This is a genomic window from Streptomyces sp. NPDC107559 (assembly GCF_055657365.1).
Map to the genome: position 1 here is coordinate 1,084,268 of NZ_JBVKBD010000002.1, position 56,678 is coordinate 1,140,945.

General features: G+C 72.1%; 50 protein-coding genes (2 of these 50 running past the window's edge). 23 read left to right on the plus strand and 27 right to left on the minus strand.

Annotated elements, in window-relative coordinates:
* Both ACZ7OY_RS11165 and nrdR read right to left on the minus strand, forming a co-directional pair.
* A protein-coding gene (locus ACZ7OY_RS11165; RefSeq protein ID WP_471911123.1) for a vitamin B12-dependent ribonucleotide reductase crosses the window boundary here: on the minus strand, window positions 1-241 show its 5' portion. 2,651 nt of this gene lie to the left of the window's left edge; only the first 241 of its 2,892 coding nucleotides appear in the window; its start codon is at window positions 239-241; its stop codon lies beyond the left edge, outside the window.
* Between the two features lie 162 nt (window positions 242-403).
* The gene (nrdR, locus tag ACZ7OY_RS11170) at window positions 404-985 is read right to left on the minus strand and encodes a transcriptional regulator NrdR (protein ID WP_471911124.1); all 582 of its coding nucleotides are present in this window, start codon (window positions 983-985) and stop codon (window positions 404-406) included.
* 613 nt (window positions 986-1,598) lie between these two features.
* On the opposite strand from nrdR, the gene lexA reads away from it, so the two are divergent.
* On the plus strand, window positions 1,599-2,378 hold the full coding sequence (gene lexA / locus ACZ7OY_RS11175; RefSeq protein WP_351621887.1) for a transcriptional repressor LexA: 780 nt from the start codon (window positions 1,599-1,601) through the stop codon (window positions 2,376-2,378).
* A 299-nt stretch (window positions 2,379-2,677) separates the two neighbouring features.
* Here lexA and ACZ7OY_RS11180 read toward each other — a convergent pair whose 3' ends face one another.
* From ACZ7OY_RS11180 to ACZ7OY_RS11195, 4 genes are all read right to left on the minus strand, one after another.
* The gene (locus ACZ7OY_RS11180) at window positions 2,678-4,663 is read right to left on the minus strand and encodes an ATP-dependent DNA helicase (RefSeq protein WP_471911125.1); all 1,986 of its coding nucleotides are present in this window, start codon (window positions 4,661-4,663) and stop codon (window positions 2,678-2,680) included.
* Between the two features lie 162 nt (window positions 4,664-4,825).
* A complete protein-coding gene (locus ACZ7OY_RS11185; RefSeq protein ID WP_471911126.1) occupies window positions 4,826-5,650 on the minus strand; it encodes a GNAT family N-acetyltransferase in 825 nt (274 codons plus the stop codon).
* Window positions 5,651-5,744: 94 nt separating this feature from the next.
* The gene (locus tag ACZ7OY_RS11190; protein ID WP_471911127.1) at window positions 5,745-7,715 is read right to left on the minus strand and encodes an IucA/IucC family protein; all 1,971 of its coding nucleotides are present in this window, start codon (window positions 7,713-7,715) and stop codon (window positions 5,745-5,747) included.
* A 380-nt stretch (window positions 7,716-8,095) separates the two neighbouring features.
* A complete protein-coding gene (locus ACZ7OY_RS11195) occupies window positions 8,096-9,526 on the minus strand; it encodes a diaminobutyrate--2-oxoglutarate transaminase family protein (RefSeq protein ID WP_471911128.1) in 1,431 nt (476 codons plus the stop codon).
* A 336-nt stretch (window positions 9,527-9,862) separates the two neighbouring features.
* Between ACZ7OY_RS11195 and ACZ7OY_RS11200 the strand changes: the two genes are divergently transcribed.
* On the plus strand, window positions 9,863-11,089 hold the full coding sequence (locus ACZ7OY_RS11200) for a trypsin-like serine peptidase (RefSeq protein ID WP_471911129.1): 1,227 nt from the start codon (window positions 9,863-9,865) through the stop codon (window positions 11,087-11,089).
* A gap of 144 nt (window positions 11,090-11,233) precedes the next feature.
* Here ACZ7OY_RS11200 and hflX read toward each other — a convergent pair whose 3' ends face one another.
* The 6 genes from hflX to miaA all read right to left on the minus strand — a co-directional run bounded on the left by hflX (window position 11,234) and on the right by miaA (window position 19,545).
* Entirely contained in the window at window positions 11,234-12,727 is a 1,494-nt protein-coding gene (gene hflX, locus ACZ7OY_RS11205; protein ID WP_471911130.1) for a GTPase HflX, read from the minus strand.
* Between the two features lie 175 nt (window positions 12,728-12,902).
* The gene (locus ACZ7OY_RS11210) at window positions 12,903-14,429 is read right to left on the minus strand and encodes a M1 family metallopeptidase (protein WP_471911131.1); all 1,527 of its coding nucleotides are present in this window, start codon (window positions 14,427-14,429) and stop codon (window positions 12,903-12,905) included.
* Window positions 14,430-14,559: 130 nt separating this feature from the next.
* Window positions 14,560-16,734, minus strand: coding sequence for a RelA/SpoT family protein (locus tag ACZ7OY_RS11215; RefSeq protein WP_471911132.1), 2,175 nt, complete (start codon window positions 16,732-16,734; stop codon window positions 14,560-14,562).
* 297 nt (window positions 16,735-17,031) lie between these two features.
* Window positions 17,032-17,925, minus strand: coding sequence for a diaminopimelate epimerase (gene dapF, locus ACZ7OY_RS11220; protein WP_471911133.1), 894 nt, complete (start codon window positions 17,923-17,925; stop codon window positions 17,032-17,034).
* A gap of 69 nt (window positions 17,926-17,994) precedes the next feature.
* Window positions 17,995-18,498 carry a hypothetical protein gene (locus tag ACZ7OY_RS11225; RefSeq protein WP_351612215.1) on the minus strand — a complete coding sequence of 168 codons (504 nt, stop codon included), beginning with the start codon at window positions 18,496-18,498 and terminating at the stop codon, window positions 17,995-17,997.
* 108 nt (window positions 18,499-18,606) lie between these two features.
* Window positions 18,607-19,545, minus strand: coding sequence for a tRNA (adenosine(37)-N6)-dimethylallyltransferase MiaA (miaA, locus tag ACZ7OY_RS11230; protein ID WP_471911134.1), 939 nt, complete (start codon window positions 19,543-19,545; stop codon window positions 18,607-18,609).
* A gap of 182 nt (window positions 19,546-19,727) precedes the next feature.
* On the opposite strand from miaA, the gene ACZ7OY_RS11235 reads away from it, so the two are divergent.
* Entirely contained in the window at window positions 19,728-20,120 is a 393-nt protein-coding gene (locus ACZ7OY_RS11235; RefSeq protein ID WP_471911135.1) for a hypothetical protein, read from the plus strand.
* A 25-nt stretch (window positions 20,121-20,145) separates the two neighbouring features.
* A complete protein-coding gene (locus ACZ7OY_RS11240; protein WP_471911136.1) occupies window positions 20,146-20,418 on the plus strand; it encodes an antitoxin in 273 nt (90 codons plus the stop codon).
* Window positions 20,419-20,513: 95 nt separating this feature from the next.
* Here ACZ7OY_RS11240 and ACZ7OY_RS11245 read toward each other — a convergent pair whose 3' ends face one another.
* From ACZ7OY_RS11245 to ACZ7OY_RS11260, 4 genes are all read right to left on the minus strand, one after another.
* Window positions 20,514-21,227 (minus strand): class III extradiol dioxygenase subunit B-like domain-containing protein, encoded by a 714-nt coding sequence (locus ACZ7OY_RS11245; protein WP_471911137.1) that lies wholly within the window; start codon window positions 21,225-21,227, stop codon window positions 20,514-20,516.
* Between the two features lie 157 nt (window positions 21,228-21,384).
* Entirely contained in the window at window positions 21,385-22,917 is a 1,533-nt protein-coding gene (gene miaB / locus ACZ7OY_RS11250; RefSeq protein ID WP_471911138.1) for a tRNA (N6-isopentenyl adenosine(37)-C2)-methylthiotransferase MiaB, read from the minus strand.
* Between the two features lie 100 nt (window positions 22,918-23,017).
* Window positions 23,018-23,722, minus strand: coding sequence for a response regulator (locus tag ACZ7OY_RS11255; protein WP_471911139.1), 705 nt, complete (start codon window positions 23,720-23,722; stop codon window positions 23,018-23,020).
* Window positions 23,719-24,651: a HAMP domain-containing sensor histidine kinase gene (locus tag ACZ7OY_RS11260; protein WP_471911216.1), complete on the minus strand. Its 933-nt coding sequence runs from the start codon at window positions 24,649-24,651 to the stop codon at window positions 23,719-23,721. The genes ACZ7OY_RS11255 and ACZ7OY_RS11260 overlap by 4 nt, the downstream gene beginning before the upstream one ends.
* A gap of 280 nt (window positions 24,652-24,931) precedes the next feature.
* On the opposite strand from ACZ7OY_RS11260, the gene ACZ7OY_RS11265 reads away from it, so the two are divergent.
* Window positions 24,932-25,417: a cation:proton antiporter regulatory subunit gene (locus tag ACZ7OY_RS11265; protein WP_471911140.1), complete on the plus strand. Its 486-nt coding sequence runs from the start codon at window positions 24,932-24,934 to the stop codon at window positions 25,415-25,417.
* 2 nt (window positions 25,418-25,419) lie between these two features.
* Window positions 25,420-26,670, plus strand: a complete 1,251-nt coding sequence (locus ACZ7OY_RS11270) for a cation:proton antiporter (protein WP_471911141.1) — start codon at window positions 25,420-25,422, stop codon at window positions 26,668-26,670.
* Between the two features lie 143 nt (window positions 26,671-26,813).
* Here the strand turns inward: ACZ7OY_RS11270 and ACZ7OY_RS11275 are convergent, their stop codons facing one another.
* Window positions 26,814-27,221: a pyrophosphohydrolase domain-containing protein gene (locus ACZ7OY_RS11275; protein WP_471911142.1), complete on the minus strand. Its 408-nt coding sequence runs from the start codon at window positions 27,219-27,221 to the stop codon at window positions 26,814-26,816.
* Between the two features lie 120 nt (window positions 27,222-27,341).
* Between ACZ7OY_RS11275 and ACZ7OY_RS11280 the strand changes: the two genes are divergently transcribed.
* Window positions 27,342-28,340: a TAXI family TRAP transporter solute-binding subunit gene (locus ACZ7OY_RS11280; protein WP_471911143.1), complete on the plus strand. Its 999-nt coding sequence runs from the start codon at window positions 27,342-27,344 to the stop codon at window positions 28,338-28,340.
* Here ACZ7OY_RS11280 and ACZ7OY_RS11285 read toward each other — a convergent pair.
* Both ACZ7OY_RS11285 and ACZ7OY_RS11290 read right to left on the minus strand, forming a co-directional pair.
* Entirely contained in the window at window positions 28,330-29,736 is a 1,407-nt protein-coding gene (locus ACZ7OY_RS11285; RefSeq protein WP_471911144.1) for a sensor histidine kinase, read from the minus strand. The genes ACZ7OY_RS11280 and ACZ7OY_RS11285 overlap by 11 nt on opposite strands.
* Window positions 29,737-29,746: 10 nt before the next feature.
* On the minus strand, window positions 29,747-30,433 hold the full coding sequence (locus ACZ7OY_RS11290) for a response regulator transcription factor (protein WP_471911145.1): 687 nt from the start codon (window positions 30,431-30,433) through the stop codon (window positions 29,747-29,749).
* Window positions 30,434-30,728: 295 nt separating this feature from the next.
* Between ACZ7OY_RS11290 and ACZ7OY_RS11295 the strand changes: the two genes are divergently transcribed.
* From ACZ7OY_RS11295 to ACZ7OY_RS11345, 11 genes are all read left to right on the plus strand, one after another.
* Window positions 30,729-31,505 (plus strand): amino acid ABC transporter ATP-binding protein, encoded by a 777-nt coding sequence (locus tag ACZ7OY_RS11295; protein ID WP_471911146.1) that lies wholly within the window; start codon window positions 30,729-30,731, stop codon window positions 31,503-31,505.
* Window positions 31,506-31,594: 89 nt separating this feature from the next.
* Window positions 31,595-32,440, plus strand: coding sequence for a glutamate ABC transporter substrate-binding protein (locus tag ACZ7OY_RS11300; protein WP_471911147.1), 846 nt, complete (start codon window positions 31,595-31,597; stop codon window positions 32,438-32,440).
* Between the two features lie 121 nt (window positions 32,441-32,561).
* The gene (locus ACZ7OY_RS11305; RefSeq protein WP_471911148.1) at window positions 32,562-33,230 is read left to right on the plus strand and encodes an amino acid ABC transporter permease; all 669 of its coding nucleotides are present in this window, start codon (window positions 32,562-32,564) and stop codon (window positions 33,228-33,230) included.
* Window positions 33,227-34,135, plus strand: coding sequence for an amino acid ABC transporter permease (locus tag ACZ7OY_RS11310; RefSeq protein WP_471911149.1), 909 nt, complete (start codon window positions 33,227-33,229; stop codon window positions 34,133-34,135). Before ACZ7OY_RS11305 ends, ACZ7OY_RS11310 begins: the two co-directional genes overlap by 4 nt.
* Before the next feature lie 232 nt (window positions 34,136-34,367).
* Window positions 34,368-35,972: an FAD-dependent monooxygenase gene (locus ACZ7OY_RS11315; protein WP_471911150.1), complete on the plus strand. Its 1,605-nt coding sequence runs from the start codon at window positions 34,368-34,370 to the stop codon at window positions 35,970-35,972.
* A 190-nt stretch (window positions 35,973-36,162) separates the two neighbouring features.
* Window positions 36,163-36,210 carry a hypothetical protein gene (locus ACZ7OY_RS11320; protein WP_309506048.1) on the plus strand — a complete coding sequence of 16 codons (48 nt, stop codon included), beginning with the start codon at window positions 36,163-36,165 and terminating at the stop codon, window positions 36,208-36,210.
* Window positions 36,211-36,287: 77 nt separating this feature from the next.
* On the plus strand, window positions 36,288-36,833 hold the full coding sequence (locus ACZ7OY_RS11325; protein WP_471911151.1) for a cupin domain-containing protein: 546 nt from the start codon (window positions 36,288-36,290) through the stop codon (window positions 36,831-36,833).
* Window positions 36,824-37,231 (plus strand): rhodanese-like domain-containing protein, encoded by a 408-nt coding sequence (locus tag ACZ7OY_RS11330; RefSeq protein ID WP_471911217.1) that lies wholly within the window; start codon window positions 36,824-36,826, stop codon window positions 37,229-37,231. Before ACZ7OY_RS11325 ends, ACZ7OY_RS11330 begins: the two co-directional genes overlap by 10 nt.
* Before the next feature lie 58 nt (window positions 37,232-37,289).
* Window positions 37,290-37,955 (plus strand): vitamin K epoxide reductase family protein, encoded by a 666-nt coding sequence (locus ACZ7OY_RS11335; protein WP_471911152.1) that lies wholly within the window; start codon window positions 37,290-37,292, stop codon window positions 37,953-37,955.
* Window positions 37,956-38,559: 604 nt separating this feature from the next.
* Window positions 38,560-40,203: an aa3-type cytochrome oxidase subunit I gene (ctaD, locus tag ACZ7OY_RS11340; protein ID WP_471911218.1), complete on the plus strand. Its 1,644-nt coding sequence runs from the start codon at window positions 38,560-38,562 to the stop codon at window positions 40,201-40,203.
* A gap of 3 nt (window positions 40,204-40,206) precedes the next feature.
* On the plus strand, window positions 40,207-40,656 hold the full coding sequence (locus ACZ7OY_RS11345; protein ID WP_471911153.1) for a hypothetical protein: 450 nt from the start codon (window positions 40,207-40,209) through the stop codon (window positions 40,654-40,656).
* A gap of 189 nt (window positions 40,657-40,845) precedes the next feature.
* Here ACZ7OY_RS11345 and ACZ7OY_RS11350 read toward each other — a convergent pair whose 3' ends face one another.
* The 3 genes from ACZ7OY_RS11350 to recA all read right to left on the minus strand — a co-directional run bounded on the left by ACZ7OY_RS11350 (window position 40,846) and on the right by recA (window position 44,085).
* Window positions 40,846-41,817, minus strand: a complete 972-nt coding sequence (locus ACZ7OY_RS11350; protein ID WP_471911154.1) for a sugar ABC transporter substrate-binding protein — start codon at window positions 41,815-41,817, stop codon at window positions 40,846-40,848.
* Window positions 41,818-42,069: 252 nt separating this feature from the next.
* Window positions 42,070-42,948, minus strand: a complete 879-nt coding sequence (gene recX, locus ACZ7OY_RS11355; RefSeq protein ID WP_471911155.1) for a recombination regulator RecX — start codon at window positions 42,946-42,948, stop codon at window positions 42,070-42,072.
* A 3-nt stretch (window positions 42,949-42,951) separates the two neighbouring features.
* Window positions 42,952-44,085 (minus strand): recombinase RecA, encoded by a 1,134-nt coding sequence (recA, locus tag ACZ7OY_RS11360; protein WP_471911156.1) that lies wholly within the window; start codon window positions 44,083-44,085, stop codon window positions 42,952-42,954.
* Window positions 44,086-44,731: 646 nt separating this feature from the next.
* On the opposite strand from recA, the gene ACZ7OY_RS11365 reads away from it, so the two are divergent.
* The gene (locus tag ACZ7OY_RS11365) at window positions 44,732-45,457 is read left to right on the plus strand and encodes a hypothetical protein (protein ID WP_471911219.1); all 726 of its coding nucleotides are present in this window, start codon (window positions 44,732-44,734) and stop codon (window positions 45,455-45,457) included.
* Between the two features lie 75 nt (window positions 45,458-45,532).
* On the opposite strand, the gene ACZ7OY_RS11370 is transcribed toward ACZ7OY_RS11365, so the two are convergent.
* The gene (locus tag ACZ7OY_RS11370) at window positions 45,533-46,804 is read right to left on the minus strand and encodes an AI-2E family transporter (RefSeq protein ID WP_471911157.1); all 1,272 of its coding nucleotides are present in this window, start codon (window positions 46,802-46,804) and stop codon (window positions 45,533-45,535) included.
* Between the two features lie 60 nt (window positions 46,805-46,864).
* Complete coding sequence (locus tag ACZ7OY_RS11375) at window positions 46,865-47,056, minus strand: DUF3046 domain-containing protein (RefSeq protein ID WP_152893815.1); 192 nt, start codon at window positions 47,054-47,056, stop codon at window positions 46,865-46,867.
* 81 nt (window positions 47,057-47,137) lie between these two features.
* Here ACZ7OY_RS11375 and ACZ7OY_RS11380 point away from each other — a divergent pair, with 81 nt between their 5' ends.
* Window positions 47,138-48,082 (plus strand): prenyltransferase/squalene oxidase repeat-containing protein, encoded by a 945-nt coding sequence (locus tag ACZ7OY_RS11380; RefSeq protein ID WP_471911158.1) that lies wholly within the window; start codon window positions 47,138-47,140, stop codon window positions 48,080-48,082.
* Between the two features lie 12 nt (window positions 48,083-48,094).
* On the opposite strand, the gene ACZ7OY_RS11385 is transcribed toward ACZ7OY_RS11380, so the two are convergent.
* From ACZ7OY_RS11385 to ACZ7OY_RS11395, 3 genes are all read right to left on the minus strand, one after another.
* Window positions 48,095-48,403: an AzlD domain-containing protein gene (locus ACZ7OY_RS11385; protein WP_471911159.1), complete on the minus strand. Its 309-nt coding sequence runs from the start codon at window positions 48,401-48,403 to the stop codon at window positions 48,095-48,097.
* A complete protein-coding gene (locus ACZ7OY_RS11390) occupies window positions 48,400-49,236 on the minus strand; it encodes an AzlC family ABC transporter permease (protein ID WP_471911160.1) in 837 nt (278 codons plus the stop codon). Before ACZ7OY_RS11390 ends, ACZ7OY_RS11385 begins: the two co-directional genes overlap by 4 nt.
* 210 nt (window positions 49,237-49,446) lie before the next feature.
* Window positions 49,447-50,283 carry an AraC family transcriptional regulator gene (locus tag ACZ7OY_RS11395; protein ID WP_471911161.1) on the minus strand — a complete coding sequence of 279 codons (837 nt, stop codon included), beginning with the start codon at window positions 50,281-50,283 and terminating at the stop codon, window positions 49,447-49,449.
* Between the two features lie 109 nt (window positions 50,284-50,392).
* Between ACZ7OY_RS11395 and ACZ7OY_RS11400 the strand changes: the two genes are divergently transcribed.
* The 3 genes from ACZ7OY_RS11400 to ACZ7OY_RS11410 all read left to right on the plus strand — a co-directional run.
* Window positions 50,393-55,387, plus strand: coding sequence for an ATP-dependent helicase (locus tag ACZ7OY_RS11400; protein ID WP_471911162.1), 4,995 nt, complete (start codon window positions 50,393-50,395; stop codon window positions 55,385-55,387).
* 115 nt (window positions 55,388-55,502) lie between these two features.
* Window positions 55,503-56,345 (plus strand): Fpg/Nei family DNA glycosylase, encoded by an 843-nt coding sequence (locus tag ACZ7OY_RS11405; protein ID WP_471911163.1) that lies wholly within the window; start codon window positions 55,503-55,505, stop codon window positions 56,343-56,345.
* Between the two features lie 32 nt (window positions 56,346-56,377).
* On the plus strand, window positions 56,378-56,678 hold the 5' portion of the coding sequence (locus ACZ7OY_RS11410; RefSeq protein WP_471911164.1) for an SDR family NAD(P)-dependent oxidoreductase. Its footprint extends 464 nt past the window's final position; the window shows 301 of its 765 coding nt (coding positions 1-301); the start codon lies at window positions 56,378-56,380; its stop codon lies beyond the right edge, outside the window.

Here is a 56,678-nt window from a genome sequence, read left to right on the forward strand (position 1 = left end):
TGCTGGTGACGATGTTGACCGCGTTCACCGACCAGAAGTCGGGGAACTCGACGCCACGCTGCTCGAAGTTGATCGAGCCGTCGCGCCAGTTGGTCATGACGACGTCACGGCGCTCCCAGGCCACCTCGTCGTACGGGTGCACGCCGGGAGTGGTGTGGATGCGCTCGACACGCAGCCCCTTGTTCGCCTTGGTGCCCTTGGCGCGGGAACTCCGTGCCGGACCGCTCGCCGTCTCTGTCATGCCGCCTCCCATTACGGGCAAAACGCCCTGAAGTGCCCCGGTGTTCCCGTGGCACGGTGTTCTCTCTGGTGTTGCGGGCACCCTCGTGCTGCCGCCCGCAACAAGTCTTGGATCGCCGCCGTCGGCCGGTTCCGGTGCCTCCGCCCGGTTCCGGCCCGCCGGTCAGTCGGCGACGGGGGCGGGCTCGGGGACCTGACCGGTCCCGCCGCGCCCGCGCTGGTCTTCCCGGCTCCCCGCGGCCGCGCCGCCCTCACGGCACTCGCAGCCCTCGCGGTCCTCGTTGACCGCAGCGGGGTGTCCGGTGTGTTCCCTCAGTTCCGTGATCGCGGCCTCGAAGTCCTCGAGCGAATCGAAGGCGCGGTAGACCGAGGCGAATCGCAGATACGCGACGAGGTCGAGTTCCTGCAACGGGCCGAGGATGGCCAGTCCCACGTCGTGGGTGGTCAGCTCGGCGCTCCCGGTGGCCCGCACGGCCTCCTCGACCCGCTGGCCGAGCTGCGCGAGCGCGTCCTCGGTGACCGGCCGTCCCTGGCAAGCCTTGCGCACGCCGTTGATGACCTTGGTCCGGCTGAACGGTTCGGTGACCCCGGACCGCTTCACCACCATCAGCGAGCATGTCTCCACGGTCGTGAAACGACGGGAGCAGTCGGGGCACTGGCGGCGCCTGCGGATCGACGTGCCGTCGTCGGTGGTACGGCTGTCGACGACGCGACTGTCGGGGTGCCTGCAGAAGGGGCAGTGCATGAACTCCGAACCCTCCTCACAGCAGACTCAACATCCTCGACGGTCCTCTCGGACCCCTCGAAGCAGCCCCAAGCATAGGCGATGACCGAGCGGCGCGAGACCCATGGGACCACAACTTCTGGGCCAGGACAGCAATCCAACCACTAGATGTGGGGCTTGACTCATACAAACACGCCGAACATGTGTGTGGGGTGCGGATTGGCACGTGCCGGACGCCCCTACCACCTCGCAGGACGCGCGGACCCGGCTCTTCACCCGGATGCGCGGGCGCCCTGCGCGGCGAACGGGGGACACGGACGTACCGTTTCGGCACCGACAGGGATAGCGTGAGCGGCACACGGAGGGGCACGGCACTCCTGCACGGAGACACGAGCGCTTCACGGTCGACGGGACCGCGGATGGCAGACTGGGGCGACACCCCGGCAGGTCGTCGACCCCGACGAAGAAGGGTACAACGAGCGACCCCTTCACCCGCCGGGCAGCGCGTCAGCCATACACCCAGACACATGATCGCGGCAGTGAATCCACGATTTTTCACTCGAACGTGTGTTTGGCGCAACCTTTCGAAAGCAACTACCGTTGTCCAGCAGGGAGACCATCGAGAGGGGCCGACGTGACCACCACCGCAGACAGTGCCACCATCACTGACCAGGACCGCTCCCAGGGCCGACTCGAGCCGGTGCATGCGATGAACGAAGCCACGAGTCCCGAGGGGCACAAGCGCTCCCTGCCGGGCCGACCTCCAGGGATCCGGGCGGACAGCTCGGGGCTCACCGACCGACAGCGTCGGGTGATCGAGGTCATCAGGGACTCGGTGCAGCGGCGGGGCTACCCGCCGTCGATGCGGGAGATCGGCCAGGCGGTCGGCCTGTCCAGCACCTCGTCGGTCGCACACCAGCTCATGGCACTGGAGCGCAAGGGCTTCCTGCGGCGCGACCCGCACCGCCCACGCGCGTACGAGGTCCGCGGCTCCGACCAGGCCGCCTCCGTGCAGCCCACGGACACCGCGGGCAAGCCGGCCGCGTCGTACGTCCCCCTGGTGGGCCGTATCGCCGCCGGTGGCCCGATCCTCGCCGAGGAGTCCGTCGAGGACGTCTTCCCGCTCCCGAGGCAGCTGGTCGGTGACGGTGAACTGTTCGTCCTGAAGGTCGTCGGCGACTCGATGATCGAGGCCGCGATCTGCGACGGCGACTGGGTCACCGTCCGCCGCCAGCCCGTCGCCGAGAACGGCGACATCGTCGCGGCGATGCTCGACGGCGAGGCCACCGTCAAGCGCTTCAAGCGCGAGGACGGCCATGTCTGGCTGCTCCCGCACAACGCGGCCTACGAGCCGATCCCCGGCGACGACGCGACCATCCTCGGCAAGGTCGTCGCCGTGCTGCGCCGCGTCTGAGCACAGCGGCGGGTCTGTCGCACCGACCCGCCACCTGACTGGGCCCCGGGACCCCTGCGCCGGTTCCGGGGCCCTGCGTTGTCCGGAGATCGATCCCGACCACTGCGGCAGGACCTGCCACGGGCTCCTGCACGGTGCTGTGGGGCGGCCGACACGGGCGCGCGGGTGGGGCCCGGCACGGGGGCGGGGCCCGGCACGGCACGGGGGCGGGGCCCGGCACGGCACGCGGGTGGGGCCCGGCAGGGCACGCGGGCGGGGCCCGGCACGGCACGCGGGTGGCGCGGGCCGGGCCACGGCCGTCACTCCGTTTCCGACTGCCTCGCCGCCGCGTCGATGGCCGCCAGCGACCTGCGCACCTGGTTACGGTCCGTGGTGTACCAGAAATCGGGCAGTGACGCCTTCAGATAGCTTCCGTAGCGCGCGGTGGCCAGCCGCTGGTCCAGTACGGCGACCACACCCCGGTCGCCCGAGGCCCGTACGAGACGGCCGGCGCCCTGGGCCATGAGCAGGGCAGCGTGCGTGGCCGCGACCGCCATGAAGCCGTTGCCGCCCGCGTCCTCCACCGCCTTCTGCCGGGCGCTCATCAGGGGGTCGTCCGGACGCGGGAACGGGATCTTGTCCATGACGACCAGCTGGCAGCTCGGACCGGGCACGTCGACGCCCTGCCACAGCGACAGCGTGCCGAACAGGCACGTACGGGGATCCGCCGCGAAGTTCTTGATCAGCTCGCCGAGGGTCTCCTCGCCCTGGAGGAGGATCGGGAACTCGGGCATCCGGACGCGCAGATCCTCGGCGGCCAGCTGGGCCGCGCGCATGGAGGAGAAGAGGCCGAGCGTACGGCCGCCGGCCGCCTGGATCAGTTCGGTCAGCTCGTCGAGCATGTCCGCCCGGTCACCGTCGCGCGCGGGACGCGACAGGTGCTTGGCGACGTAGAGGATCCCCTGCCTGGGGTAGTCGAAGGGGGATCCCACGTCGACCCCCTTCCACTGGGGGACGTCCTCGTCGTCCTTGCCCGCCGTGCCCTCCGGAGCGAGACCCAGGGAGGCGCCCACGCCGTTGAAGTCGCCGCCGAGCTTCAGTGTCGCGGAGGTCAGCACCACCGACCGGTCGGCGAAGAGCTTCTCCCGCAGCAGGCCCGACACGGACATGGGGGCCACCCGCAGGGAGGCGCCGAAGCGGTCGTGCCGCTCGTACCAGACGACGTCCCACTCGGAGCCGTTCACGATCCGCTCGGCCACGTCGTGCACGCTCTCCACCGAGGCCAGGGCCTGCTTGCGGACCGCGTCCTCGTCCTGGACGGACTTGTCGCGGGTCGCGCCGATGGCGGAGATGACCGTACGGGCGGCGTCGCGCAGCGCCATCAGCGCGTAGCCGAGGTCCTCCGGGATCTCCTCCAGTCGGCCGGGCAGCGCCAGCTCCATCAGCCGTTCGAAGCCCTCGGCGGCGGTCTGGAGCTGGTCGGCGGCCTTCTCGTTGACGAGCTTGGCGGAGCGGCGCACCGCGCGGTTGACCTGGCCGGGAGTGAGCTCGCCGGTGGCGACCCCGGTGACCCGCGACACCAGTTCGTGCGCCTCGTCGACGATCAGCACCTCGTGCTGCGGGAGGACGGGGGCGCCCTCGATGGCGTCGATCGCGAGCAGTGCGTGATTGGTGACGACGACCTCGGCCAGCTTGGCCCGCTCCCGCGCACTCTCCGCGAAGCACTCCGCGCCGTACGCGCACTTCGTGGCGCCCAGGCACTCCCGGGACGAGACCGACACCTGGCCCCAGGCCCGGTCGGAGACGCCGGGGGTCAGGTCGTCGCGGTCGCCGGACTCCGTCTCGTCGGCCCAGTCGCGCAGGCGCAGCAGGTCCTGACCCAGCTTGCTGCTGGGCGCGGCCGCCTCGAACTGGTCGAAGAGGCCCTCCTCCTCGTCCTGCGGGACACCCTCGTGCAGACGGTGCAGGCACAGGTAGTTCGATCTGCCCTTGAGCATGGCGAACTCCGGGCGGCGGCGCAGCAGCGGGTGCAACGCGTCGACCGTGCGGGGCAGGTCCCGCTCCACGAGCTGGCGCTGGAGGGCCAGGGTGGCGGTCGCCACGACCACACGCTCCCCGTGCGCGAGCGCGGGCACGAGATAGCCGAGCGACTTTCCGGTGCCGGTGCCTGCCTGGACCAGCAGATGGGAACCGCCGTCGATCGCCGCCTCGACGGCTTCGGCCATGGTCACCTGGCCGGGGCGCTCGGTGCCGCCGACAGCGGTGACGGCAGCGTGCAGGAGTTCGGGGAGGGAGGGCTTCGTCATAGCTCGACCACCCTACGGCTCGGCACTGACAAACGGGCGATCAAGCAGGGGATCGTGGCCGACGGCGCAGGCGCGTGCCGGGTCGGTCGCGGAGCTGAGGGGGGAGTCAAGGTGTGGGGCTTCTCGTGTCGGGGTCGACTGTGACGGGTCGGCGGCAGGGCGTCACATGAGATGGCGGCGACTGCGGTCCCGGACCATGAGCGCGGCCCGCTTGGCGGGCAGGTCGATCTCGGCGAAGAACCGGAATCCGGCGCTCAGGAATGCCGCGACGGAGGGCGTGTTGCGCAGATCGGGTTCGGCCACCACGCGTGCGGCGGCGGGACACCGGTCGAGGGCGAGGTCGGCGACGGCCCTGAGCAGGGTGCCGCCGAGCCCTCGTCCGCGGTCCGCGACACCGCCGATCAGCAGGTGGATCCCCACGTCGTGCGGTCGCGCGGGGTAGTACCGGGCGAGCGGATCGAGGTCGGCGCGGTAGATCTCCCAGTAGCTCATCGGGGTGCCGTCCAGCAGCCCGAGACAGGGCACGTCACGCCCGTCACCGGCGAGCAGGGCGAGGAGGTGGTCCTCCGTCGCGGCCGGAGAGCCGGCCAGGTGCCAGAAGGCGGCGACGGCCGGATCGTTCATCCAGGCGCCGATGAGGGCGAGATCCCGGTCGACGCCGACCGGCACGAGACGGAACTCACCAACGGGGGTGGTCACCGGACCCCAGTCGGCGACACCGCCGAGCAGGTCGCCGCCGTTCGCCTCGTACGGCCCCGCCGGTGCCGTGCCTGCCACCCCGTCCGGACTCCGTCCCGGGTCGCGCCCGGCCCCCTCCCGGGCGATGAACGCGAGCAGTTCGTCGGGCAGCCGCAGGTTCAGCGTGTCCTCGGTGCCCTCGGTGACTGCGGTGTCCGCGGCATCCGTGACGTGCGCGATGTCCGCGATGTCCGCGATATCCGCGGCGGGGAGGGTGTCGGCTTCAAAACCGGCGTCGGTGGCAGGCACGGCGACGCTCCTCTCAGGAGTGGGGCTGGGGCATGTTCCTCGGGCGCGAAGGGGACGGCGAAGGTCGGGGGACGCGAACGTCCGGGGGCAGGGGTCAGACGTGCAGGGGGTTGGCGATGGTGACGTAGACGGACTGGGTGTCCACCGGGCCGACGAGTTCGTCCAGGCCGTGCAGCCGGGTCAGCAGATTGGCCTTGCAGCGCAGGACCGGTGAGTCGAGGAGCCGGGCGGGCAGGGAGGTGGGCAGCCGGGCCGGGCCGGTGGCGACGGACTGGAGGAAGCGGCGGAAGGCGGCGAGCAGCAGCCGCTCGTCGGCCAGGCGCTGGGACCCGAACGCGCCGATGAGACCCAGGACGTTGTTGATCGCGAGGTAGTACACGAAGCGCTCGTCGGTGACCTCGTCGGAGACGAAGGTGCCGCTGTGCTCGCCGATGCCGGGCAATTGGGCGTCGAGTTCCGCGCGCCGGGACTGCCGGAAGTAGTAGCCCTGGTTGTCGCGGTACCGGCCGCCGGTGGGCCAGCCGTCGCTGTCCAGCAGGACCAGCGTGTTCTGCTGGTGCGCCTCCAGCGCGATGCCCGCGTGTCCGTCGAGCCACAGCACGGGCCGTACGACCTGTTCGAGGTAGCGCAGGAACCACTCGGCGGCCACGGCTTCGCGGGGGCGGCCGGTCCGGCCGGCGAGGCGGATGACGACCTCGGCCAGCCGGGAGCGCGCCCCGGGGCCGCCCGCCCTCCGGTGCCCGGCGCCGCCCGGGATCCCGTCCGGGGCCGGGCGGTCGTCGTACGGGCGGGGCGAGACGAGCCCGGCCACGCAGGCGACGTCGTCCCAGGGGGTGAACGGGTTGTGCCTGATCACCACGTCGAGTCCGTTCACCGGGTCACCGTCCGGGCCGTCGACGGCGAGCCAGGCCGGGTCGCGGACGATGTCGAAGCCCGGGTGCGCGGCCCGCCACCGCTTGGACAGTCCCGCCCGCAGCAGACGGTGCACCTCGACGCCGCGGTGCAGCTCTTTACGGAGGTTCTCCCGGCGTGAGTTGGTGATGCGCAGGCCGAGGGAGAGTTTGAGCATGGCGGGTGCGCCGGACCGGTGGACGGTGCGCACCGAGGAGGTGGGGTGCCAGGGAGAGCCGTGCGGGCCGAGATCCTGGAGCAGACCGGCCTCGAACAGGGCCGCGGTCTCGGCCCGGTGGCGGACCTCCTGGGCCTGCCAGGGGTGCAGGGGCAGGGCCGCACGGCCGTCGGGCAGGGGCAGCCCGGTTCCCGCGAGCTCCGTGGCGAGGGCGGCCGCGGAGACGGTACGACCGCGCTCGGTCCAGGCGGAGTCGGTGGCGAGGACCGCGGGGTCGACGGCGAGCCAGTGCAGGGGGTGCGATCCGCGCAGCTCGGGTGAGTACAGCCGGGCTTCGGCCGCGGAGAGGCCCTCACGGCTCTTCGGGGTCGGATGCATCGGATGCCCCAGCACGAGTGCCTGCTCGGCCGCGAGGAAGAGGTCGGTGGCGTCGTCGGGCCGTTCCCTGCGCTCACGGACGAACAGGGCGGTACGCCGGACCGAGTCGGCGACCTGGGCGACCAGGTCCGCGGCTGTCCCGGCCCAGGTGTCCGCGTCGGCAGCCGCCTCGGCATCGGCGACGGCACCGGTGCTGCAACCGGCGGCGACTCGGGGGCGGGACCTGCCGGGGGTCTCGCGGGTGAGCAGGGCGGTGATCGTGACCGCGTCGGCGGGCGGGGACTGGGCAGGCGTGCCGGCCAGGCGCGGAGGACCGAAGCGGTGCCAGCCGGTCGGGGACCAGTAGCGGACGGGGACGAGCAGGGCCGTGGCGCTGGTGGGGAGGGGGATGCGCAGGACGCCGTCGTCCGGTGCGGACAGGCCGGACTCGCGTACCCAGCAGCGCAGCAGGTTCTCGACGGCGGCGGCCTCGGCGGCGGTGTGCGGGTCGGGATGTTCCAGGAGGTCGCCCGCGGCGGCGGACACCCGGTCGACGTCCGGGATGCCTTCGGCCGCCCCCACCGCTTCCGAAGACACCTCGACGGTCAGGAGCCCGCCCGTGGCCGGGAGTCCGTCCATTGCCGAGGCTCCGCCCGCGGCCGGGACCTCGTCCGCCGCCGGGAATCCGCCCGCAGTCAGGCGGCCATCCGCAGTCAGGCGGCCATCCGCAGTCAGGAGTCCGTCCGCTGTCGGGGCTCCCTCGTGCTGCCGGGGGACGGAGCCTTCGCCGAGACCCGTGTCCACGGCGGGCTGGGGCGGCGCCTCGGAGGGGTCCGGCATCGGCACGGAGATGGCATGGGGGGTGGTGTTCAAGTCGGTTCCTCACGGGTGTTCTGGCGTGGTGCGGCGGCGACCGGTGTCCGGGCGGGGTCTGCCGCGGGGGCATGGCCCCGACGGGAACGCGGCCCCGCACGCCCGGCACGGAACACCGGCCGCACAGGTGAGCCGTCCGTCGCTCGCTACCCCGCGCGCTCGGCGCGGTCGCCCTGACCGCGCCGGCGGCCCTGCGGCACCGGCGCCCGGTCCGGGGCCGCGCGCTTCCTGGCCGCCGACGCCACCGCGTCGGCGAGCCGGTCGAGCACGGCGGAGGCCTGGTCGTCGGTGATGGTCAGCGGCGGAAGCAGGCGTACGACGCTGGAGTGGCGGCCGCCGAGCTCGACGATCAGGCCGCGTCGCAGGCACTCCCGCTGGACGGCTGCCGCGAGTTCGGGATCCGCCGGGCGCGGCCCGTTCGCGGAGGCGCCCTCGTCCCCGTCCGCGTCGGCCTCCGCCTCCGCGTCCACCAGTTCGACGCCGATCATCAGCCCGCGCCCCCGCACATCCCCGATGCACGGAAAATCCCGCGCCAGGTCGCCGAGTCGGGTCAGCATCCGCGAACCGAGGGTGGCCGCCCGTTCGGAGAGGCGGTGTTCGCGGACATGACGAAGGGTCGCGGTGCCTGCGGCCATGGCGAGTTGGTTGCCCCGGAAGGTGCCTGCGTGGGCACCGGGTTCCCAGACGTCGAGGTCGTCGCGGTAGACCACGACGGCCAGGGGAAGACTGCCGCCGATGGCTTTCGAGAGCACCATCACGTCGGGGGTGACACCGCTGTGCTCCACCGCCCAGAAGGCGCCGGTCCGGCCGACTCCGGTCTGGATCTCGTCGGCGATCAGCGGGATGGACCGGTCGGCGGTGATCTGCCGCATGCGCCGCAGCCAGGTGTCCGGCGCGGGGATCACCCCGCCCTCGCCCTGGACGGGTTCGAGGATCATCCCGGCGGGCAGACGCACGCCCGACTTGGGGTCGTCGAGGACCGACTCGGTCCAGCGGGCGGCGAGTTCGGCGCCCGCTGGACCGCCGATCCCGAACGGGCAGCGGTAGTCCTGCGGATAGGGCAGACGGGTGACCCGGACGTCGCAGGCGCCGCCGGAGGCGGCGAGGGCTCCGGCCGTCATGCCGTGGTAGGCGCCGGTGAAGGCGAGGACGCCGGAGCGGCCGGTCGCGGCCCGTACGAGCTTGAGCGCGGCCTCCACCGCATCCGTGCCGGCCGGTCCGCAGAACTGCACGCGGGCGCGGTCGGCCAGCCCGGGAGGCAGGTTGTGGAACAGCTCGGTGACGAAGGCGTCCTTGACGGGGGTCGCGAGGTCCAGGACGTGCAACGGCGCGCCCGAGTCGAGAACCTTGCGGATCGCGTCCAGGACGACCGGGTGGTTGTGCCCCAGGGCGAGGGTCCCGGCGCCGGAGAGGCAGTCGAGATAGCGGCGGCCGTCGGCCCCTTCGATGGTCAGCCCGCGGGCCCGCACCGGCACGATCGGCAGGGCACGTGCGTAGGTGCGCGCAGCCGACTCGCGTGCGGACTGCCGCCGCAGGATTCCCTCGGTCACCGCCACGGCTCCCACTCCTCCCCGCATGCCCCCGCGCAGTCCCCACCGGTAACAACCGCGGACCGCCCGCCGGGTTACGGCCTGCTCCAAGATCCTTGCCGCGCCGGGGCCTTCGGGGGACATCGCGGCACCGCACGACGCACCCGGAGACCGACGTCACGGCAGACCGACGGCCCTCGGCACAACCAGGTGTGAACGGCCGCCAATTCGGCACCTCCCTGAACGACTGGGCAGGTCAGGCGCCTTGTAGCCGAACCGTTGCCGATCCGTCGGCGCTCCCCCACAGCGAGCGCATAGTGTGTGTTGCCGTTCCCACGGCGCGTGTACCGCGCCAAGTCGTTTCCGTTCAGGGGGAGTCAGACCATGCGATCCATACGGCCGTCGTTCACCGCTCGACGTGGGGGGAGTGCGCGCCGCAGGACCTCCCCCGTGCCGGCGGCCATCGCCCTGGCCTCGGCGCTGGCGCTCACCGCCACCGCGTGCTCGTCGGGCGACACGGACGCCGGGAGCCAGGTCTCCGCGTCGGCCTCCGCGACCGCCGGCGGCGACGACAAGATCAAGATCCCGGACGACATCAAGGACAAGCTCAAGAAGCACGGGATCGACATCGACAAGTGGAAGGGCGGCGCCTGGAAGAAGTGGGACAAGGACGACTGGCTGCGTGAGGCGCAGGACTACGTCAACCCGATCATCGAGGGGCTGTGGAGCTCGGACCGGATGCGGGGCGCCGACGATCCGGACCAGGGCGTGGACGAGAACGACCTCTCGGGTGACCAGGGCGTGACCGACCCGACGCCCGCGCCGGTACGGGCCACGTCGGTGGCGCCCGAGTACCACGCCAACGCCCCGGAGGCGGGCAAGGTGTTCTTCGACTCCCCGGAGGGCACGATGGTCTGCTCGGCGACGGTCGTGCAGGACCCGGCCCACCCCGGCAAGTCCAACCTGGTGTGGACGGCGGGCCACTGTGTGCACGCGGGCAAGAAGGGCGGCTGGTACCGCAACCTCGCGTTCGTGCCGTCGTACAACAACGCGGGTGACACGGCGCAGCAGTTGCAGACCGCGCCCAAGGAGGAGGTCGCTCCCTACGGTGTGTGGTGGGCGGACTGGGCCCAGACCTCGGACCAGTGGATCGACGGGGGCGGTCCGACGGGCGGCGACGGAGCCCCGTACGACTTCGCCGTCATCCATGTGACGCCGGAGAAGGGCGGCACGGGCAAGTCCCTGGAGGAGACGGTCGGTTCGGCGCTCCCGGTGAACTTCGACGCCCCGGCCGTGCCGAAGGTCGACAGCATCACGGCGACGGGCTTCCCGGCGGCACCGCCGTACGACGGTCAGACGCTGTACCGGTGCCAGGACAAGCCCGGCCGGCTGTCGATCAACGCCTCGGACCCGACGATGTACCGGATCGGGTGCACGATGACCGGTGGCTCCTCGGGCGGCGGCTGGGTCGCGACCGGTGCGGACGGCAAGCCCGCGCTGGTGTCCAACACCTCGATCGGCCCGGTGACCGCGGGCTGGCTGGCGGGTCCGCGACTGGGCCCGGTGGCCAAGAACGTGTACGACTCGGTCAGCGACAAGTTCGCCCACTGACCACTGACCACTGACCACTGACCACTAGCCACCGGCTACCGGCTACCGGCTACCGGCTACCGGCTACCGGCTACCGGCTCGTCGTACGCGAAGGCCCGCCCCCTTGGAGAATGTCTCCCGGGGGGCGGGCCTTCGCGCGGTCGGTCAGAGCGCGGGAGCGGGCAGGTACGGCGCGAGGTCCGCCGCGAGCTCCTCGTGCACCCGGGCCTTGAGCAGGGTGCCCTCCGGGGTGTGCTCCTCGGAGATCACCTCGCCCTCGGAGTGGGTGCGGGCCACCAGCTTGCCGTGCGTGTAGGGCACGAGCGCCTCGATCTCGACCGAGGGCCTGGGCAGCTCGTTGTCGATCAGCGCGAGCAGCTCCTGGATGCCCCGGCCGGTACGGGCCGAGACGGCGATGGAGCGCTTCTCGATCCGCATCAGCCGCTGGAGCGTCAGCGGGTCGGCCGCGTCGGCCTTGTTGATCACGACGATCTCGGGCACCTGGGTGGCGCCGACGTCCCTGATCACCTCGCGTACGGCGGCCAGCTGCTCCTCCGGGACCGGGTGCGAGCCGTCCACCACGTGCAGGATCAGGTCGGCGTCGCCAACCTCCTCCATGGTGGAGCGGAACGCCTCGACCAGGTGGTGCGGCAGGTGCCGGACGAACCCGACGGTGTCGGCCAGCGTGTACAGCCGGCCGCTCGGTGTCTCGGCCCGGCGCACGGTCGGGTCCAGGGTCGCGAACAGGGCGTTCTCGACCAGGACGCCCGCGCCCGTGAGACGGTTGAGCAGCGAGGACTTTCCGGCGTTGGTGTAGCCCGCGATGGCGACGGACGGCACCTTGTTGCGGCGTCGCTCCTGCCGCTTGATCTCACGGCCGGTCTTCATCTCCGCGATCTCCCGGCGCATCTTCGCCATCTTCTCGCGGATCCGGCGCCGGTCCGTCTCGATCTTGGTCTCACCGGGACCACGGGTGGCGAGGCCGCCGCCCTTGCCGCCGCCCATCTGGCGGGACAGCGACTGACCCCAGCCGCGCAGCCTCGGCAGCATGTACTGCATCTGCGCGAGCGCGACCTGCGCCTTGCCCTCTCGGGACTTCGCGTGCTGGGCGAAGATGTCGAGGATCAGGGCCGTACGGTCGATGACCTTGACCTTGACGACGTCCTCGAGGTGGATCAGCTGACCCGGGCTGAGCTCACCGTCGCAGATGACGGTGTCCGCGCCCGTCTCGAGGACGATGTCGCGCAGCTCCTGGGCCTTGCCGGAGCCGATGTAGGTGGCGGCGTCGGGCTTGTCGCGGCGCTGGATGACGCCGTCGAGCACGAGCGCTCCGGCCGTCTCCGCGAGGGCGGCGAGCTCCGCGAGGGAGTTCTCGGCGTCGGTCACGGTTCCGGAGGTCCAGACACCGACGAGCACGACCCGCTCCAGCCGGAGCTGGCGGTACTCGACCTCGGTGACGTCCTCGAGCTCGGTGGAGAGACCCGCCACGCGGCGCAGGGCCGCGCGCTCGGAGCGGTCGAACTGATCGCCGTCCCGGTCCCCGTCGATCTCGTGGCTCCAGGCGACGTCCTCTTCCATCAGGGCATCGGCCCGAAGACCTTCGGGGTAGGCGTGCGCGAAGCGCTTGGTGTCCTGGGAAGAGGAAGAAGAGGAGGTCATTGGATCCTTACGTCGATCGTGATTCGGGTTCGGCGACGGAGCGCGATCCGTCACACCTCACAACGTTCGAGTACCCCGGGAGATTCCCGGCCACTCGTGAACAAGGAGGGCGGACCGCCGGGCGCGCCGCCGGCCCGACGATGGTCGCACGGCACCAGCCGTGCCGTCATCCGTGTTATCGCGCGCCGTGCCGCCCGGTGGGAGCGGGGGCCGGCGCGGTGGCCGGCGCGGTGGACTTCCAGTCCGGGTGGCCCGGCATCGGCGGGGTCTTCTTCCCGTAGAGCCACGCCTTGAAGAACCCGCTCAGGTCACGTCCCGCGACGTTCGAGGCGAGGTGTACGAATTCGGCGGTGGTGACGTTGCGGTCCCGGTGGTTCTGCGCCCAGATCCGTTCCAGGCGCTCGAAGCGCTCGCGGCCGATCTTCTGGCGCAGGGCGTAGAGGGCGAGGGCGGCGCCGTCGTAGATGCTGGGCCGGAAGATACCGATCTTCTGGCCGGGGTCGGGCCGCTTGGGGGCCGCGGGCGGCCCGCCGACCGCCCGCCAGCGGTCGGAGGCTGCGTAGGCCGCCTTCATCCGCGCCTCCATCGGCTTGTGCGCCTTCTCCTGCGCGTAGAGGGACTCGTACCAGGTGGCGTGTCCTTCGTTGAGCCACACGTCGGACCAGGTGCGAGGGGTGAGGCTGTCGCCGAACCACTGGTGGGACAGCTCGTGCACCATGACCGACTCGACGTACCACTTGGGGTAGGCGGGATCGGTGAAGACGTTCCGTTCGAAGAGGGAGAGGGTCTGTGTCTCCAGTTCGAAGCCGGTGGAGGCCTGGGCCATGAGCAGGCCGTAGGTCTCGAAGGGGTAGGGCCCGACCTTGCTCTCCATCCAGGCGATCTGGTCGGGTGTCTTCTTGAGCCACGGTTCGAGCACGGCCCGGTCCTTGGTGGGCACGACGTCCCGGACGGGCAGTCCGTGCGGCCCGCGGCGGTGCAGGACGCTGGAGCGGCCGATGGACACCTGGGCGAGTTCGGTCGCCATGGGGTGCTGGGTGCGGTAGGTCCAGGTGGTCGCCCCGCCCACCCGGTCGACCTCGGTGGGGATCCCGTTGGCGACGGCGGTGTAGGCGTTGGGCGCGGTGACCCGGATGGTGAACATCGCCTTGTCGGACGGATGGTCGTTGGACGGGAACACCCGGTGGGCGGCGTCCGCCTGGTTGGCCATGGCGAGTCCGTCCGCGGTCCGCACCCAGCCGCCGTCCTTGCCCTTGACGGCCCGGGGATCACTGGTGTGCCGCACGGTGATGCGCATCCAACTGCCCGCGGGCAGCGGTGTCTCGGGAGTGATCACCAGGTCGTCGCCGGCGGTGGCGAAGGAGGCGGGCAGGCCGTCGACCTCGACCGACCGGACCGTGCCGTGGGCGAAGTCGAGGTTGACGCGGTCCAGCGAGGCGGTCGTCCAGGCGTCGATGGTCGTGACGGCCTGGAGGGGCTTGTCGTTGCGGCCGGGATAGGTGAAGGAGAGGTCGTACGACGCCACGTCGTAGCCGGGGTTGCCCAGGTACGGGAAGAGGCGGTCGCCGACGCCGAGCGGGGCCGGCGGGGCGCTCGCGGCGACGAGGCAGACGGAGACGGCCGAGGCGAGCAGTGCTGCCGTCAGCCGTCGGGGGGCCCGGGTACGCGGCCGGGAAGCCCGGATGCGGAGGGTGTGCGACATGCACCACGGCTACCAGCGCATGCATGCACGATGGTGACGGCGCGCGTCGAACCCACCCGAACGGGTAATTCAGAGGCATTCGGGCTGTGGTGGGGCGCCACGAGGTGCGGTGCGGCGCGGCCGAGTGTATTCAGATCGCCGGCGCGTGATGCTGCGCGCGGCTCACGTCGAACACGCCGGGCACATTGCGCATCGCCCGCATGAGGGCGGGCAGGTGGGCCGCGTCGGCGAGTTGCAGGGTGTAGGTGTGGCGTACGCGCTGCTGGCTCGGGGGCTCCACGGTCGCGGAGACGATCTCGGCGCCTTCCTGGGCGATGGCCTCGGTGAGGTCGGCCAGGAGGTGGGGGCGGCCGAACGATTCAGCGACCAGGGTGACCCGGCACGCGGTGGTGTCCCCCCAGCGCACGCCCATCTCGGGGCGCCCCGCGTCCTTCATGCGTGTCGCCCCGGCGCACTCCACGCGGTGCACGGTCACCACTCCCCCGCGTACGGCGAAGCCGGTGATCTCGTCGGGCGGTACGGGCGTACAGCAGCCGGCGAGTCGTACGGTGGCGCCGGGCAGGTCGACCACGGCACTCGCGGCGGGGCGGGATGCGCCCCCGGCGGCGACGGGTCCGCCGGACGCGCCCGGTGCGGTTCGCGCGCTCCCGGCGTCGGCCTCGTCGCGGAGCTCCGTGTCGTCCTCCTCGCTCACCGGGTGTGCGGCGAGCCATCGCTGGATGGCGATCCGGGCGGCGGGCGTGTGCGCGTGCTCCAGCCACTTCCTGGAGGGCTCGGAGGCCGGGTCCTGGCCCATGAGCAGCTGGACGGTGTCACCGTCCTTGAGGACCGTGCTCAGCGTCGCCAGCCGGCCGTTGACGCGGGCGCCGATGCACGCGTGCGCGTCCTCGCCGTACTGCGCGTACGCGGCGTCGACGCAGCTGGCTCCCTCGGGCAGGCCGAGCGCACCGCCGTCGGGCCGGAAGACGGTGATCTCGCGGTCCTGGGCGAGGTCCTCGCGCAGGGTGGACCAGAAGGTGTCGGGGTCGGGCGCGGCCTCCTGCCAGTCCAGCAGACGGGAGAGCCAGCCGGGCCGGGTGGGGTCGACGCGCTCGCCGTCGCTCACGGCCTGCTCCTCCGCGGGCGGGGCGTACGGATTGCCGAGGGCGACGACTCCGGCCTCGGCGACCTTGTGCATCTGGTGGGTACGGATGAGGACTTCGACGACCTGGCCGTCCCCGCGGGCCACGGCGGTGTGCAGTGACTGGTACAGGTTGAACTTGGGGACGGCGATGAAGTCCTTGAACTCCGAGACGACCGGGGTCATGCAGGTGTGCAGTTCGCCGAGCACGGCGTAGCAGTCGGCGTCCTCGTTGACGAGGACCAGCAGCCGGCCGAAGTCCGCGCCGCGCAGCCGGCCGCGCTTGCGGGCGACTCGGTGCACGGAGACGAAGTGCCGTGGCCGGATGAGGACTTCGGCCTGGATGTCCGCCTCGCGCAGGACCCCGCGTACCTCGTCGGCGATCTCGGCCAGCGGGGCGTCGGGGCGGGCCGCGTCCTCGCTGATCAGTTCGCGGGTGTGGCGGTACTCCTCGGGGTGGAGGATCGCGAAGACGAGGTCCTCCAGTTCGGTCTTGAGCGCCTGGACGCCGAGCCGCTCGGCGAGCGGGATGAGGACGTCCCGGGTGACCTTGGCGATGCGGGCCTGTTTCTCGGGGCGCATGACGCCGAGGGTGCGCATGTTGTGCAGCCGGTCGGCGAGTTTGATCGACATCACGCGGACGTCGCTGCCGGTGGCGACGAGCATCTTGCGGAAGGTCTCGGGTTCGGCGGCGGCGCCGTAGTCGACCTTCTCCAGCTTCGTGACGCCGTCGACGAGGTAGCGCACCTCCTCACCGAACTCGTCCCGCACCTGGTCGAGCGTGACATCGGTGTCCTCGACGGTGTCGTGCAGCAACGAGGCCGTCAACGTCGTGGTCTCGGCGCCGAGTTCGGCGAGGATGAGGGTCACGGCGAGCGGGTGGGTGATGTACGGCTCACCGCTCTTGCGCATCTGGCCGCGGTGCGAGGACTCGGCGAGCACGTAGGCGCGGCGCAGTGGTTCCAGGTCGGCGTCGGGATGGTGGGCGCGGTGCGCCTCGGCGACATGGCTGATCGCGTCGGGTAGCCGGTCGCGGGAGGCGGGGCCGAGCAGCGCGGCCCGGCCGAGGCGGCGCAGGTCGATCCGGGGGCGGGCCCTCCTGCGCGGCGCGACGGGCGCGGCGGGAACGGCGACGGTCGGCGTCACCGGGCCTGGGGTCGCGGGGTTCGTGGCCTCCGCACTCATGGGCACCTCCGGCTGCGTGGACCGGCGGACGGGTGCCCCATGGCGGGCACGGCTCGGGGGATGACGACGATCCCCCGTCCGAACCGGTGCTTGATGCTACCGAGCCCACCACGTGCGGCCGACCGTCTCTCGCCGAGCGTGAAACGGATCACCCATTCGAGCGATGAATGCGAGGTTTACGCTTTCACGCCAAGCGAGTTGAGATCGGCCGTGCTTTCGTACGCACGTCTGTCGCTCAGGTGGACACATCGCGCGCGCGACGGGTTCCGTGACTGGGATGCCAAGCCTGCCACCTGCTCAGCTGACCGCGTTTTCCAGCCACTCCGCGTCGATCTCGCCCTCGGCGACGAGCACCGCGGGACCGGTCATCTCGATCTCTCCGTCGGGCCGCTCGGTGATCAGCAGCCGTCCGCCGGGCACGTCGACGGTGTACGTCGCCGGAGTTCCGGTCACGGCCGGGTCGGCGCCGTCCCTGCGCGCGGCCGCCACGGCGACGGCGCACGCGCCCGTGCCGCACGAGCGGGTCTCGCCGACACCGCGCTCGTGGACGCGCATCGCCACGTGGCCCGGGCCGCGGTCGGCCACGAACTCGACGTTCACCCCGTGCGGGTAGGCGGAAGCGGGGTGGAACGGCGGCGGGGCGTACAGGTCACCGGCGTGCGCAAGGTCGTCGACGAAGGCGACCGCGTGCGGGTTGCCCATGTTCACGTTCCGCGCGGGCCAGCTGCGCTCGCCGACGGTCACGGTGACGTCCCCGTCGGGGAGGACCGCCTTGCCCATGCCGACGGTGATGTCGCCCGCGGCCGGACCGCCGTCGGCCGCCGCCTTGGCGATGTGCACCGTCTTCACGCCCCCGCGCGTGGCCACCGCGAGGTCGCCCTCGGTGACCAGGCCGGCGTGCTGGAGGTACCGGGCGAACACCCGAACGCCGTTGCCGCACATCTCGACGGTCGAGCCGTCGCCGTTGCGGTAGTCCATGAACCACTCCGCCCGGTCCGCCAGCGCCCTGGCCTCAGGGTGCGCGGCGGAGCGCACCACGTGCAGCAGGCCGTCGCCGCCGATGCCCGCGCGGCGGTCGCACAGGGCGGCCACGGCGGCCGCGGGCAGGTCGATCACGTTGTCGGGGTCCGGAACGATCACGAAGTCGTTCTCGGTGCCGTGACCCTTGAGGAAGGCGATCCGCGAGCTCATCCCTCGATCGTACGGGGTGGGCGTGACACTCCGACGGCGGCGGCAGGGCCGCCCGACGGGGACAGCGGGTCAGCGCAGCCGGGCGACGCGCCAGACGGCGAGGGCCACGACCGCGGCGACCAGCACCACGTACATGAGCACCATCCGCCAGTCGGGCCGGCGTCCGGAGCCCCGGGCGGGCAGTCCGGGCCAGGTGTGTCCGACCCGGAGCGCGGCCATCATGCCCCAGCCGGCCGCGCAGGAGCAGATCAGCAGGCCGAGCATGGCGATCACCGCGCCGCTGTCGCCGAAGTCGAAGGCCAGCGGGAAGGCGAACATCAGGGAGCCGGTCGCGGCCAGGGCCACGATGGGCGCGAGCTGCCAGATACGCAGCCGTCGCTGCGGACGCAGCTCGACCTCGACCTCGGGCCCGCTCGCGAACATCTCCTCGGGCTCGGGACCGTCGGCGGTCACACCGCCCTGGATCTCGTCGGGGCCGTCGGGACTCAGCCGATCCACATCCTGCTCCGCATCACCACGGTCGATGATGACGGGCTCGGTGTCTCGTGCGGTGTCGCGAGGGCCGGCCTCCATCGCCACGCGCCCTCCCAACTCGGACTCCACTTGGTCGATCGAAGCTCGATGATGGCATGACGCAACAGGCCTGGATGACGGCCTGGGCGTCCCGATGCCATCACGTGATCAGGCTGTAACCGGTCGTTCGACCAACGCCATCGCAAGCCGGGGAAGTTCTGTGAGATCCGCCGCAGCCCCACTCAACCAGTGCACCCGCGGATCGCGCCTGAACCATGAATCCTGACGGCGCGCGAAGCGTTTGGTGGCACGGACGGTCTCCGTACGCGCCTCGTCGTGCGTGCACTCCCCCGCGAGCGCGGCGAGCACCTGCTGGTAGCCGAGCGCACGTGACGCCGTACGCCCCTCGCGCAGGCCGCGCGCCTCCAGCGCGCGGACCTCGTCCACGAGCCCCGCCTCCCACATCCGGTCGACCCGGCGCGCGATGCGCTCGTCGAGCTCCGGACGGGCCACGTCGACGCCGATCTGCACGGTGTCGTAGACGGAGTCGTGACCGGGGAGGTTGGCGGTGAAGGGCTGGCCGGTGATCTCGATCACCTCCAGCGCCCGCACGATACGGCGCCCGTTGCCGGGCAGGATCGCCTGGGCCGCCTCGGGATCGGCGGCGGCCAGCCGGGCGTGCAGCGCGCCGGAGCCGCGCAGGGTCAGCTCCTCCTCCAGGCGGGCCCTGACCACGGGGTCGGTGCCGGGGAACTCCAGGTTGTCGACGGCACCGCGCACGTACAGGCCGGAGCCGCCGACCAGGACCGGCCAGCGCCCCTCGGCGAGCAGCGCGTCGATCCGCTCCCGGGCGAGCCGCTGGTACTCGGCGACCGAGGCCGTGACGGTCACGTCCCAGACATCGAGGAGGTGGTGGGGGACGCCGCCGCGCTCCTGCCGCGTCAGCTTGGCGGTACCGATGTCCATCCCCTCGTACAGCTGCATGGAGTCGGCGTTGACGACCTCGCCGCCGAGCTGCTGGGCCAGGAAGACGCCCAGATCGGACTTTCCGGCCGCGGTCGGTCCGACGACGGCGATGACTCGGGGGGCGAGGGGTGCGCTGCTCACCGCACCAGTCTCGCAAACCTCACGGCCTGCCCTCGAACGAGTTACGTGACGGCATCCGTTCGGCGTCGTTGCCCGTTGCGGGACTCCGGCCACCGGTTCCGGGCGGCGCCAACCCGGACGGCGCGATCGGACGTGCCGGGCGACGCGGCGTTTCGTCCGCGCGAGTAACGTATGGAGTGAATATGGGTGTTTTTGCCCGTCTTCTTCGGAGGTCGAAAGCCACGGAGGAGGCCCTGACGGAGGTCGCGGAGGAGGCCCTGACGGAGGTCGCGGCAGAGGTCACGGCGACGACCGCGGAGGCGGGCCGGGCCACCGAGGAGACCGGCAGGGAGCCGGCGGCCGCCGAGGAGCCGGCCGAGGCGGCCGCGACCGGTCCCGAGGTGGCGCCGCCCGTCGGAACCGCGGGGCCGAAGGGGCCGAGGACCGCCGTCGGGGCCGTGCAGGACGTCGTCGACGCGGAGACGAACGGGGACGAAGGCGTCGCCGACGCCGGTGCCGACCCCGTCGAGATCCCGCAGCAGCCGTCCGGCGAGGATGCGGCCGACCGTGCGGCGGGCGAGGGCGCCCGTAGGTAACCGCGCCGCGAGGGAAGGTGACCCCATGGGTCTGAAGGACAGTTTGATGGGCAAGATCGCCCCGGCGAAGGACAAGGTCTCCGACCTCGCGCACCAGCACGGGGGCAAGATCACGCACGGTCTGGACAAGGCCGCGAAGGTGGTCGACGAGAAGACCAAGGGCAAGTACAGCGACAAGATCCAGACGGGCACGGGCAAGGCCAAGGGCGCCATGGACCGGCTCGCGCACAAGAAGGAGCCGGAGGCGGGCGGCAGCAGCACCGCCACCCCGCCGGGGCCCCCTCCCCCGACCTCCTGAGGCAGAACGGCACGACGATCGGCGGACGGCCGCGACGCAGCGCGCTCGCGGCCGTCCGCCGCACGAGGGGGCCCGGCCCGGCGGCCGTCAGCGCTCTACGACCACGCGGCGACCATGTATCCCACCCCGTACGGCGCGTCCTCGTACAGCAGCGCGCCGGAGAGTCTCGCGTCCTCGGCGGCGCCGGCCAGGACCTGCCAGGGAGCCCGGCCCGAAGCCTTGAGCTCGTACGCCAGGTCGGCGTCCAGCGCCTTGACGGCGGCGACGTCCGCCGCCCCCAGGGCACGCGCGGCCGCCGCGTCGAACGGCTCCGCCCGTGCGTCCAGATAGCCCGGTGCCTTCACCGTCCGGCATGCGCTGCCGTCGCCCATCACGAGCAGCGCGAGCCGCTCCCCGTCGGCGACGAGGTTCCGGCCCGCCTCGACGCACCGCTCGGCCGCCAGCGGCTCCCCGACGCCGAGTCCCTCGATCGGGGCGTCCGACCAGCCGGTCCGCTCCAGCAGCCACGCGGCCACGGCGAGGGAGGGCGGCAGCGGGCGCTCGCCGGGCGTTCCCAGGTCGCGGCCCAGCGTCACGCCGAGATCCACCCCGAAGCCGCGGAACGAGCCCCGCGCGCCCTCCGGGTAGGGGCCGCGCGCGGCCTGTTCGGCGGGTCCGACGACCACGAGCCGGTCCGGCCGGGCGGCGGCGAGCAGTCCCAGCGCGTCCACGCAGGCGGCACGGGCGGCGTCCAGTTCGGGCGCGGCGCCCGCGGCGACCTCGGGTACGAGCAGGGGCGGGGCAGGGCAGACTGCGGCGGCGACGAGCATGATCCGCAGGGTAGCCGAGCGCTCACAGGACCCGGCCGCACCGTTCCGCGCCCGCTGCTTCCCGGCCGCCCCGCCTTCGCACCTGCCCGCCCTGCCTTCGCACGGTCGGCCGGCCTTCGCGCACGGCCGGCCGTGCGCGAGCTGAACCCTCCTACGGTCAGTCGCAGCCGCAGCCGCTGCCCGTGGCCACCGGAAGCGGCGCCGGCGCGCCGATCTTCGGCAGTCCGAGCATGACGCCGGCCGACGGAGCCGCGGCTTTCTCGACGTTGCGCTTCTCCCAGGCGTCGCCCGCGCGCGTGCGCCGCACGTCGAGCGTCGGCCCCTCGGCGAGGAGGTGGTGCGGGGCCGCGTACGTGATCTCGACCGTGACCACGTCACCGGGGCGGACCTCCCGGTCCGGCTTGGTGAAGTGGACCAGGCGGTTGTCGGGGGCGCGGCCGGACAGACGGTGGGTGGCACCGTCCTTGCGGCCCTCGCCCTCGGCGACCATCAGTTCGAGGGTGCGGCCGACCTGCTTCTTGTTCTCCTCCCAGGAGATCTCCTCCTGGAGCGCGACGAGACGCTCGTAGCGGGCCTGGACGACCTCCTTGGGGATCTGGTCGTCCATGGTGGCGGCCGGGGTGCCCGGACGCTTGGAGTACTGGAAGGTGAACGCCTGCGCGAACCGCGCCTCGCGCACCACGTGCATCGTCTGCTCGAAGTCCTCCTCGGTCTCGCCGGGGAAGCCCACGATGATGTCGGTGGTGATCGCGGCGTGCGGGATGGCGGCACGGACCTTCTCGATGATGCCGAGGTAACGGTCCTGCCGGTACGAGCGGCGCATCGCCTTCAGCACCGGGTCCGAGCCGGACTGGAGCGGCATGTGCAGCTGCGGCATCACGTTCGGGGTCTCGGCCATGGCGGCGATGACGTCGTCGGTGAAGTCACGCGGGTGCGGGGAGGTGAAGCGGACGCGCTCCAGGCCCTCGATGCTCCCGCAGGCCCGCAGCAGCTTGCTGAAGGCCTCGCGGTCGCCGATGTCCGAGCCGTACGCGTTGACGTTCTGGCCGAGCAGGGTGATCTCGCTGACGCCCTCGCCGACCAGGGCCTCGATCTCGGCGAGGATGTCGCCGGTGCGACGGTCCTTCTCCTTGCCGCGCAGCGCCGGGACGATGCAGAAGGTGCAGGTGTTGTTGCAGCCGACGGAGATCGACACCCAGGCCGCGTAGGCGCTCTCGCGCCGGGTCGGCAGCGTGGAGGGGAAGGCCTCCAGCGACTCGGCGATCTCGACCTGCGCCTCCTCCTGCACGCGGGCGCGCTCCAGCAGGACGGGCAGCTTGCCGATGTTGTGCGTGCCGAAGACGACGTCCACCCAGGGCGCCTTCTTCACGATGGTGTCGCGGTCCTTCTGCGCGAGACAGCCGCCGACGGCGATCTGCATGCCGGGGCGCTTCGTCTTCATCGGCGCGAGGCGGCCGAGGTTGCCGTAGAGCCGGTTGTCGGCGTTCTCGCGGACGGCGCAGGTGTTGAAGACGACGACGTCCGCGTCACCGTCCGAGCCCTCGGGGGCGCGCACGTACCCGGCGTCTTCGAGCAGCCCGGACAACCGCTCGGAGTCGTGGACGTTCATCTGGCACCCGTAGGTGCGGATCTCGTAACTCTTGGTTCCTTCGACGTCCACTGCGAGGCTCCGGTCGCTGCTGCTGGTCATGCCTCCAGGGTAGGCGGTGCCGACGGCGGCCCCGCCCGGGTGTTCCCGGGGCAGCCGCCCCCGGAGGCAGCGTGTGGGCCAGGGAAGCCCCACGGGCCGGTCACGGGTCGATGAGGCCCGCCCGGATCGCGTACCGGGTGAGCTCCAGCCGGTCGCGCATCCCCAGCTTGTGCAGCAGGTTGGCCCGATGGCGCTCGACGGTCTTCGCGCTGATGAACAGCAGTTCACCGATCTCCTTCGACGTGTGCCCCTCGGCGACGAGCTTGAGGATCTCCTCCTCCCGGTCGGTGACGACCCGCTCGGGCAGGCCGTCGCCGCGGTGCAGCCGCTCCAGGTAGGAGCGGACGAGGGCCCGCTCCGCGCCCGGGTAGACGAACGGTTCGTCGCGTACGGCCGCCCGGCAGGCCTCGACCAGGTCACGGTCGGCCACGGACTTCAGGACGTAGCCGACGGCACCGGCCCTGAGCGTCTCGAAGAAGTACTCCTCGTTGTCGTACATCGTCAGGATCAGGATGCGCAGGCCGGGCAGCCTGCGGGAGAGCTCGCGGGCAGCCTGGAGCCCGGTCATCCGGGGCATCGCGATGTCGAGGACGGCCAGGTCGATGTCGCCTGCGCGGGCGCGGGCCACCGCCTCGGCGCCGTCGCCCGCCTCGGCGACCACCGTGAGGTCCGGTTCGCTCTCCAGAATGAGGCGCACGCCACGTCGTACGAGCGTGTGGTCGTCGGCGAGCAGCACCCGGATCGGAGCGCCGGGCCGCGTCGGAGGAGTCGGAGGGGTGGGGGGCGTCGGGGCGTGGCGGCTCATCGGGGGACCCGCAGACGTATGTCGGTGCCGCGCCCGGGCGCGGGTGTCAGGGACAGCGTCGCGCCGATCAGCAGGGCCCTCTCGCGCATCCCGCGGATCCCGGCGCCCTCCCGTCCTTCCACCAGGCCCGTGCCGTTGTCCCGTACGAGGAGTTCGACGCCGTCCGTGACGGGGTGCAGCCGGATCTCGGCCTGGTCGGCACCGGAGTGCCGGACGGTGTTGGTGAGGCCTTCCTGGGCGACCCGGTAGAGCACGAGCTCCGACTCCTCGGTCAGCGGGGGCAGCTCGCCGGCGACCCGATGGCTCACCGTCACCCCGGGCGTGGTGAACTCGGCGGCGAGCGCGCGCAGGGCACTGGCCAGGCCGAGTTCCTCCAGCACGCCGGGGCGCAGCCGGCGGGCGATGCGGCGGACCTCGTCGAGACCCGCCCGGGTCGCCTCCTGCGCCTGTCCCACCTCCGCGCGCAGTTCCTCGGGCACCCGGTCGGCGACCCGCTTGAGCTGGAGCAGGACCGCGGTCAGGGTCTGGCCGACCTCGTCGTGCAGCTCGCGGGCGACGCGCCGGCGCTCGCGCTCCTGCGCGGACAGCGCCCGCGCGGCGCTGGTGGCGCGCTCGCGCTCCAGCCGGTCGAGCATCGTGTTGTACGTGGTGATCAGCGCCGCGGTCTCGGCGGGACCGGCGACAGGGGCACGCGGTCCCGGACGCAGCAGGTCGGCGGTGGCCATCGCGTTGCCGAGCCGGCGCAGCGGGGCGAGCCCGATCCGCAGCACGGCGGCGTTGCCCACCAGGAGGGCCGCGAGCCCCACGGCGACGACCAGTGCCTCACGCGGCAGCACCGGGGTCGACACGGTGACCGGTCCCAGCAGCAGCGCGGCGGCCACGGCCAGGCCCGTGGCGTTGAGCGAGAAGATCCGCCAGAACAGCGACAAGGTCCGGTACCCGCCTCTCACCATGTCCGCCGACCCGCTCCCACCACCAGGGCCTACCAGCTTCTCCGCCCCGCGCCGTCCCCGTACATCCGTCATGACACCCATATCGCCACCGTACGGGCGAATGGCAGCATGGCGGCTCCGGGGTCCTGCGCACGATCCGTCCGCCGGGCGACCGGCGGGACCCGCGACGAGGTCCGTTTCCGTCGGCAGGACCCTCGACGAGGTCCGTTGCCGTCGGCAGGACGGTCGACAAGAACGATCAGCAAGGGGAAGAAACGTGTCTGCTCCACGCCTCCGGGCGACGCCGCTGCCGGGCATCGGGGTCCAGTACGACCTGGTGACGCGGGAACAGCGCCACCTGTCCGTGGTGGCACACCGCGACGGCACCCGCACGGTGAACATGTACCGGACGGACGACCCGGACTCCTGCGCCCACTCGCTGCGGCTGACCGGCGCGGAGGCGGGAACCCTGATCGACGCGCTGAAGCCGTCCCACCACAGCCCGAACCTGCTGTACACCACCGACCTGGGCCTGGTGGCCGAGCGCATCGAGATCGCGGCCGGCTCGTACTGGAACGGGCGCCTGCTGGGCGAGACCCGGATGCGGACCGAGACCGGCGCGTCGATCGTGGCGGTGCTGCGGCGCTCCGGGGCCACCCCGTCCCCAACGCCGGACTTCCGGCTGGCGGGCGGCGACACCCTCATCGTCATCGGCACCCGTGAGGGCGTCGACACGGCGGCGGCGATCCTCGGACGGGAGTGAGCGTGCACTCAGCGGTCCTGCTGATCGAGTTCGGTTCCATCATCCTCGCGCTCGGCCTGCTCGGCCGGGCGGCCGCCCGCTTCCGGATCTCGCCCATCCCGCTGTACCTGCTGGCCGGGCTCGCCTTCGGTGAGGGCGGGCTGCTGCCGCTCGGCGCGAGCGAGGAGTTCGTCGCCACCGGCGCCGAGATCGGCGTCATCCTGCTGCTGCTGATGCTCGGTCTGGAGTACTCGGCGAGCGATCTGGTCTCCAACCTCAAGGCCCACTACCCGTCCGGGCTGGTCGACTGCGCCCTCAACGCCCTGCCCGGCGCCGCGGCGGCCCTGCTGCTCGGCTGGGGCCCGGTGGCCGCGGTGGTGCTGGCGGGGGTCACCTGGATCTCGTCGTCCGGGGTGATCGCCAAGGTGCTCGGCGACCTCGGCCGGGTCGGCAACCGGGAGACGCCGGTGATCCTCAGTGTCCTGGTGCTGGAGGACCTGGCGATGGCGGTGTACCTGCCCATCGTCACCGCGCTGGTCGCCGGGGCGGGGCTGGCCGCCGGGAGCGTCACGCTGGCCGTCGCGCTGGGGGCCGCCGGGCTGGTGCTGTTCGTCGCGGTCCGCTACGGGCGGGTCGTCTCCCGCTTCGTCTCCAGCGACGACCCGGAGAAGCTGCTGCTCGTCGTGCTGGGCCTGACCATCCTGGTGGCGGGCGTGGCGCAGCAGCTCCAGGTGTCGGCGGCGGTCGGCGCGTTCCTGGTCGGCATCGCGCTGTCCGGGGAGGCCGCGGAGGGCGCGCACACGCTGCTGAGCCCGTTGCGCGACCTGTTCGCCGCCGTCTTCTTCGTCTTCTTCGGTCTGCACACGGATCCGGCGAGTATCCCTCCGGTCCTGCTGCCCGCCCTCGTCCTCGCCGTCGTCACCGCGGCGACGAAGATCGCCACCGGGTACTGGGCGTCGTGGCGCGCGGGCATCTCGGTCAAGGGGCGCTGGCGGGCGGGTGGAGCGCTGGTGGCCCGCGGCGAGTTCTCGATCGTCATCGCGGGCCTGGCGGTCACGGCCGGCATCGAGCCGTCCCTGGGGCCGCTGGCCACGGCGTACGTCCTTCTCCTCGTCGTCCTCGGCCCGCTCACCGCGCGCTACACGGATCCGCTCGCGACCTGGTGGAGCCGTCGCGGCGCGACCCGACGGCCGCCCCTGGACGAAGCGGCGCGCGCGGCGGAGGGCACGGCGGAGGAGGACGGCGCGCGGACCGGGACGACCGTGGGCGACTGAGCCCGGGCAGGACCGGGTGCGCGGGACCGACCCACGGGGACCGGCACCCCGGGGCCGACCCACGGGGACCGGATGCGCGGGGCCCGGCACCCCGGGACCGACACCCGGGGACGGGTGCACGGCTCCGGCCGGAGCGGAGCGTCTCAGACGGCGCCGTCGGGCAGCCATCCCTGGCGGCGCAGCACGCCCGACACGTCCGGTGCCTCGTAGTGGTCGCCCTTCAGGACCTTGCCGTCCGCGCGGCGGGCGACCTGGCCGTCGGGGCCCAGCTTGGTCATGTTGGAGCGATGGATCTCGGCGATCACCGCGTCGAGGTCGATCCCGTGGACGAGGGCCGTGCCGTACGCCACGTAGACGACGTCGGCCAGTTCGTGGGCGAGGCTGTCGAGCGGGCCCGCGACCGAGACCTCGGCCACCTCGGCGGCCTCCTCCGCGAGCAGCTCGCCCCGGTGTGCGGCGAGCTGCTCGGACACCTGGGTGGGGATGCTGCGGGCGTCCAGCCCGAAGGCGAGGTGGAACTCACGGACCAGATCGGCGGGCGAGGTGCTCATGCGCCCGACTGTACCGACCACCACCGACAGTCCCGGCCGGGCCGTTCCCCGCCCCGATTGCACCCGCCGGTCCCCTCGGCCCCTGGCCAGCACCGCGCCTGTGCTGGCAGGATCGCGCCCATGTCCAAGGTGATCCCCCGTATCGGCAGGCGCCGCACCCTGCAGGGCGCGGCCGCCGGTTTCGTGGCGCTCGGGCTGCTGCTGTGGTGGCTGGTGCCGCTCGGCGAGGAGCCGCCGGGCGGGACGATCACGTTCAGCACCGGTACCCCGAGCGGCGTCTACCAGGAGTACGGCCGGCTGCTGCGCAGCGAGCTGGACCGGGACATGCCCGACCTGACGGTGAAGCTGCGGACCAGCGACGGCTCGCAGGAGAACGTCGCGCGCGTGGCCTCCGGACAGGCCGACTTCACCATCGCCGCGGCGGACGCGGTGGAGACGTACGAAGCGAACGGCGGCAAGGGAGCCGCCGGGCTGCGCGGGGTCGCCCGCCTCTACGACGACTACGTCCAGCTCGTCGTCCCGCGCGACTCGGACATCCACTCCGTGGCGGACCTGAGGGGCAGGCGCGTGGCCATCGGGCCGCCCGAGTCCGGGGTGCGGCTCATCGCCGACCGGGTGCTCGGGGCGGCCGGCATCGACGCGCGCAAGGACATCACCCCCGAGCCCGACGGCATAGGCACCGCCCCCGACCGGCTGAGGTCCGGTGGGATCGACGCCTTCTTCTGGTCCGGCGGCCTGCCGACGGACGGTGTGCGCAGGCTCGCCGAGGGCTTCTCCCTGCGGTTCGTGCCCATAGAGCCCGATCTCGTGACGAAGCTGCACGGGAAGGGCGACGTCACCCGGTACTACCGCGCCACCAACATGCCGGAGTCCGCCTACCCGACCGTGCAGAACGGAGCGGTCGTGCCGACGATGGCGGTGTCCAACCTGCTGATCACCCGGGCGGACATGGACCCCCGGCTCACCGAGTGGGTCACCCGGACCGTGATCAAGAGCCGGGACGGCATCGGCGCGCACGTCCACTCGGCCCAGCTGGTCGACCTGCGCACGGCGATCTACACCGATCCGCTCCGGCTGCACGAGGGCGCCCGGCGCTACTACCGGTCGGTCAAGCCGTAGGCTCCGCCCGCGGGAGCGTCACCGTCACCCGCAGTCCGCGCGGCTCGTTGTGGCCGTAGGAGATCGTGCCGCCGCCGGCCGCCAGCAGGACCCGGGAGATCGACAGACCGAGACCGGATCCCTTGACGTTCTGGTGCCGGCCGCTGCGCCAGAAGCGGTCGCCGACCCGGCCGAGTTCCTCCTCGGTGAGTCCGGGGCCGTTGTCGGTGACGACGACGGTCGAGGTGGCGCCGTGGGAGGCGACGGTCACCTCGACGGTCTCGTCCCCGGGCGTGAACTTCACCGCGTTGTCCATCACCGCGTCCAGCGCGCTGGACAGGGTGATCGGGTCGGCCCAGGCGGTGACGGGCGGGCAGTTGCCCACCAGCCGTACCCCCTTGGCCTCGGCGGTCGGTGCCCAGGCCGCGACCCGCTCGGCGGCCAGCGCGCCGATGTCGGTGAGCGTGAGGTCCGCGTCGGCGTGCTCGGCGAGCGCCAGGTCGAGCAGGTCGTCGAGGACCTGCGCCAGGCGCTTGCCCTCGGTGCGGACGGAGGCGATCTCCTCGTTGCCGTCGGGCAGTTCGAGGGCGAGCAGTTCGATGCGCAGCAGCAGGGCCGCGAGCGGGTTGCGCAACTGGTGCGAGGCGTCGGCGACGAACGCGCGCTGCTGCTCCAGCACGTCCTCGACGTTGTCCGCCATCTCGTTGAACGAGCGCGCCAGCCTTCTGAGTTCCGGGGGTCCACCGCCCACCGCGACCCGGGACTTCAGGCGTCCGGTGGCGATGTCGTGGGTGGTGGCGTCCAGCACCCGCACCGGTCTGAGGACCCAGCCGGTCAGCCGCAGGGCGGCGCCGACGGCCAGCAGCATCGCGGCGATCTCGCCCGCGCCGACGATCAGCCAGCCGTGCAGGATCCGGGCCCGCATCGCCCCGGTGGGCGAGTCGGTGACCACCACCGCGACGACGTCTCCGTCCCGGATGACCGGCGACGCGACCACGAGATGACGGCGCTGCCAGGGCCAGACCTGCTCCGGGTCGTGGCTGCGGCGGCTGAGCAGCGCTTCGCCGAAGGCCTCCCGCACCTCGCCCGCCGGCGGGAGGAACCAGTCGGCGGGTGCCTGAGCCATGGGGGTGTCGGTGCGGTAGAACACCCCGGCACGAATGCCGTAGACCTTGTAGTAGCTGGCGAGTTCGTCGTTGAGCGTCTCCTTGCGCTCGTCCCGGTTCGTGGTACGCGAACCGCCGGGCACCTCGGTGACGAACTGGGCGAGGGCGGCGAAGCGCGCCGTGTCGTCGATACGGTCGACGACGACCTTCTGCTGCTGGGCCGCGGCCACGCTGGCGGCGAGCGGGACTCCGAGAGCGAGCAGCACGGCCGCCATCAGGACGATGAGCAGCGGCAGCAGACGGGTGCGCAAGCCGTCCCCGCTAGGCGTCCGGGGCGACGAGCCGGTAGCCCACGCCGCGTACCGTCTCGATCAGGGCGGGCAGCCGCAGTTTGGCGCGCAGGGACGCCACGTGCACCTCCAGGGTGCGGCCGGTCCCCTCCCAACTGGTGCGCCAGACCTCGCTGATGATCTGCTCGCGACGGAAGACGACACCGGGGCGCTGGGCGAGCAGCGCGAGCAGGTCGAACTCCTTGCGGGTCAGCGCGACGACCGAGCCGTCCACGCTGACCTGGCGGGTGGGCAGTTCGATGACTACGGGCCCCAGGCGCAGCGCGCTGTCGGTGGCGCCGGAGGCGTCCTCGGGCACGGTGCGCCGGCTGACGGCGTGGATACGGGCGAGCAGTTCACCGGTGTCGTACGGCTTGACCACGTAGTCGTCGGCACCGAGGTTGAGCCCGTGGATGCGCGAGCGCACGTCGGCACGGGCGGTCACCATGATCACCGGCGTGGCGGTGCGCTTGCGGATCTTGCCGCACACCTCGTAGCCGTCCTGGTCGGGCAGGCCCAGGTCCAGCAGGACCACCCCGAAGCCGGGGCCTTCGGGGACGAGCGCCTGGAGGGCCTCCTCCCCGCTGCGGGCATGCGTGACCTCGAAGCCGTGCCGCGCCAGGACCGCGGACAGCGCGGCGGCGACGTGGTTGTCGTCCTCGACGAGGAGCAGTCTCACCCCCGCCCCCTCCGGTTCATCGGTCGTACGGCGTCGGTACGAAGTCGTTGGATAGGTCACGTGCACGCGCGTGTGCACCATGGCAGTCACGCTGATGGACGACAACGGCGTCAAGGGGGTTCCGGCTCCGGGCACGTTCCGTTACCCGGCCGATACGCGCCCCGGGCGCAACTGCTACGACACGTGTCCGATTGCTATCGGATCGTGATGCTCAGATTCCCCTCAGATGTAATGACGCTGGTCGTGCGGCATCACTACTGTCCTGCGAAACCGAGGAGGACGGAGCCTTGAAGCGATGACCGAAGTATCGGTGGCCAAGGAGGACGCGGCCGCGACCGACGAACTGGTCGTCCTGAAGAGCGTCAACAAGCATTTCGGCGCGTTGCACGTGCTCCAGGACATCGATCTGACGATCGCCCGCGGCGAGGTCGTCGTGGTCATCGGGCCCTCCGGGTCCGGCAAGTCCACCCTGTGCCGCACCATCAACCGGCTGGAGACCGTCGATTCGGGCACGATCACGATCGACGGCAGGCCGTTGCCCCAGGAGGGGCGGGACCTGGCCCGGTTGCGTGCCGACGTCGGGATGGTCTTCCAGTCCTTCAATCTCTTCGCGCACAAGACCGTGCTCGAGAACGTGACGCTGGCCCAGATCAAGGTCCGCAAGGCGAACAAGCAGCAGGCCCAGGAGAAGGCGCGGGCACTGCTGGACCGGGTCGGTGTGGGCGCGCAGGCCGACAAGTACCCCGCGCAGCTCTCCGGCGGGCAGCAGCAGCGCGTCGCCATCGCGCGGGCTCTGGCGATGGACCCGAAGGTCATGCTCTTCGACGAGCCGACGTCGGCTCTCGACCCGGAGATGATCAACGAGGTGCTGGAGGTCATGCAGCAGCTCGCCCGGGACGGCATGACGATGATCGTCGTCACCCACGAGATGGGCTTCGCCCGCTCGGCCGCGGACCGCGTGGTCTTCATGGCGGACGGACGCATCGTCGAACAGGCCGTGCCCGAGCAGTTCTTCAGCAACCCGCGCAGCGACCGCGCCAAGGACTTCCTGTCGAAGATCCTGCACCACTGACCGCGTCCGGCACGCCCGTCGTGCCCCCGATGACTCGCGTCACCCGCACCTGACGGCCCGCTTTCCCTCATCACCGAAGGATGTTCACCATGAAGCTCCGCAAGGTCACCGCCGCCTCGGCCGTCGTACTCGCCCTCGCGCTGAGTGCCACCGCCTGTGGTGGCGACAAGAAGGACAACGACAGCGGCAGCTCCGGCTCCGGCGGCGGCAAGATCAAGATCGGCATCAAGTTCGACCAGCCCGGTCTGGGCCTGCAGAAGCCCGACGGCACGTACGCCGGCTTCGACGTCGACGTGGCGACCTATGTGGCCAAGGAACTCGGCTACACGCCCGACAAGATCGAGTGGGTCCAGACCAAGAGCGCCGACCGTGAGAACGCGCTCGCCCGCGGCGACGTGAAGTTCATCGCGGCCACCTACTCCATCAACGACGAGCGCAAGCAGAAGGTCGACTTCGCCGGCCCCTACCTGCTGGCCCACCAGGATCTGCTGATCAAGAGCGACTCGACCATTTCCAAGGGCACGGACCTCAACGGCAAGAAGCTGTGTTCCGTGACCGGTTCGACCTCGGCGCAGAACGTGCAGAAGACGATCGCTCCGGACGCGCAGCTCAAGGAGGTGAGCTCCTACTCGGAGTGCATCGCCGCCCTCCAGAACGGTGCCGTGGACGCGGTGACCACCGACGACTCGATCCTCGCCGGCTTCGCCTCCCAGGACCAGTACAAGGGCAAGTTCAAGCTCGCCGGTCTGAAGCTGAGCAACGAGAACTACGGCATCGGCGTCAAGAAGGGCGACACCGCGACCGTCAAGAAGATCAACGACGCCCTGAAGAAGATGGTCAGCGACGGCTCCTGGCAGAAGGCCGTCGACGCGAACTTCGGCCCGGCGAACTACAAGAGCGAGCCCGCCCCGACGATCGGCAACATCGTCAAGTGACGCGAGGCTCCGGCCGAGCAACGCAGGGTTCCCAGGACGCGGCGCCACCCGCCACCTGACAGGCGGGTGGCGGCGCGCCACACCCTCCACGTACGCCACACACCCGGAAGCGCGGGAGATCGTGTTCGACTTTCTTGAAGGTTACGACGTCCTCGGGGCGTTCTGGACGACGGTGGAACTCACCGCCCTCTCCGCCGTCGGCTCCCTCGTCTGGGGCACCCTGCTGACGGCGATGCGGGTCAGCCCGGTCCCGCTCATGCGCGGCTTCGGCACCGCCTACGTGAACATCGTGCGGAACATCCCCCTGACGGTCATCATCGTCTTCTCCTCGCTGGGCCTGGCCGACATCTTCGGCGTCACCATGGGCGCGTCCGACGACTTCAAGGTCCAGGGCTTCCGGCTGGCGGTGCTCAGCCTCTCCGCCTACACGGCGGCCTTCGTCTGCGAGGCGATCCGCTCCGGCATCAACACCGTGCCCGTGGGACAGGCGGAGGCGGCCCGCGCCATCGGGCTGAGCTTCAGCCAGTCACTGCGGCTGATCGTGCTGCCGCAGGCCTTCCGGGCGGTGATCGCCCCGCTGGCGAACGTGCTGATCGCCCTGACCAAGAACACCACCGTGGCGGCCGCTATCGGCGTGGCCGAGGCCGCCACCCTGATGAAGACGATGCTCGAGAACGAGGCCCAGACCCTCGCCATCGGCGCGTTCTTCGCCCTCGGCTTCGTGGTGCTGACCCTGCCCACCGGCCTCCTCCTCGGCTGGGTCGGCAAGCGCATGGCGGTGAAGCGATGAGTTCCGTCCTCTACGACGCCCCCGGCCCGCGGGCCAGACAGCGCAACATCGTCATCTCTGTCGTCTTCTTCCTCCTGCTCGCCCTGCTGCTGTGGTGGGCGTGGGGGATGATGGACGACAAGAACCAGCTCGAATGGGCCCTGTGGGAGCCCTTCGTCACCGCCCAGGCCTGGAACACCTACCTGCTGCCGGGGCTCGGCAGCACGCTGAAGGCCGCCGCGCTCTCCATGGTCATCGCGCTTCCGCTGGGCGCGGTCTTCGGCATAGCCCGGATGTCCGACCATCGCTGGGTCCGCATCCCGGCCGGAGTGGTGGTGGAGTTCTTCCGGGCGGTGCCGGTACTGCTGCTGATGCTGTTCGCGATGGAGTTCTACGTCCGGTCCACGGATGTCTCCAGCGACGACCGGCCGTTCTACGCGGTCGTCACCGGTCTGGTGCTCTACAACGCCTCGGTCCTCGCCGAGGTCGTCCGGGCCGGCATCCTCGCCCTGCCCAAGGGGCAGACGGAGGCCGCGTACGCGGTCGGTCTGCGCAAGGGCCAGACGATGACCAGCATCCTGCTGCCGCAGGCCGTCACGGTGATGCTGCCGGCCATCGTCAGCCAGCTGGTCGTCATCGTGAAGGACACCGCGCTGGGCGGTGTGATGCTCACCTTCCCCGAGCTGATGAGCGCGCGCAGCACCCTCGCGGCCAACTACGCCAACGTCATCCCCAGCTTCATCGTGGTGGGGATCATCTTCGTGCTGCTGAACTTCGCCCTCACCTCCTTCGCCTCCTGGCTGGAGCGCCGGCTGCGCCGCAGCAAGCGGGGCACCGGCAAGGTGCTCGGCGCCGAGGACGTCGAGGAGCTCAACGCCGCGGAGGTCGGGGGCTCCTTCGGCGCCGGCGCGGGCGGCAGCATCTGACACTCGCTCAAGTGGCGGGTGCGGCCCGGGAACAGTGGCGTGACCAGTGCGGAAACCTGCCGGAAGCCGTCGGGTGACCGATACGGAGGCCGTGGCGTGATCGCCACGGCCTCCGTCACTTGACGCAAGCAGCGGCAATAGGTTGCATACGTTCTGTGATCGTGCACCCTGCCCCGTCCTCCTGCTCACCCACGTCCCCCAGGACGTCGCCGCGGGCAGGAGGCGCAGCGCCGTGGACCCGGTGATCATCGTCGGTGCGGGGCCCGTGGGGCTCACGCTCGCCCTGGCGCTGGCCCGTCAGGAGGTGCCCTCGGTCGTCCTGGACGAGGGACCGGGCAAGGACGAACCCCGCCTCGCGCGCACGGTCGTACTGCGCGCGGACACCGCCGCGCTCGTGGAACGGCTGACCGGGGTGCCGCTCGCCGAGGAGGGCGTGCGCTGGGCCGGATGGCGGTCGCTGCGGCGCAAGCAGGTGATGCGCGAGATCACCTTCGACGACACCGAACCCGGACCGCTGCACCTCGCCCAGCACGTGCTGACCGGCGCCCTGCGCGCGGCCGTCGCCGGCGAGCGGCTCGTCAAGGTCGCCGTGGACAGCCGTCTGGACGCCGTCGAGCAGGAGTCCTCCGGCGTCACGGCCCGCACCCGGGGCGACAAGGGCACCTGGTGGCGCGGCAGTTACCTGGTGGGCTGCGACGGTCCGCGCTCGACGGTCCGCAAACTTCAGGACATCCGCTTCCCGGGCCGCACCGCGGTGGAACGACACGCCGTGGCCGCGCTGCGCACGGAACTTCCCTGGACCGACGAAGCGTTGATCCATCGGATGCCGCCCTGGCGGACGTCCGGGCCCTGGGCCGGAGAGGTCACCGCACGCCCGCTGCCGGACGGCGCCTGGCGGCTGGACTGGCTGCTGCCGCCCGGCAGCAAGGACCTGGTCACCCCCGAGCTCCTGGTGACCCGGGTCCGGGAGACCCTGGCCGGCTGGACGGACGGCTCCACACCGCCGTACGAACTGCTGGACACCGGCGTCCACACGGTCCACCACCGGCTGGCCCGCCGCTGGCGCGTGGGGCGGGTCTTCCTCGCCGGGGACGCCGCCCATCTGCTCGGCACGCTCGGCACCCAGGGGCTGGACGAGGGGCTCAGGGACGCCGACAACCTCGCCTGGAAGCTGGCGCTCGCCTGGCACCACGGCCCGCACGAGACACTGCTCGACAGTTACCAGACGGAGCGGCGCGCCGTCGTCGCCGCCCGGCTGCGCGCCGCCGACCAGGTACTGCCGCTGCTGCGCGGCGGCGGCGGGCTCCGGGCCTTCGTCCCCGGCTCGGCCCGGGGTCACGAGGCTCTGCTCACCGACGGCCACCTCGGCCGCGGCCCGCTGGGGGAACCCGGTGGGTACGCCGGCTCCCCGCTCACGCCGCCGCTCCTGGAGGCCGAGGTCCCCGTGGACACCCCGCCGGGCACCCAGGTCGCGGACGTACGGGTGACGGCGGAGGACGGCTCCTTCGTACCGCTCCGGGAGCGGCTGGGCCGGGGGGCGCTGCTCGTCGTCCTGATCGCACCGGGCACGGGGGTGTGGGAGCGCAAGCACTGGGTGACGGCCGGGATCATGCCCCGGCTCGCCGCCGCGGTGACCGCGCTGCCGCACCCGGCGGAGCTGCTGGTCGCCGAGAGCTACCCCGGCGCGGCCGCCCACACCGTGCTCCTCGTCCGCCCCGACGGCCATCTCGTCACCGCCCTGAACGGCGTGCGCCCGGCCGACCTGTACGCGGCGGCCGAGGCGACGCTCGGCGGCCCGGCCCGCAGAGAGGCGACGGTCGGCTCCGCCTCGACGTGACCGCATTGCGCACTTGGGCACATGAGCACACGGTCCGGTGGGCTGCGGGCGCGCCCCCGCGCGGCCACCCGCGCGCGACTCACCGTCACCCTGTGGTCCGCATAGTGACAGTGAGTTGACCGTCCGGCACCGGCATGGTCTACTCCGGATCGTGACCGACACCTGCGTGCGCCTTTGGCGGAGGGTCCATATGGACCTCGTCCGCTACGCGGGCTGCGTGTGTCGCCCGTCCTGCTGAATTCGCATCCCTCTTCACCCGCGCGCGCCGCCCTTCGCCGCCGCGCGCTCTCGCGAACGCTGACCAGGACGGTGCCCGTGCCTCTCACTCCCTCTGCCCCCGTCTCCGCCTCCGTGCCCCACCCGGCCCAGGCCCTCACGCAGGCGGACCTCCTCGACTTCGTACGGCGCACCGCCGCCAACACCGAGTTGATCGCCTCGCTCCCGCTGGACCCGCAGGGCCGCACCTGGGTGCGCCTGGACGGGCCAGGCGGCAGCGAGGCCTGGCTGATCGGCTGGCCGCCCGGCAGCGGCACCGGCTGGCACGACCACGCGGAGTCGGTCGGTGCCTTCCTCACCGCGCGGGGCGAGCTCAAGGAGAACTCGCTCGCCGCGCGCCTGCCCGCCGACGGCTGGAAGACCCTGGAACTCTCCGACGGCGTCGACCGGCAGCGTCGGCTCCCGGCGGGCCGGGGCCGCTCCTTCGGCCGCCACCACGTCCACGAGGTCCTCAACGAGTCCGCCGCCGAGCACGCGATCTCCGTACACGCCTACCACCCCCCGCTGCCGCAGATCCGCCGCTACAGCCGTACCGGACCGGTGCTGCGGCTGGAGCACGTCGAGCGCCCGCAGGACTGGCAGTGAGCGCCCCGGGCGAGCGCCGGCCGACCGGCATCGACGAGCTGCTGGAGCGGGTGCGCGAGGGCTACGAGCGGATCGAGGCGCCAGCGGCGTACGAGGCCGCTCGGGCGGGCGAGGCACTGCTGGTGGACATCCGGTACGCGGCACTGCGCGAGCGGGACGGCCTGATCCCCGGCGCGCTCGTCATAGAACGCAACGAGCTGGAATGGCGCCTCGACCCGCAGGGCAGCCACCGCGTCCCGGAGGCCACCGGCCACGATCTGCGCATCGTCGTGATCTGCAACGAGGGTTACGCCTCCAGCCTGGCCGCCGCGTCCCTGCACCAGCTGGGCCTGCACCGGGCGACCGACCTGGTCGGCGGTTTCCAGGCGTGGCGGACGGCGGGGCTTCCGGTCGCCTAGGGCCTGTCCTGGGGCTCGCCGGGAGTCGACACGCCGACCGCGACGCGGGAACACCCCGATGACCGGCACCACCACGACCGTGCGCCACCCCACCGCCGGGACGGAGGGCGGCGGACGCGAACGGAGCACCGTACCGGCGGGCGGCACCGGAGCCTCCCGCGCCTTCGCCTGGCTGCTGATCGTCTCCGGCGCGCTCGGCGTCCTCGCCTCTTTCGTGATCACCGTCGACAAGTTCCAGCTGCTGCAGGACCCGCACTTCTCACCCTCGTGCAACCTGAGCCCGATCCTGTCCTGCTCCGACGTGATGAAGAGCGCCCAGTCGTCCGTGTTCGGCTTTCCGAACCCGTTGCTGGGCCTGCTCACCTATCCGGTGGTCGTCGCCGTCGGATTCGCGCTGCTGGCAGGGGCCCGTTTCCGCCGGTGGTTCTGGCTGGCTCTGAACGTCGGCACGCTGTTCGGCGCGGGCTTCTGCATGTGGCTGATGACCCAGGCGCTGTACGAGATCGGCGCGTTGTGCCTGTGGTGCTGCCTGGCCTGGGCGGCCACCATCGCCATGTTCTGGTACACCACCGCGCACAATCTTCGGCACGGGTTCGTCCGCGCGCCCCGCGAAGTGGTCGCGGGTGTACTGGAGTTCCACTGGGTGGTGCCGGTCACCTGGTGTCTGGGCATCGTGATGCTGATCGCCACACGCTGGTGGGACCACTGGCAGACGCTGCTCTGAGTTCCTCCGTCTCCCGGCCGGCCGGGTCTCCTCGTGTGTCGAGGCGACCCGGCCGGCGCGAACGGTTCGGCGCGGGCTCTCACCCCTGCGCCGGCCTCGGCGAGGAACTGGCCGTTCGTCGTGCGCACGATGGTGGCCAGGTCGGTGTCGAACTGCTTGCCGCTCTCCGCGTTCAGCCGGGACGCGAAGCCCTGCTGTTGTGGCGACGGCTGGTCGGGCAGTGCGATGCCCAACCGGACGGCGACGTCGCGGCAGGCGGCGCCCTGCACCGCGAGGCGGCCCGCCACGCCGAGGAGCGGGGGCCGGCGCTCAGCGGAGCGAAGAGGGGCCGTTGGGCCCTACCGGGGGACCGGACAGGGGCTGTTGGGCCCTATCCGGACCGGGTGCCCCACAGCTGATCATGTGACGGCGGCCGGGAAGGGCCAGGTCCATTCCCGCACTTCTGGTCCTTCCCGGCACGTCGACGACATCAATCCGATCGACATCGACCCGATCGGCATCGACCGATCGGCATCAACCGATCGGCATCGACTGATGGGGAGGACACCGTCCGGTGGACGAGATACAACAGCCGAGGACCGCACGGCCGGGTGCCGGCGTCGCCGTGGCAGACGGTCCGCCCGGACCTGCGGCAGGACCGGCGCCCCGGCCGGCGTGGACGGACTGGCTGACGACCACCGACCACAAGAAAATCGGGACGATGTACCTGGTCACGGCGTTCGCGTTCTTCCTCGTCGGCGGCGTGCTGGCGCTGGTGATGCGCGCCGAACTCGCCCGTCCCGGCCTGCAGATCATGTCGAACGAGCAGTTCAACCAGGCCTTCACCATGCACGGCTCGATCATGCTGCTGATGTTCGCGATGCCCCTGTTCACCGGCTTCGCCAACTGGATCATGCCGTTGCAGATCGGTGCCCCGGACGTGGCCTTCCCCCGGCTGAACATGCTGGCCTACTGGCTGTTCCTGTTCGGCTCGTCGATCGCCGCGTTCGGCTTCCTCACCCCGGACGGCGCCGCCGACTTCGGCTGGTTCCTGTACGCGCCGCTGTCCGACGCCGTCCACTCCCCGGGCGTGGGCGCCGATCTGTGGATCATGGGCGTCGCCCTGTCCGGCTTCGGGAGCATCCTCGGCGCGGTCAACTTCATCACCACCATCATCTGCATGCGTGCGCCGGGCATGACCATGTTCCGGATGCCGATCTTCACCTGGAACGTGCTGCTGACCGGCGTCCTGGTCCTGATCATCTTCCCGGTGCTGGCCGCCGCGCTGTTCGCGCTGGAGTGCGACCGCAAGTTCGGCTCCCACGTCTTCGACGCGGCCAACGGGGGCGCGCTGCTGTGGCAGCACCTGTTCTGGTTCTTCGGCCACCCGGAGGTGTACGTCCTCGCCCTGCCGTTCTTCGGCATCGTCTCCGAGGTGCTCCCGGTCTTCGCCCGTAAGCCGATGTTCGGCTACATGGGCCTGATCAGCGCCACCATCGCCATCGCCGGCCTGTCCGTGACCGTGTGGGCCCATCACATGTACGTCACCGGCGGTGTCCTGCTCCCCTTCTTCTCCTTCATGACCTTCCTCATCGCGGTCCCGACCGGCGTGAAGTTCTTCAACTGGATCGGCACCATGTGGAGGGGCTCCCTGAGCTTCGAGACGCCGATGCTCTGGGCCACCGGCTTCCTGATCACCTTCGTCTTCGGCGGGCTGACCGGCGTGATCCTCGCCTCGCCGCCGATGGACTTCCACCTGTCCGACTCGTACTTCGTGGTCGCGCACTTCCACTACACGGTCTTCGGTACGGTCGTGTACGCGATGTTCGCCGGCTTCCACTTCTGGTGGCCCAAGTTCACCGGCAAGATGCTCGACGAACGCCTCGGCAAGATCACCTTCTGGACGCTGACGGCCGGTTTCCACACGACCTTCCTGGTCCAGCACTGGCTCGGCGTCGAGGGCATGCCCCGCCGCTACGCCGACTACCTCGCCGCCGACGGCTTCACCGCCCTCAACACCCTGTCCACCATCGGCTCGTTCCTGCTGGGACTGTCGATCCTGCCGTTCCTCTACAACCTGTGGAAGACCGCGAAGTACGGCACGAACGTCGAGGCCGACGACCCCTGGGGCTACGGCCGCTCACTGGAGTGGGTCACCTCCTGCCCGCCGCCGCGCCACAACTTCGTCTCCCTGCCCCGCATCCGCTCCGAATCCCCGGCCTTCGACCTGCACCACCCGGAGATCGCCGCACTCGAGGAAGTGGGCTGAGCCGTGGCAGGAACCGTTCCGGCGCTGGGCGCCGCGCTGCTGACCGCCGCCGGCTGCGTCTGGTACGTCCCTGCCGTCGCCGACCTGCGCGCGGGCGCCGACCGGCCGGTCTCCCGCCGTACCGCGGCGGTGGCCTGCCTGACCGGCTGGACGACGCTCGCCGCCGTCGCCGTACTGCTCTTCGCCGGCGCGGCGTGGCAGGCGGAGTGCGCAACGGCGACGGCGGGCGCGACCGTCGCGGCCGTCCTGCGGATCCGTGCCGCCGCACAGCACCGTCACGAGGTCCGGGAGACCGTCCGGCACTGGGCGGCGCTGGCCCCCGGCCTGCCCGGGCACGGCCGGGGCGACGACCGCCCTCGATACGTCCTCGCGTCCCTTCTCGCCTGCGGCCTGGTCGCCACCGTGGTCACCACGTCCGTCGCGATGACCATGGGCTCCGGCGGCGGGAACTGAGCGACGGCCGCCTCCACGGCCACCGTCACCGGCGCGGCTCTCACCGAGTTCCGGGCTCTCACCGAGTTGCGGCCGTGGCGGGGTCGGCGGCTCCAGGAGGGGACATTTCCGGGGACGTCTCCCGCTTGCGCCCAGGATGCCGAGCCCGACGCTCGCCCCTGGGCGGCAGCGGCCCGATCACCGGTCTGCTCACAGGTCGTCCGACGGGCAGTAGAGCGGGGCCGTGTCCGCGTTGTCCTTGGTGACCAGCCGCAGGGACGTCCGGGCGATCCTGTCGACCCGGTCATCCTCACGCAGCAGGGCCACGGCGTTGGTGACGGCCAGTGCGCCGGTGTCCGCGGCCGAGTTGGCGACCGTGGCGGAGAAACGGCCGTCCTTGAGGGCGGCCAGGGCCTCGTCGGTGCCGTTGACCGTCACGATCCTGACGTCCTCGGCGCCGGCCGCGTCGAAGGCCTTGCGGACCGCGAAGGCCATCTCCTCGTTCGCGACGAAGGCGTAGTCGAGGTCCGGGTGGTCCTTGATCATGCTCTTCGCGACCTCCCGCGCCCGGCTCGGGTCGAACATGCCGGCTCCGGTCGCGACCACCTCGGCGTTGGCAGGCAGGGCACCCTTGAAGCCGCCCACGAGGAGGTCGGAGGCGGCGCCGGGGGCGCCCGCGACGATGCCGACCCGGACGTCCTTACCGGCCGCGTCCTCGCCGATCCAGCCGGCGTCGAGGCTGCCGACCTTTTTCAGGTCGACCACCACGGCGCCGAGCAGGCCGGACGTGTCGTCGGGGACGACCGAGGTCAGGAAGATCGGGATGCCGGAGGCCTTCGCCCTGGCGATGTCGTCCTCGAGGGCGTGGACGTCGACGGTCTGCACGATCAGCGCGTCGACCTTCTTCGCGATCATCTCCTTGATGTTGGTCAGCTCGGTGGCGGCGTCCTGGTGCGAATCGGCCGTGTAGAGCCTGGCCCGGTAGTTCTTCGCCTCCGCCTCCACGGCCGCCTGGAGACAGGTGTGGAACTTCGTCGTACCGCCGTTGACGAAGCCGAAGGTGAGCGGCCCGGTGACCGCGTCCGAGGCCGCCTCCTGCCCCAGACCGCATCCGCTGAGCAGCAGGCTGGTACCGAGGGCCGAGGCGACCAGCGCTCTTCGGGGACGAGCGGGCACGGGCATGTCTGGGCCGCCTTTCGGACGCATTCGGGGATGCAGCGGCATGCCACGACCATCGGGATGTACGGCGACGGAAGTGCGCGGAACCGCAGGACGGCAGCAGACGGTACAGCCGGGGTGAAGAAGGACACCCTCCCGGGAACGCAACGTAAAGCTGCGCGCCACAGACCCCTCTCGCGACGCGGCAGCCTCTAGTGTCGAACAGCTCGGCAGGACCTCTCGCGGGGGTCTTGCGGGGGTCTCGCGGGGGCGCGCTCAGCCCTCGTCGTACCCGTAGTGGTCTCCGTCGGCGAGGAACTCCGTGTCCTCGCCTTCCTCCTCCAGTGCCTGTCGGACCACCCGCAGGGCCAGGCCCTGGGAGTAGCCCTTGCGGGCGAGCATGCCGGCGAGGCGTCGCAGCCGTTTGTCACGGTCGAGCCCGCGGGTGGTGCGCAGCTTGCGGGCGACGAGTTCGCGCGCGGTCGCCTCCTCCTGCTCCGAGTCGAGCCGGCCGACGGCTTCGTCGATCAGGGTGGAGTCGACGCCCTTGGTCCGCAGTTCCTGGGCGAGAGCGCGCCGGGCCAGACCCCGGCCGTGGTGCCGGGACTCCACCCAGGCGCCCGCGAACGCGCCGTCGTCGATCAGCCCGACCTCCTCGAACCGCGACAGCACCGCGTCGGCGACATCGTCCGGGACGTCCCGCTTGCGCAGGGCGTCCGCGAGCTGCTTGCGCGTGCGTGGGGTCCCGGTGAGCAGGCGCAGACAGATCGCCCGCGCCCGCTCAGCCGGGTCTCCCGAGGACTCCCCCTGCTCGGCCCTCGACGAGGAGGAGGAGTCTTCGTCCTGTGGGTCGCCGGACGGCTGCGTGGCAGCGCGCCGCCGGCGACCGCGTCCGCCGCGCCCCGCAGAGCCCTCGCGCGACGTCGGCTCACCCCCGTACGCGTCATGGTCCGGCCCCCCGTGGCCGTGACCTCCGTCGTCCGGCACCGCGTACCCGTAACCGCCGACTTCCGGCCCCTCGTACCCGTGACCGCCCTCGTCGGGTCCCCCGTACGGGCCGCTGTCCACGCCTCCGGGGCCGCCCCGGCCTCGCCTTCCCCGCCTGGGCGGGGCGTCGAGGCGGTCGTACTCGGCCCAGTCGGTTCGTCGTGTCACGGGTCAGCTCTTGGCAGCCGCGGCCTTGGTCCTGGTGGCCTTGGCAGCGGCGGGAGCGGGCACGGTCTTCGCGGCCTCGTCCGCGGCCGCGGTCGCCGGGGCCGCCGCGTCCGTACCCGACTGCGCGGTGGGCTCCTCCGGCCGCACACCGACGCCGAGCTTCTCCTTGATCTTCTTCTCGATCTCGTTGGCCAGGTCGGGGTTGTCCTTCAGGAAGTTGCGCGCGTTCTCCTTGCCCTGGCCGAGCTGGTCGCCCTCGTACGTGTACCAGGCACCGGCCTTGCGGACGAAGCCGTGCTCCACGCCCATGTCGATCAGGCCGCCCTCACGGCTGATGCCCTGGCCGTAGAGGATGTCGAACTCGGCCTGCTTGAAGGGCGGCGCGACCTTGTTCTTGACGACCTTGCAGCGGGTGCGGTTGCCGACCGCCTCGGTGCCGTCCTTCAGGGTCTCGATACGACGGATGTCGATGCGCACGGAGGCGTAGAACTTCAGGGCCCGGCCACCGGTCGTGGTCTCCGGGGAGCCGAACATCACGCCGATCTTCTCGCGGAGCTGGTTGATGAAGATCGCGGTGGTCTTCGACTGGTTGAGCGCGCTGGTGATCTTCCGCAGGGCCTGGCTCATCAGACGGGCCTGGAGACCCACGTGACTGTCGCCCATCTCACCCTCGATCTCCGCGCGCGGGACGAGCGCGGCGACCGAGTCGATGACGATGAGATCGAGCGCACCGGAGCGGACCAGCATGTCCACGATCTCCAGCGCCTGCTCGCCGTTGTCCGGCTGGGACAGGATCAGGTTGTCGATGTCGACGCCGAGCTTCTTCGCGTACTCGGGGTCGAGTGCGTGCTCCGCGTCGACGAAGGCGACCTGGCCGCCGGCCTTCTGCGCGTTCGCCACCGCGTGCAGGGTCAGGGTCGTCTTGCCGGAGGACTCCGGGCCGTACACCTCCACCACGCGGCCGCGCGGCAGGCCGCCGACGCCCAGGGCGACGTCGAGTGCGGTCGACCCGGTGGGGATGACCTCGATGGGCTCGTTCGGGCGCTCGCCCAGGCGCATCACCGCGCCCTTGCCGAATTGCCGTTCAATCTGTGCGAGCGCGGCGTCGAGCGCCTTCTCGCGGTCGGTTCCTGCCATGGGTTCCACCCGGTTTGCTTGAGTCGATCGCTTCACGTCAAAGACGCTAACGCCTGCCACTGACAATGCGCCCCGACGCCGGTCCGGCCTGTGGATAACTCGGGCACCTACCCCACCAAACCGGGCTTAAATGCCGCCCGAGAACCATGCCGGAGCCTCCATGAGAATGGATGTTCGATTTTCGTGTCAAGCGCACCACGCGCCACCTCCGAGCCTACGTTCACGCACCGACGGCGCCCCGGATCCGGCGCCGGGACCGCCCGGCAGGCCCCAAGCCGCCCGGCAGGCCCCGAGCCGCCCGGCAGACCTCGACAGACCTCGACAGGCCCCGGAAGGCTCCGGCAGGCCCCGGCTACTTCCCCCGGCGTACGCCGACCGCCTCCGGCCGGACGACGACGGCGCGCGCCGTTCCCGCGAGGCTCGAGCCATGAACAGCAGCGACGGGGCCGTGCCCGGCAGCAGGGAGACCGGCCGGCGAGACGGCCGCGCAGACGGCCACGCAGACGGCCACGCAGACGGCCACGCAGACGGCCGGGACAACGCTCGGGGAGCCGGCCCCGGAGACAGCCGGAAGGACAGCCGGGCGGACGGCCGTGGGCGCGGTCTCCCCAGCTCCGCCCTCGCCCTCGACCCGCCGGGCCCGGCCGTGGACCGCCGCCTGCTGGTGACCGGCCTGCTCCTGGTCCTCTCCGGGCTCCTGCATCTCCTGGTGTTCGCCGTCGACGGCGGACCCTGGGACGGCCCCGTCTCCTGGCGCAAGCCGGTGACCTTCGGACTGTCCTTCGGCGTGACCCTGATCACGGTCGCCTGGGTCACGTCGTACCTGCGCATGGGGCGCCGACTGCGCTCCGGGCTGCTGGCGGTCTTCGCGGCGGACTGCGTCGTGGAGGTCGGGGGGATCACCCTCCAGGCGTGGCGCCGGGTGCCCTCGCATCTCAACATGGAGACCCCCTTCGATACGGCGGTGTCCATGACGCTCGCGGTGGGCGGGGGTGTGCTCGTGGTGCTGCTGACCCTGTTCGCGGTCCTGTCCTTCCGGAACCGGCCGACGGGCCCCGCGGGCATGCCGCTGGCGGTGCGTTCCGGGTTCGCGGTCCTGCTCGTCGCGCTGGCCTCGGGCGCCGCGATGATCGCGCGGGGGGTCGTGCTCACCCGTACCGGCCATCAGGAGGCCGCCTACCATTCGACGGCTTCGCTGAAGCCGCTGCACGGGGTCAGCCTGCACGCGATCCTGGTCCTGCCCGCGCTGGCCTGGCTGCTGTCCCGCACGTCCTGGAGCGAGCCGGTCCGGCACCGGATCGTGGCCGTGGGGGTCGGCTGCTACGCCGTCGCCGTCGCCGCCGCCGGGGTGTGGGCGGTCCTCACGTACTGACCGGGTCCGGTCCTCACGTACTGACCGGGTCCGGGCCGGACGTACTGACCGGGTCCGGGCCGGGCTCTGCGCGCGTCAGTCGGACTCCCGGTCGGCCTCCTGGACGGAACCTCCGTCCGACCGGGTGTCCGGGGACCGCCGTGCCAGCTGCCACGCGCGCGTGAACAGACTGGAACCCGCGCCTCGTCTTCGGTGCCCGTGCACCCGGGGATCGTCCGTGACGGCGTACCGCTTCACATACGCGCCGAGGAACGCCTGCAGCGTGGCGACCGCGGGGATGGCGATCAGCGCGCCGACCGCGCCGAGCAGGGCGGTGCCCGCCACGACCGACCCGAAGGCGAGCGCGGGATGGATGTCGACGGTCTTCGACGTCAGCTTGGGCTGCAACACGTAGTTCTCGAACTGCTGGTAGATCACGACGAAGACCAGCACCCACACCGCGTACCAGGGGTTGACGGTGAAGGCGATCAACATGGGCAGGGCGCCCGCGAGATACGTGCCGATGGTGGGGACGAACTGGGAGACCACACCCACCCACAGACCGAGCACGGGCGCGTACGGGATGCCCAGGGCCTCCAGCAGGATGTAGTGGGCGACGCCCGAGATCAGCGCCATCAGTCCGCGCGAGTACAGATAGCCGCCGGTCTTGTCGACGGCGATCTCCCAGGCACGCAGCACCTCGGCCTGCCGGGCGGGCGGCAGCACGGAGCAGATGGTGCGGCGCAGCCGTGGCCCGTCGGCGGCGAAGTAGAACGAGAACAGCGCGACCGTCAGCAGCCGGAAGAGGCCGCCGAGCACCTGCGTGGACACGTCCAGCACGCCCGCGGCGCTGTTCTGCGCGTACCTCCGCAGCCAGTCGGAGTGGAGCAGGCCCTCCTGGACGTCGACCCGTCTGAGGTGGGTGTGGAACGTGGTGTTGATCCAGTTGATGACCGAGTCGAGATAGTCCGGGAAGCCCTCGATCATCTTGATGATCTGCCCGGCGAGCATGGACCCGAGCAGGACGACGAAGCCGGCCGTGGCGATCAGCAGTCCGAAGAACACCAGGAAGGTGGCGAGCCCCCTGCGCATGCCGTGGGCGGCCATCCAGCTCACCGCGGGCTCTATGGCGAGCGCCAGGAAGAACGCGATGACTATGTTGATCAGCAGTCCGGTCAGCTGGTGGAAGGCCCAACTGCCGAGCTGGAACACAGCGATGAGTGAGAGCGCGAGCACCATGGCGCGCGGCAGCCAGCGGGGCATGCGCGCGGCCGCCCCGGCGGCCGCGTCCACCGGCGGGGCCGGCGGCGGCGTGCCGAACGGGGCTGTGTGCGGAGCGGACTGTCCGGTCTCGTCAGTGGGTGCCACGGATCAAGTCTCGCCCACGCCGCCGACAACCGGTCACCGCATACCGATCTTCGTGCCCGTTCAACGCTTCTCCTGCGGTACGCCCATCACCGTGCAGACCACCCGCCACACGTCCTTGGCCGCCCAGCCGGCCGCCAGTGCCTCGTGCACCGTACGCCCGCCGAGTTCCGACATCACATGATCGCGTGCGAACGTCTCGGCGCCCGCACCGAAGTGCTCCGCCATCCGCTGCCAGAAGACCGTCAACCGCATGAATCCAGTATCCCGCCCCCTGGGAGTGGGCCCGCGCCGGGACCGCTTGCCGAGACCGCTTTCCGTCCTACGGTCTGACGCATGTCCGCAACAGGAGCTTCCGCACCCCCCTCGACGCCCCCGGCCCGTTCCCCGCTCTTCCGCGCCGAGCAGTTCGTCTGGCTCACCGCGCGCGTGCTGGAGCAGCGCCTCTTCGCGTATCACTTCCTCAACGGCAGTCCCGATCCGGTGGAGACGGCGCTGGACGCCTACCGCAACCAGGACGGCGGGTACGGCAACGCGCTGGAACCGGATCTGCGCGGCCCGGTCAGCCAGCCGCTGCACACCGCGCACGCCCTGCGCGTCCTGGACTCCATCGGACGCTGCGGCGGTCAGCGGGTGGAGCGGGTGTGCCGCTACCTGACCGCCGTGTCCACGCCGGACGGCGCGCTGCCCGCCGTCCACCCCAGCCAGCGCGGCTACCCGGCGGCCCCCTTCGTCCCGATCGTGGACCAGCCGCCCAGCGAACTCCTGGCCAGCGGGCCGGTGGTGGGTGTGCTGCACCGCAACGAGGTGTGGCACGCCTGGCTGTTCCGGGCCACGGACTTCTGCTGGCAGCAGGTCGAGTCCCTGGAGAAGTCCCACCCCTACGAGATCGAGGCCGCCGTGGCCTTCCTGGACTCCGTTCCCGACCGCCCGCGCGCGGAGGCGGCCGCCGACCGTCTGGGCCGCCTGGTGCGTGAGCAACGGCTGGTGGCCCTGGACCCGGACCGTCTCGACACGTACCCCGTCGCGCCGGGCTACGCCCCGGGCGAGTACCACTTCCCGCACGACTACGCCCGCACCCCGCGTTCCCTCGCGCGCGCGTGGTTCACGGACGAGGAGGTGAGCCGCTCGCTGGACTTCCTCGCGAGCGAGCAGCGGGAGGACGGCGGCTGGCCCCTGCGCTGGCGGCAGTGGGCCGCGGGCCCCACGCTGGAGGCCCGTCCGATGGTGACCGTCGAGGCACTGCGCACGCTCAGGGCGTACGGCCGCTCGGTCGGCTGAGCGGACCCCCGATCAGCCGCCCAGGGCCCGTACCCCCGCGGTCACCAGCACGGCTGCCGCGACGACCAGCAGGAACGGCGCGCGCAGCACGAGCGCCACCGCCGCCGCGGCAAGCCCCGCGGCCCTGGCGTCCAGCACGACCGTGTGCCCGTCGGCGAAGGTCTGCTGGGCCGTGAGGGCGGCGAGCAGGGCGACCGGCAGCAGCGCGGCGAGCCGCCGGACGAGCGGGCGCTCGAGTGCCCCCGCGGGGACGAGCAGTCCGGCGAGTTTGGCGGCGTAGCAGCCGAGGGCGGTCGCGCCGATGGCGATCCACGTGTTCAACGGTCCTCCTTCTCCACAGGGCCGGGTTCCGCGAAGGCGGGTTCCGCAAGGGCGGGTCCCGTGCGGCCGGGATCCACCCGGTCGCGTTCCGCCGGCTCGTGTTCCGCCAGGTCACGCGTCCCGCCCCGGCGGCGGCCGGTCGCGTAGAGGACGACCGGCGCCGCGAGCGCGGCCACCAGGACGGGCACCCCCGCGGGCAGTACCGACAGCAGCCCGAGGCCGAGCAGGACCGCGAGACCCGCGACGGCCCGCTCGGTGGTGGACCTCAGCATCGGGGCCAGCAGCGCCAGGAAGACCGCGGGTCCTGCCGCGTCGAGACCCCAGGCGCCGGTGTCCCCGATGGCCTCGGCGCCCAGCGCGCCGAGCAGGGTGGTGAGGTTCCACAGCAGGTAGAGGCTGAGCCCGGTGACGGTGAACCCCAGGCGGGCGCTGCGCCGGGTCGGCTGCGCCAGCGCGACGGCGGTCGTCTCGTCGATGACCCAGTGGGCGGCGAACGGACGCACCGCGCGCGGAAGGGCCAGCAGCTGCGACAGACGCAGTCCGTAGAACGCGTTGCGCACCCCCAGGAAGAACGCGCCCGCGGCGGCCGTGAACGGGTTGCCGCCGGCCGCGAGGGCCCCCACCAGCGCGAACTGGGACGCCCCGGTGAACACCAGGAGGCTGAGGACACAGGTCTGCGCCGGTGTGAGTCCGCTGCCGGCCGAGGTCACCCCGAAGGCGAAGCCGGACAGTCCTACGGCGACCCCGACTCCGAGGGCGTCCCGTACGACGGCGCCGTCGGGTTTCTCCCCGTGTCCGGCGCGCCTGTCCGCGAGTGCTGTCTGTTCTGTCACGTTCCGGACGGTACGGACGGCCGCGGCCGCGCGTCTTGTACGTTCTTGCGCTCGTATACGCCCTTGCGCTCGTGTCCGTACGTCCTAACGGTCGTGTACGTCCTGACGCCCGCGCACGCCCTTGCGCCCGCGCACGCCCTTGCGCTCGTGCACGTCCTCACGCCCGCGCACGCCCTCATGCCCGCGTACGTCCTAACGCCTGCGTACGTCCTAACGCCCGCGTACGCCCTGGCGCTCGCGCTGGTAGGCGCCCGGGGGCACGCCCACGATCCGCGCGAAGTGGCGGTTGAGGTGCGGCTGGTCGGCGAACCCGACCGCGAGCGCGGTCTCCGCGGGCGCCGTCCCCGCGTCCAGCAGCCGTCGCGCCCGGCGCACCCGGGCGTCCGTGAGCCAGGTGTGCGGCGGCATCCCGTAGACGTCCCGGAACGCGCGGAGCAGCGCGAACGGGCTGGTCCCGAGGTCGGACGCCAGCCGTTCCAGGGTCGGCGGCGCGGCCATCCGCTCCTCCAGCACGGCACGCGCGCGTGCCGCGGTCCGGGCGCCTGCGGTGCGTACCTCGCGCCGTGGCAGAGGGCCGCCGTTCAGCCGGAGCAGCCGGGTCACCGCGACCCGTAGCAGGGTGTCGGCGGCCAGCGCGTCGCCCTCGTCCGCGGCACGCAGCACCTGGTGCACCAGTGCGACGGTGCGCGGGTCGTCGAGGACGGGGCTGACGAATCCCGGGGTGCCCCGCAGGGCGGTCGTCTCGGCCGCTATCTCCGACACGAGCTCCGGCGAGGGGTACACGGCTCCGTACCGCCAGCCCTCGGGCACCCCCGCCCGTCCGGTGTGCGGGGTGTCGGGGTTGACCAGGGCGACCGCTCCGGCACCCGCGTACTGGTCGCCGCCGCCGTGGTGGAAGACCTCCACGCCCTCCGCGATGGCGGCGATCACGAAGTTCTCGTGGGTGTGCCGCACGAAGGTCTTGCGCACGTACCGGGCGCGCAGCAGATCGACCCCCGGCAGTTCCGCGTACTGCCAGTGCCGTGCCCGCTCGCCCGAAACTGCCATAGGGGTCATTCTCCGCCACGGCCGGTCGCACGGCGATCGCCGGGTCCGCGAATTGCCAGCATTCGCGCAGGTCAGGGCGATTGTCAGTGGCCGGGTGCAGGATGGACGCATGGTCAGCTCCGCACACCGGGCCCTCGACGGCTTCTCCCCCGCGACCCGCGGCTGGTTCACGGGGGCGTTCTCCGCGCCCACCGCGGCCCAGGCGGGCGCGTGGCAGGCCATCCGCGAGGGTTCGGACGTGCTGGTGGTCGCCCCGACCGGCTCGGGAAAGACGCTGGCCGCGTTCCTCGCCGCCCTGGACCAGCTCGCCTCCACCCCGCCCCCGGCCGACCCTCGCAAGCGCTGCCGGGTGCTGTACGTCTCCCCGCTGAAGGCGCTCGCGGTCGACGTCGAGCGCAACCTGCGCAGCCCGCTGACCGGCATCCGCCAGGAATCCGTGCGCCTGGGGCTGCCCGAGCCCGAGGTGAAGGTCGGCATCCGCTCCGGCGACACCCCGCCCGCCGAGCGCCGCGCGCTGGCCACCCGCCCGCCGGACATCCTGATCACCACCCCGGAGTCCCTCTTCCTGATGCTGACGTCGGCCACCCGCGACGCGCTGACCGGCATCGAGACGGTGATCCTCGACGAGGTGCACGCGGTGGCGGGCACCAAGCGGGGCGCGCACCTGGCGCTCTCCCTGGAGCGGCTGGACGAGATCCTGCCGAGGCCGGCCCGCCGGATCGGCCTCTCGGCGACCGTCCGCCCGGTCGACGAGGTCGCGCGCTACCTCTCGCCGCGCCGCAAGGTGGAGATCGTCCAGCCGAAGTCCGGCAAGGAGTTCGACCTCTCGGTCGTCGTCCCGGTCGAGGACCTGGCGGAGCTGGGCGGCTCTCCGGTCGCCGACGGCTCGGAGGGCAAGGAGCGTCCTTCGATCTGGCCGCACGTGGAGGAGCGGATCGCCGACCTCGTCCAGTCCCACCGGTCCACGATCGTCTTCGCCAACTCCCGCCGCCTCGCGGAGCGGCTGTGCAACCGGCTCAACGAGATCGCGTACGAGCGGGCCACCGGCGAGCCCCTCGCCGAACACCACGCGCCCGCCGAACTCATGGGCGGCTCGGGGGCGGCCCAGGGCGCCCCGCCGGTCATCGCGCGCGCCCATCACGGCTCGGTGTCCAAGGAACAGCGCGCCCTCGTCGAGGAGGACCTGAAGGCGGGCCGGCTGCCGGCCGTGGTCGCCACCTCCAGTCTCGAACTCGGCATCGACATGGGCGCCGTCGACCTGGTGGTCCAGGTCGAGTCACCGCCGTCCGTCGCCTCCGGCCTCCAGCGCGTCGGCCGCGCGGGACACCAGGTGGGCGCCGTCTCCACCGGTGTGGTGTTCCCGAAGTACCGCGGTGACCTGGTCCAGGCCGCCGTGGTCACCGAGCGGATGCGCGTGGGTGCCATCGAGTCCCTGAAGGTCCCCGCCAACCCCCTGGACGTGCTGGCCCAGCAGGTGGTCGCCATGACGTCCATGGACACCTGGCAGGTCGACGACCTGCTCGCCGCGGTCCGCCGCGCCGCCCCCTTCGCCTCGCTGCCGGAGTCGGCGTTCACCGCGGTCCTCGACATGCTCGCCGGCCGCTACCCGTCCGACGCCTTCGCGGAACTGCGCCCGCGCGTGGTGTGGGACCGCGTCGCGGGCACGATCACCGGCCGCCCCGGCGCGCAGCGCCTCGCCGTCACCTCCGGAGGCACGATCCCCGACCGCGGCCTGTTCGGCGTGTTCCTGGCCGGCGCCGATCCGAAGAAGGGCGGAGGCCGGGTCGGCGAGCTGGACGAGGAGATGGTCTACGAGTCCCGGGTGGGGGACGTCTTCACGCTGGGCACCAGCTCCTGGCGCATCGAGGACATCACCCGTGACCGGGTCCTGGTCTCCCCCGCCCCCGGGGTACCGGGCCGACTGCCCTTCTGGAAGGGCGACCAGCTGGGCCGGCCGCTCGAACTGGGCCGCGCGCTGGGCGCGTTCCTGCGCGAGGTCGGCTCGCTGCCGAAACAGGACGCCCGGCTGCGTCTGCTCACCGCGGGGCTGGACGCCTGGGCCGCGGACAACGTGCTGTCCTACCTGGACGAGCAGCGCGAGGCCTGCGGCCATGTGCCGGACGACCGCACGATCGTCGTGGAGCGCTTCCGTGACGAGCTCGGCGACTGGCGGGTCGTCGTGCACTCCCCCTTCGGCGCCCAGGTCCACGCCCCGTGGGCGCTCGCCCTCGGCGCCCGCCTCGCCGAGCGGTACGGCATGGACGCCCAGGTCATGCACGCCGACGACGGCATCGTGCTGCGCCTTCCCGACGCCGACCTGATGGGCCTGGACCTGCTCGACCAGGCACCGATGAAGGCGGGTACGGAGTACGACGCCGACCGGGCCCCGGTCGGCGCGGCGGACGTCGTCTTCGACAAGGGCGAGGTCGACCGGGTCGTCACCGACCAGGTGGGTGGTTCGGCCCTGTTCGCGTCCCGCTTCCGCGAGTGCGCGGCGCGTGCTCTGCTGCTGCCGCGCCGCAACCCGGGCAAGCGCACCCCGCTCTGGCAGCAGCGCCAGCGCGCCGCCCAACTGCTGGAGGTGGCGAGCGAGTTCGGTTCGTTCCCGATCGTGCTGGAGGCGGTCCGCGAATGCCTCCAGGACGTCTTCGACGTCCCCGGCCTGGTCGAGCTGATGGGCGACCTGGAGTCCCGGAAGGTGCGCCTGGTCGAGGTCACCACCCCGGAGCCGTCCCCCTTCGCCCGCTCCCTCCTGTTCGGCTACGTCGCCCAGTTCCTCTACGAGGGCGACTCACCGCTCGCCGAGCGCCGCGCGGCCGCGCTCTCGCTGGACTCGCGGCTGCTGGCCGAGCTGCTCGGCCAGGCGGAGCTGCGGGAGCTGCTCGACGCCGAGGTACTGGGCGAGCTGGAGCGCGAGCTCCAGTGGCGCACCGAGGACCGGCGGGTCAAGGACGCCGAGGGCGTCGCGGACCTGCTGCGTCTGCTCGGGCCGCTCACCGACGCCGAACTGGCCGAGCGCGGCGCCGAACCGCAGTGGGCGCCGGAGCTGGCCGCCGCCCGCCGCGCGATCCGGGTCCGCGTCGCCGGAGCGGACCACTGGGCGGCGATCGAGGACGCGGGCCGGCTGCGCGACGCCCTGGGCACGGCGCTTCCGGTCGGTGTCCCCGAAGCGTTCACCGAGCCGGTCAAGGACCCCCTCGGCGACCTCCTCGCCCGCTTCGCCCGCACACACGGCCCGTTCACCTCCGTCACGGTGGCGGCCCGCTTCGGCCTGGGCGTCGCGGTCACCGAGGGCGCCCTCCAGCGGCTGGCGGCCTCCGGGCGGGTCGTGCAGGGCGAGTTCCATCCCGCCGGGATCGGCCAGGAGTGGTGCGACGCGACCGTCCTGCGCCGGCTGCGACGCCGCTCGCTGGCGGCGCTGCGGCACGAGCTGGAGCCGGTGAGCCCGCCGGCGCTCGCCCAGTTCCTCCCCCAGTGGCAGCACATCGGCCAAGGGCACGGGCTGCGCGGCATCGACGGACTGGTGCGCGCGGTGGAGCAGTTGCAGGGCGCGTCGGTTCCCGCGTCCGCCCTGGAGAAGCTGATCCTGCCGTCCCGTGTCGCGCACTACACCCCCGCGCTGCTCGACGAACTCACCTCCGCGGGCGAGGTGGTGTGGGCCGGAGCGGGAGCGCTGCCCGGCAAGGACGGCTGGATCTCCCTGTATCTGGCGGACGCGGCCCCGCTGCTGCTGCCCCCGCCCCACCCGCTGGAACCGACGGCGCTCCACCAGTCCGTGCTGGACGCCCTCTCCGGGGGCTACGGATTGTTCTTCCGTCAGATCGCCGACCAGGTCCGTGCCACCACCCACCCCGACGCCACGGACCCCCAACTCGCCGACGCGGTCTGGGATCTGGCCTGGTCCGGCCGGCTCACGAACGACACGCTCGCGCCCATGCGCTCCCTCCTCGGCTCGGGACGCACCGCGGGCTCCACCGCGCACCGCGCCAAACGCACCGTGCCGCGCGGGCGCTACGGCTCGCTGACGGCGGCGGCCCGCCCCGCCTCCCGCGGCGGACCGCCGACCGTCGCGGGCCGCTGGTCGCTGCTCCCGCAACGCGAACCGGACTCCACGGTGCGGGCCCACGCGCTGGCCCGCACCCTCCTCGACCGGCACGGCGTGGTGACCCGGGGGGCGGTCGCCGCGGAAGGCGTCGAGGGCGGGTTCTCCGCGGTCTACCGCGTTCTGTCCGCCTTCGAGGACAGCGGTCAGGCACGGCGCGGTTATGTCGTCGAGGGGCTCGGCGCGGCCCAGTTCGCGATGGACGGTGCGGTGGACCGCCTGCGCGCGGTGGCCAACGCCCGTGAACGCGGCGAGAACCCGTCGGACCAGGTGTCCGCCCCCGGCTTCCCCGACGGCCACGGCACACCCGGCCACCCGGCCGACGGCTTCACCTCCGCGGACGCCGACGCCCTCGACTTCCCGGACTTCGGCACAACGGACTTCAACACCACGGACTTCGGCACAACGGACTTCGGCACCCCGGACTTCGGCAGCCTCGCCGCGCCGGACGCCTTCGCGGGACAGGACGCCTTCGCCGGGCCCGGCGGCCGCGTCCCGCCGCGCGGCTTCGCGCCGCCCGGCGCGGGCGGTCCCCGAGGTGGCCCCGGTGTCCCGTACGGCGCCGGATCCGCCTTTCCCGGCCGCCGCGCCCGCCCCGCTCCCGCCCCCGGCTCCCGAGCCGTGGTCCTGGCGGCCGCCGACCCCGCGAACGCCTACGGCGCCGCCCTCTCCTGGCCGGAGCCCCCGAGCGGCGCCGGGCACAAGCCCGGCCGCAAGGCGGGCTCCCTGGTGGTGCTGGTCGACGGCGAGCCGGCGATCTACATGGAGCGCGGCGGCAAGACCCTGCTGGCCTGGCCCGAGGATCCCGACGGCAACGCCACCGAGGACCCCCGCCTGCGGGAGGCGGCACAGGCTCTCGCCGCTGCCGCCCGGGCGGGTTCCCTCGGCACGGTCACCGTGGAACGCGTCAACGGCGCCTCGGCCCTGACCTCGCCCATCGGCACCCTGCTGGAAGAAGCGGGCTTCATCGCCACCCCCCGGGGCCTGCGGCTACGGGCCTGAGCCGGCCCCGAACCCATCCGGCCACCGCCCCTCCCCGCTCCCCGCACCCCGCACCCCGCACCCCGCTCCCCGCTCCCCGCTCCCCGCACAGCCTCCCCCGTGCCACCCTTGACCCATGCCCGAAGGTGACACGGTCTGGCAGGCCGCGAGGCGTCTGCACATCGCCCTCGCGGGCCGGGTACTGATCCGATCCGACCTGCGGGTACCGAAGTACGCCACGGCCGACCTCACGGGCCGCACCGTCCTGGACGTCACCCCGCGGGGCAAGCACCTCCTCACACGTATCGAGGGCGGCCTGACCCTGCACTCGCATCTGCGGATGGACGGCTCCTGGAAGATCTACCCCCCGGGGGCGCGCTGGACCGGCGGCCCGGCCCACCAGATCCGGGCGATCCTGGGAACCACCGAGCACACGGCCGTCGGCTACCGCCTCCCGGTGCTCGAACTCCTGCGCACCGCCGACGAGCACCGCGCCGTCGGCCACCTGGGCCCCGACCTGCTGGGCCCGGACTGGAACCCCGAGCGGGCCCTGGCCAACCTCCGCACGGACCCCGCCCGCGCCCTCGGCGAGGCCCTGCTCGACCAGCGCAATCTCGCCGGCATCGGCAACGTCTACAAGAGCGAGCTCTGCTTCCTGCTCGGTGTGACCCCGTGGCTCCCCGTCGGCGCCCTGCCCGCCGACCGCGCGGCACAACTCCCCGCACTCGCCAAGAGGCTTCTGGAAGCCAACCGCGACCGCCCGGTCCGCAGCACCACGGGCCGACGCGGCCAGGAGCTGTTCGTGTACGGCCGGGCACACCGCCCCTGTCTGCGCTGCCGCACCCCGGTCCGCGCGGCCGACCAGGGCGACGGCTCCCGTGAGCGCCCCACCTACTGGTGTCCCGCCTGCCAGCCGGGACCGGCCCCGGCACCGGGCACCCCGGCCTCCCGCGGATTCCGGTCCGGTCCTACCAATTGACGACCCGTCAGATTCGCTCGTACCGTCCCCTCATGCCCGTCAAGGCGTACGACCTCACCGGACGCACCGCATTCGTCACCGGCGCCGCGGGCGGCATCGGCCGCGCCGCCGCCGTTCTGCTCGCCGAGGCGGGCGCCACCGTGCACGGCGCGGACCGGGACGCGCAGGGCCTGCACGAGACGGCGACGCTGATCAAGGAGGGTGGCGGCACCGCCCACGTCCATCATCTCGACGTCACCGACCGCGAGCGGCTCCAGCGGGCCGTGGAGTCCTGCGGCCGTCTGGACGTCATGGCCGCGATCGCCGGCATCATGCACAGCAGTCCGGTCCTGG

Excerpts from the sequence above, each read along its gene's own strand:
- ACZ7OY_RS11350 (WP_471911154.1), bottom strand. The coding sequence starts at position 41,817 with ATGCCCGTGCCCGCTCGTCCCCGAAGAGCGCTGGTCGCCTCGGCCCTC.
- recA (WP_471911156.1), bottom strand. The coding sequence starts at position 44,085 with ATGGCAGGAACCGACCGCGAGAAGGCGCTCGACGCCGCGCTCGCACAG.
- ACZ7OY_RS11405 (WP_471911163.1), top strand. The coding sequence starts at position 55,503 with ATGCCCGAAGGTGACACGGTCTGGCAGGCCGCGAGGCGTCTGCACATC.
- ACZ7OY_RS11375 (WP_152893815.1), bottom strand. The coding sequence starts at position 47,056 with ATGCGGTTGACGGTCTTCTGGCAGCGGATGGCGGAGCACTTCGGTGCG.
- ACZ7OY_RS11235 (WP_471911135.1), top strand. The coding sequence starts at position 19,728 with ATGGGTGTTTTTGCCCGTCTTCTTCGGAGGTCGAAAGCCACGGAGGAG.
- miaB (WP_471911138.1), bottom strand. The coding sequence starts at position 22,917 with ATGACCAGCAGCAGCGACCGGAGCCTCGCAGTGGACGTCGAAGGAACC.
- ACZ7OY_RS11210 (WP_471911131.1), bottom strand. The coding sequence starts at position 14,429 with ATGTCGCACACCCTCCGCATCCGGGCTTCCCGGCCGCGTACCCGGGCC.
- ACZ7OY_RS11395 (WP_471911161.1), bottom strand. The coding sequence starts at position 50,283 with ATGGCAGTTTCGGGCGAGCGGGCACGGCACTGGCAGTACGCGGAACTG.
- ACZ7OY_RS11225 (WP_351612215.1), bottom strand. The coding sequence starts at position 18,498 with ATGGAGGCCGGCCCTCGCGACACCGCACGAGACACCGAGCCCGTCATC.
- hflX (WP_471911130.1), bottom strand. The coding sequence starts at position 12,727 with ATGACCTCCTCTTCTTCCTCTTCCCAGGACACCAAGCGCTTCGCGCAC.
- ACZ7OY_RS11200 (WP_471911129.1), top strand. The coding sequence starts at position 9,863 with ATGCGATCCATACGGCCGTCGTTCACCGCTCGACGTGGGGGGAGTGCG.
- ACZ7OY_RS11400 (WP_471911162.1), top strand. The coding sequence starts at position 50,393 with ATGGTCAGCTCCGCACACCGGGCCCTCGACGGCTTCTCCCCCGCGACC.
- ACZ7OY_RS11245 (WP_471911137.1), bottom strand. The coding sequence starts at position 21,227 with ATGCTCGTCGCCGCCGCAGTCTGCCCTGCCCCGCCCCTGCTCGTACCC.
- nrdR (WP_471911124.1), bottom strand. The coding sequence starts at position 985 with ATGCACTGCCCCTTCTGCAGGCACCCCGACAGTCGCGTCGTCGACAGC.
- ACZ7OY_RS11240 (WP_471911136.1), top strand. The coding sequence starts at position 20,146 with ATGGGTCTGAAGGACAGTTTGATGGGCAAGATCGCCCCGGCGAAGGAC.
- ACZ7OY_RS11215 (WP_471911132.1), bottom strand. The coding sequence starts at position 16,734 with ATGAGTGCGGAGGCCACGAACCCCGCGACCCCAGGCCCGGTGACGCCG.
- ACZ7OY_RS11310 (WP_471911149.1), top strand. The coding sequence starts at position 33,227 with ATGAGTTCCGTCCTCTACGACGCCCCCGGCCCGCGGGCCAGACAGCGC.
- ACZ7OY_RS11255 (WP_471911139.1), bottom strand. The coding sequence starts at position 23,722 with ATGAGCCGCCACGCCCCGACGCCCCCCACCCCTCCGACTCCTCCGACG.
- ACZ7OY_RS11195 (WP_471911128.1), bottom strand. The coding sequence starts at position 9,526 with ATGCGGGGAGGAGTGGGAGCCGTGGCGGTGACCGAGGGAATCCTGCGG.
- ACZ7OY_RS11380 (WP_471911158.1), top strand. The coding sequence starts at position 47,138 with ATGTCCGCAACAGGAGCTTCCGCACCCCCCTCGACGCCCCCGGCCCGT.
- ACZ7OY_RS11180 (WP_471911125.1), bottom strand. The coding sequence starts at position 4,663 with ATGACGAAGCCCTCCCTCCCCGAACTCCTGCACGCTGCCGTCACCGCT.
- ACZ7OY_RS11295 (WP_471911146.1), top strand. The coding sequence starts at position 30,729 with ATGACCGAAGTATCGGTGGCCAAGGAGGACGCGGCCGCGACCGACGAA.
- ACZ7OY_RS11275 (WP_471911142.1), bottom strand. The coding sequence starts at position 27,221 with ATGAGCACCTCGCCCGCCGATCTGGTCCGTGAGTTCCACCTCGCCTTC.
- ACZ7OY_RS11280 (WP_471911143.1), top strand. The coding sequence starts at position 27,342 with ATGTCCAAGGTGATCCCCCGTATCGGCAGGCGCCGCACCCTGCAGGGC.
- ACZ7OY_RS11300 (WP_471911147.1), top strand. The coding sequence starts at position 31,595 with ATGAAGCTCCGCAAGGTCACCGCCGCCTCGGCCGTCGTACTCGCCCTC.
- ACZ7OY_RS11335 (WP_471911152.1), top strand. The coding sequence starts at position 37,290 with ATGACCGGCACCACCACGACCGTGCGCCACCCCACCGCCGGGACGGAG.
- ACZ7OY_RS11190 (WP_471911127.1), bottom strand. The coding sequence starts at position 7,715 with ATGGACGGACTCCCGGCCACGGGCGGGCTCCTGACCGTCGAGGTGTCT.
- dapF (WP_471911133.1), bottom strand. The coding sequence starts at position 17,925 with ATGAGCTCGCGGATCGCCTTCCTCAAGGGTCACGGCACCGAGAACGAC.